At 63.7% G+C, this 55,069-nt stretch carries 54 protein-coding genes and 1 tRNA gene (2 of these 55 running past the window's edge); 34 read left to right on the top strand and 21 right to left on the bottom strand.

The features are described from left to right. The 3 genes in view from aceF to ABWW33_RS19485 are tightly spaced (at most 60 nt apart) and all read left to right on the top strand, a layout consistent with a single transcriptional unit that may run on beyond the window. Positions 1-1,635, top strand: the 3' portion of a protein-coding gene (aceF, locus tag ABWW33_RS19495) for a dihydrolipoyllysine-residue acetyltransferase (protein WP_353403304.1). 27 nt of this gene lie to the left of the window's left edge; the window shows 1,635 of its 1,662 coding nt (coding positions 28-1,662); its start codon lies off the left edge, out of view; the stop codon is at positions 1,633-1,635. A 9-nt stretch (positions 1,636-1,644) separates the two neighbouring features. Further along, positions 1,645-3,429, top strand: a complete 1,785-nt coding sequence (gene lpdA, locus ABWW33_RS19490; RefSeq protein ID WP_353403302.1) for a dihydrolipoyl dehydrogenase — start codon at positions 1,645-1,647, stop codon at positions 3,427-3,429. A 60-nt stretch (positions 3,430-3,489) separates the two neighbouring features. Then, a complete protein-coding gene (locus tag ABWW33_RS19485; protein WP_353403301.1) occupies positions 3,490-3,876 on the top strand; it encodes a hypothetical protein in 387 nt (128 codons plus the stop codon). A 4-nt stretch (positions 3,877-3,880) separates the two neighbouring features. On the opposite strand, the gene ABWW33_RS19480 is transcribed toward ABWW33_RS19485, so the two are convergent. Continuing rightward, the gene (locus tag ABWW33_RS19480) at positions 3,881-5,179 is read right to left on the bottom strand and encodes a M20/M25/M40 family metallo-hydrolase (RefSeq protein ID WP_353403300.1); all 1,299 of its coding nucleotides are present in this window, start codon (positions 5,177-5,179) and stop codon (positions 3,881-3,883) included. 21 nt (positions 5,180-5,200) lie between these two features. Then, positions 5,201-5,623, bottom strand: a complete 423-nt coding sequence (locus ABWW33_RS19475; RefSeq protein ID WP_353403299.1) for a PACE efflux transporter — start codon at positions 5,621-5,623, stop codon at positions 5,201-5,203. Between the two features lie 92 nt (positions 5,624-5,715). On the opposite strand from ABWW33_RS19475, the gene ABWW33_RS19470 reads away from it, so the two are divergent. From ABWW33_RS19470 to ABWW33_RS19440, 7 genes are all read left to right on the top strand, one after another. Then, a complete protein-coding gene (locus ABWW33_RS19470; RefSeq protein WP_176652806.1) occupies positions 5,716-6,627 on the top strand; it encodes a LysR family transcriptional regulator in 912 nt (303 codons plus the stop codon). 45 nt (positions 6,628-6,672) lie between these two features. Next, on the top strand, positions 6,673-7,329 hold the full coding sequence (locus ABWW33_RS19465) for a thiol:disulfide interchange protein DsbA/DsbL (protein WP_353403298.1): 657 nt from the start codon (positions 6,673-6,675) through the stop codon (positions 7,327-7,329). A gap of 31 nt (positions 7,330-7,360) precedes the next feature. Further along, positions 7,361-7,657: a TfoX/Sxy family protein gene (locus ABWW33_RS19460; protein ID WP_176652808.1), complete on the top strand. Its 297-nt coding sequence runs from the start codon at positions 7,361-7,363 to the stop codon at positions 7,655-7,657. A 146-nt stretch (positions 7,658-7,803) separates the two neighbouring features. After that, positions 7,804-8,361, top strand: a complete 558-nt coding sequence (locus ABWW33_RS19455) for a transcriptional regulator (RefSeq protein ID WP_353403297.1) — start codon at positions 7,804-7,806, stop codon at positions 8,359-8,361. Positions 8,362-8,374: 13 nt separating this feature from the next. Further along, entirely contained in the window at positions 8,375-8,944 is a 570-nt protein-coding gene (locus ABWW33_RS19450; protein ID WP_353403296.1) for a transcriptional regulator, read from the top strand. After that, the gene (locus tag ABWW33_RS19445) at positions 8,941-10,005 is read left to right on the top strand and encodes a sensor histidine kinase (protein WP_353403295.1); all 1,065 of its coding nucleotides are present in this window, start codon (positions 8,941-8,943) and stop codon (positions 10,003-10,005) included. Before ABWW33_RS19450 ends, ABWW33_RS19445 begins: the two co-directional genes overlap by 4 nt. Positions 10,006-10,009: 4 nt before the next feature. Continuing rightward, positions 10,010-10,753: a LytR/AlgR family response regulator transcription factor gene (locus ABWW33_RS19440; RefSeq protein WP_353403294.1), complete on the top strand. Its 744-nt coding sequence runs from the start codon at positions 10,010-10,012 to the stop codon at positions 10,751-10,753. 10 nt (positions 10,754-10,763) lie between these two features. Here ABWW33_RS19440 and ABWW33_RS19435 read toward each other — a convergent pair whose 3' ends face one another. The 3 genes from ABWW33_RS19435 to ABWW33_RS19425 all read right to left on the bottom strand — a co-directional run bounded on the left by ABWW33_RS19435 (position 10,764) and on the right by ABWW33_RS19425 (position 12,751). Beyond that, positions 10,764-11,702: an alpha/beta fold hydrolase gene (locus ABWW33_RS19435; protein ID WP_353403293.1), complete on the bottom strand. Its 939-nt coding sequence runs from the start codon at positions 11,700-11,702 to the stop codon at positions 10,764-10,766. Positions 11,703-11,795: 93 nt separating this feature from the next. After that, the gene (locus ABWW33_RS19430; RefSeq protein WP_176652162.1) at positions 11,796-11,978 is read right to left on the bottom strand and encodes a hypothetical protein; all 183 of its coding nucleotides are present in this window, start codon (positions 11,976-11,978) and stop codon (positions 11,796-11,798) included. Between the two features lie 56 nt (positions 11,979-12,034). Then, on the bottom strand, positions 12,035-12,751 hold the full coding sequence (locus ABWW33_RS19425) for a TetR/AcrR family transcriptional regulator (RefSeq protein WP_353403292.1): 717 nt from the start codon (positions 12,749-12,751) through the stop codon (positions 12,035-12,037). Positions 12,752-12,884: 133 nt separating this feature from the next. On the opposite strand from ABWW33_RS19425, the gene ABWW33_RS19420 reads away from it, so the two are divergent. From ABWW33_RS19420 to ABWW33_RS19410, 3 genes are read left to right on the top strand one after another with little or no spacing between them, the layout of a single operon-like run. Then, entirely contained in the window at positions 12,885-14,015 is a 1,131-nt protein-coding gene (locus tag ABWW33_RS19420; protein ID WP_176652815.1) for an HlyD family secretion protein, read from the top strand. A 9-nt stretch (positions 14,016-14,024) separates the two neighbouring features. Further along, positions 14,025-15,638 carry a DHA2 family efflux MFS transporter permease subunit gene (locus ABWW33_RS19415; RefSeq protein WP_353403291.1) on the top strand — a complete coding sequence of 538 codons (1,614 nt, stop codon included), beginning with the start codon at positions 14,025-14,027 and terminating at the stop codon, positions 15,636-15,638. A gap of 40 nt (positions 15,639-15,678) precedes the next feature. Beyond that, a complete protein-coding gene (locus ABWW33_RS19410) occupies positions 15,679-17,160 on the top strand; it encodes an efflux transporter outer membrane subunit (RefSeq protein WP_353403290.1) in 1,482 nt (493 codons plus the stop codon). A 9-nt stretch (positions 17,161-17,169) separates the two neighbouring features. Here the strand turns inward: ABWW33_RS19410 and ABWW33_RS19405 are convergent, their stop codons facing one another. Then, positions 17,170-18,090: a LysR family transcriptional regulator gene (locus tag ABWW33_RS19405; RefSeq protein ID WP_353403289.1), complete on the bottom strand. Its 921-nt coding sequence runs from the start codon at positions 18,088-18,090 to the stop codon at positions 17,170-17,172. Positions 18,091-18,196: 106 nt separating this feature from the next. Here ABWW33_RS19405 and ABWW33_RS19400 point away from each other — a divergent pair, with 106 nt between their 5' ends. The 7 genes from ABWW33_RS19400 (at position 18,197) to ABWW33_RS19370 (ending at position 26,557) form a co-directional block, all read left to right on the top strand. Next, positions 18,197-18,808 carry a short chain dehydrogenase gene (locus ABWW33_RS19400; RefSeq protein ID WP_353403288.1) on the top strand — a complete coding sequence of 204 codons (612 nt, stop codon included), beginning with the start codon at positions 18,197-18,199 and terminating at the stop codon, positions 18,806-18,808. Further along, the gene (locus ABWW33_RS19395; RefSeq protein ID WP_353403287.1) at positions 18,805-19,404 is read left to right on the top strand and encodes a short chain dehydrogenase; all 600 of its coding nucleotides are present in this window, start codon (positions 18,805-18,807) and stop codon (positions 19,402-19,404) included. The genes ABWW33_RS19400 and ABWW33_RS19395 overlap by 4 nt, the downstream gene beginning before the upstream one ends. Before the next feature lie 54 nt (positions 19,405-19,458). Then, entirely contained in the window at positions 19,459-21,159 is a 1,701-nt protein-coding gene (locus tag ABWW33_RS19390; protein WP_176652821.1) for a DUF8614 domain-containing protein, read from the top strand. A gap of 216 nt (positions 21,160-21,375) precedes the next feature. After that, positions 21,376-22,059 (top strand): hypothetical protein, encoded by a 684-nt coding sequence (locus ABWW33_RS19385; RefSeq protein ID WP_353403286.1) that lies wholly within the window; start codon positions 21,376-21,378, stop codon positions 22,057-22,059. 106 nt (positions 22,060-22,165) lie between these two features. Then, positions 22,166-22,879 (top strand): BON domain-containing protein, encoded by a 714-nt coding sequence (locus ABWW33_RS19380; protein ID WP_176652823.1) that lies wholly within the window; start codon positions 22,166-22,168, stop codon positions 22,877-22,879. Positions 22,880-22,996: 117 nt separating this feature from the next. Then, complete coding sequence (locus ABWW33_RS19375; RefSeq protein WP_176652824.1) at positions 22,997-24,307, top strand: MFS transporter; 1,311 nt, start codon at positions 22,997-22,999, stop codon at positions 24,305-24,307. Between the two features lie 93 nt (positions 24,308-24,400). Further along, positions 24,401-26,557 (top strand): metallophosphoesterase, encoded by a 2,157-nt coding sequence (locus ABWW33_RS19370; protein ID WP_353403285.1) that lies wholly within the window; start codon positions 24,401-24,403, stop codon positions 26,555-26,557. 12 nt (positions 26,558-26,569) lie between these two features. Here the strand turns inward: ABWW33_RS19370 and ABWW33_RS19365 are convergent, their stop codons facing one another. After that, positions 26,570-26,962 carry an MAPEG family protein gene (locus tag ABWW33_RS19365; RefSeq protein ID WP_353403284.1) on the bottom strand — a complete coding sequence of 131 codons (393 nt, stop codon included), beginning with the start codon at positions 26,960-26,962 and terminating at the stop codon, positions 26,570-26,572. Positions 26,963-27,174: 212 nt separating this feature from the next. Between ABWW33_RS19365 and ABWW33_RS19360 the strand changes: the two genes are divergently transcribed. Next, a complete protein-coding gene (locus ABWW33_RS19360) occupies positions 27,175-27,957 on the top strand; it encodes a PEP-CTERM sorting domain-containing protein (RefSeq protein WP_353403283.1) in 783 nt (260 codons plus the stop codon). A 10-nt stretch (positions 27,958-27,967) separates the two neighbouring features. Here the strand turns inward: ABWW33_RS19360 and ABWW33_RS19355 are convergent, their stop codons facing one another. Both ABWW33_RS19355 and ABWW33_RS19350 read right to left on the bottom strand, forming a co-directional pair. Continuing rightward, positions 27,968-30,073, bottom strand: a complete 2,106-nt coding sequence (locus tag ABWW33_RS19355) for a S9 family peptidase (RefSeq protein ID WP_353403282.1) — start codon at positions 30,071-30,073, stop codon at positions 27,968-27,970. A 71-nt stretch (positions 30,074-30,144) separates the two neighbouring features. Continuing rightward, complete coding sequence (locus ABWW33_RS19350) at positions 30,145-30,924, bottom strand: substrate-binding periplasmic protein (protein WP_353403281.1); 780 nt, start codon at positions 30,922-30,924, stop codon at positions 30,145-30,147. Between the two features lie 59 nt (positions 30,925-30,983). Here ABWW33_RS19350 and ABWW33_RS19345 point away from each other — a divergent pair, with 59 nt between their 5' ends. From ABWW33_RS19345 to ABWW33_RS19335, 3 genes are all read left to right on the top strand, one after another. Next, complete coding sequence (locus ABWW33_RS19345) at positions 30,984-32,513, top strand: tetratricopeptide repeat protein (RefSeq protein WP_353403280.1); 1,530 nt, start codon at positions 30,984-30,986, stop codon at positions 32,511-32,513. A gap of 161 nt (positions 32,514-32,674) precedes the next feature. Next, entirely contained in the window at positions 32,675-35,368 is a 2,694-nt protein-coding gene (locus tag ABWW33_RS19340) for a hypothetical protein (protein WP_353403279.1), read from the top strand. A 12-nt stretch (positions 35,369-35,380) separates the two neighbouring features. Beyond that, on the top strand, positions 35,381-35,977 hold the full coding sequence (locus tag ABWW33_RS19335) for a hypothetical protein (protein ID WP_353403278.1): 597 nt from the start codon (positions 35,381-35,383) through the stop codon (positions 35,975-35,977). Here ABWW33_RS19335 and ABWW33_RS19330 read toward each other — a convergent pair. Together ABWW33_RS19330 and ABWW33_RS19325 are read right to left on the bottom strand one after the other, a co-directional pair. Next, positions 35,915-36,511, bottom strand: coding sequence for a hypothetical protein (locus ABWW33_RS19330; protein WP_353403277.1), 597 nt, complete (start codon positions 36,509-36,511; stop codon positions 35,915-35,917). The genes ABWW33_RS19335 and ABWW33_RS19330 overlap by 63 nt on opposite strands. Beyond that, positions 36,502-37,281: a substrate-binding periplasmic protein gene (locus ABWW33_RS19325; RefSeq protein ID WP_353403276.1), complete on the bottom strand. Its 780-nt coding sequence runs from the start codon at positions 37,279-37,281 to the stop codon at positions 36,502-36,504. The genes ABWW33_RS19330 and ABWW33_RS19325 overlap by 10 nt, the downstream gene beginning before the upstream one ends. A 180-nt stretch (positions 37,282-37,461) precedes the next feature. Between ABWW33_RS19325 and ABWW33_RS19320 the strand changes: the two genes are divergently transcribed. Then, positions 37,462-39,498, top strand: a complete 2,037-nt coding sequence (locus ABWW33_RS19320) for a methyl-accepting chemotaxis protein (RefSeq protein WP_353403275.1) — start codon at positions 37,462-37,464, stop codon at positions 39,496-39,498. A gap of 14 nt (positions 39,499-39,512) precedes the next feature. Here the strand turns inward: ABWW33_RS19320 and ABWW33_RS19315 are convergent. The 4 genes from ABWW33_RS19315 to ABWW33_RS19300 form a co-directional block, all read right to left on the bottom strand. Beyond that, positions 39,513-39,588 (bottom strand) — tRNA-Lys (locus ABWW33_RS19315). An 83-nt stretch (positions 39,589-39,671) separates the two neighbouring features. After that, positions 39,672-41,477: a type IV pilus assembly ATPase TfpB gene (gene tfpB / locus ABWW33_RS19310; RefSeq protein ID WP_353403274.1), complete on the bottom strand. Its 1,806-nt coding sequence runs from the start codon at positions 41,475-41,477 to the stop codon at positions 39,672-39,674. Positions 41,478-41,501: 24 nt separating this feature from the next. Continuing rightward, entirely contained in the window at positions 41,502-42,290 is a 789-nt protein-coding gene (locus tag ABWW33_RS19305; protein ID WP_176652833.1) for a spermine/spermidine synthase domain-containing protein, read from the bottom strand. A gap of 118 nt (positions 42,291-42,408) precedes the next feature. Further along, the gene (locus ABWW33_RS19300; RefSeq protein WP_353403273.1) at positions 42,409-42,927 is read right to left on the bottom strand and encodes a glycine zipper 2TM domain-containing protein; all 519 of its coding nucleotides are present in this window, start codon (positions 42,925-42,927) and stop codon (positions 42,409-42,411) included. 436 nt (positions 42,928-43,363) lie between these two features. Here ABWW33_RS19300 and ABWW33_RS19295 point away from each other — a divergent pair, with 436 nt between their 5' ends. From ABWW33_RS19295 to ABWW33_RS19270, 6 genes are all read left to right on the top strand, one after another. Further along, positions 43,364-43,762, top strand: a complete 399-nt coding sequence (locus ABWW33_RS19295) for a barstar family protein (RefSeq protein ID WP_176652835.1) — start codon at positions 43,364-43,366, stop codon at positions 43,760-43,762. A gap of 123 nt (positions 43,763-43,885) precedes the next feature. Then, on the top strand, positions 43,886-44,497 hold the full coding sequence (purN, locus tag ABWW33_RS19290) for a phosphoribosylglycinamide formyltransferase (RefSeq protein WP_176652836.1): 612 nt from the start codon (positions 43,886-43,888) through the stop codon (positions 44,495-44,497). A gap of 18 nt (positions 44,498-44,515) precedes the next feature. Continuing rightward, positions 44,516-45,820, top strand: a complete 1,305-nt coding sequence (locus tag ABWW33_RS19285) for an RsmB/NOP family class I SAM-dependent RNA methyltransferase (protein WP_176652837.1) — start codon at positions 44,516-44,518, stop codon at positions 45,818-45,820. Positions 45,821-45,918: 98 nt separating this feature from the next. Next, complete coding sequence (locus tag ABWW33_RS19280; RefSeq protein WP_353403272.1) at positions 45,919-47,256, top strand: mechanosensitive ion channel family protein; 1,338 nt, start codon at positions 45,919-45,921, stop codon at positions 47,254-47,256. 150 nt (positions 47,257-47,406) lie between these two features. Beyond that, positions 47,407-48,609 (top strand): DesA family fatty acid desaturase, encoded by a 1,203-nt coding sequence (locus ABWW33_RS19275; protein WP_353403271.1) that lies wholly within the window; start codon positions 47,407-47,409, stop codon positions 48,607-48,609. A 72-nt stretch (positions 48,610-48,681) separates the two neighbouring features. Then, positions 48,682-49,185 carry a hypothetical protein gene (locus ABWW33_RS19270; protein ID WP_353403270.1) on the top strand — a complete coding sequence of 168 codons (504 nt, stop codon included), beginning with the start codon at positions 48,682-48,684 and terminating at the stop codon, positions 49,183-49,185. Positions 49,186-49,296: 111 nt separating this feature from the next. Here the strand turns inward: ABWW33_RS19270 and ABWW33_RS19265 are convergent, their stop codons facing one another. From ABWW33_RS19265 to ABWW33_RS19240, 6 genes are all read right to left on the bottom strand, one after another. Continuing rightward, entirely contained in the window at positions 49,297-50,163 is an 867-nt protein-coding gene (locus ABWW33_RS19265; protein ID WP_353403269.1) for an IS3 family transposase, read from the bottom strand. After that, positions 50,160-50,474 (bottom strand): transposase, encoded by a 315-nt coding sequence (locus tag ABWW33_RS19260; RefSeq protein ID WP_353403268.1) that lies wholly within the window; start codon positions 50,472-50,474, stop codon positions 50,160-50,162. The genes ABWW33_RS19265 and ABWW33_RS19260 overlap by 4 nt, the downstream gene beginning before the upstream one ends. Before the next feature lie 129 nt (positions 50,475-50,603). After that, a complete protein-coding gene (gene rpmG, locus ABWW33_RS19255) occupies positions 50,604-50,771 on the bottom strand; it encodes a 50S ribosomal protein L33 (RefSeq protein WP_008451489.1) in 168 nt (55 codons plus the stop codon). A 13-nt stretch (positions 50,772-50,784) separates the two neighbouring features. After that, entirely contained in the window at positions 50,785-51,021 is a 237-nt protein-coding gene (gene rpmB, locus ABWW33_RS19250) for a 50S ribosomal protein L28 (protein WP_008451488.1), read from the bottom strand. 173 nt (positions 51,022-51,194) lie between these two features. Further along, on the bottom strand, positions 51,195-51,869 hold the full coding sequence (radC, locus tag ABWW33_RS19245) for a RadC family protein (protein WP_353403267.1): 675 nt from the start codon (positions 51,867-51,869) through the stop codon (positions 51,195-51,197). A 64-nt stretch (positions 51,870-51,933) separates the two neighbouring features. Beyond that, the gene (locus ABWW33_RS19240; RefSeq protein WP_353403266.1) at positions 51,934-53,085 is read right to left on the bottom strand and encodes a heparan-alpha-glucosaminide N-acetyltransferase domain-containing protein; all 1,152 of its coding nucleotides are present in this window, start codon (positions 53,083-53,085) and stop codon (positions 51,934-51,936) included. Between the two features lie 153 nt (positions 53,086-53,238). Here ABWW33_RS19240 and ABWW33_RS19235 point away from each other — a divergent pair, with 153 nt between their 5' ends. From ABWW33_RS19235 to ABWW33_RS19225, 3 genes are all read left to right on the top strand, one after another. Next, positions 53,239-53,694, top strand: coding sequence for an FKBP-type peptidyl-prolyl cis-trans isomerase (locus ABWW33_RS19235; protein WP_176654100.1), 456 nt, complete (start codon positions 53,239-53,241; stop codon positions 53,692-53,694). Positions 53,695-53,701: 7 nt separating this feature from the next. After that, a complete protein-coding gene (ispH, locus tag ABWW33_RS19230) occupies positions 53,702-54,664 on the top strand; it encodes a 4-hydroxy-3-methylbut-2-enyl diphosphate reductase (protein ID WP_353403265.1) in 963 nt (320 codons plus the stop codon). A gap of 274 nt (positions 54,665-54,938) precedes the next feature. Further along, positions 54,939-55,069: the start of a branched-chain amino acid ABC transporter permease gene (locus ABWW33_RS19225; protein WP_176654102.1), read on the top strand. It continues 799 nt past the right edge of the window; 131 of the gene's 930 nt are visible here — the first part of the coding sequence; its start codon is at positions 54,939-54,941; its stop codon lies beyond the right edge, outside the window.

Here is a 55,069-nt window from a genome sequence, read left to right as displayed (position 1 = left end):
GATATCGGTGATTTCAAGGAAGTTGAAATCATCGAGTTGATGATCAAGGTCGGCGACACCATCAAGGTGGACCAGTCGCTGATTACCGTTGAATCGGATAAGGCCAGCATGGAGATTCCTTCGTCCGCCGCTGGTGTGGTCAAGGAAATCAAGGTCAAGGTCGGCGACAAGGTGGCCGAAGGTTCGCTGCTGCTGTTGCTGGAGGCTGATGGCGCCGGCGCGGCCGCTGCTCCTGCCGCCGCACCGGCCGCTGCGGCTCCCGCACCGGCGCCTGCCGCTGCCCCAGCGCCCGCGCCGGCTGCCGCCGCTTCGTCCGGCCCGGTCGAAGTCAAGGTGCCGGACATCGGCGACTTCAAGGAAGTGGAAGTCATCGAAGTGATGGTCAAGGTTGGCGACACGATCAAGGTCGATCAGTCGCTGCTGACCGTTGAATCGGACAAGGCCAGCATGGAAATCCCTTCGTCGCACGCTGGTGTGGTGAAGGAAGTGAAGATCAAGGTTGGCGACAAGGTTGCCATGGGCACGGTCGTGCTGGTGGTGGAAGCTACGGGCGGCGCTGCCGCACCTGCAGCTGCCCCTGCAGCCGCCGCCGCGCCAGCAGCTGCAGCCGCTCCGGCCGCAGCCGCTCCATCGCCGGCTCCGGCCGCTGCCGCCGCTGCGCCAAGCGCATCGCAAGGCTCGGTCCAGACCGGCAAGCTGGCGCACGCATCGCCGTCGATCCGCAAGTTCGCCCGCGAACTGGGCGTCGACCTGGGCAAAGTGCCTGGTTCCGGTCCTAAAGGCCGCATCACCCAGCTGGACGTGCAGAACTACGTCAAGGGCGTGATGGCCGGCACCACATCGGCGCCTGCCGGCGCAGCCGCGGGTTCGGGCGTTGGTGGCGGCGGCAACTTCAGCGTACTGCCATGGCCGTCGCTGGACTTCAGCAAATTCGGTCCGACCGAACTGCTGCCGCTGTCGCGCATCAAGAAAATCTCCGGTCCCAACCTGCACCGCAACTGGGTCCAGATCCCGCACGTCACGCAGTTCGACGATGCCGACATCACCGACCTGGAAGCGTTCCGCGTCGAGACCAACAACGCCAATGCCAAGAACAAGGACGCAGCCAAGCTGACCATGCTGGCCTTCGTCATCAAGGCATCGGTCGCCGCGCTGAAGAAATTCCCGTCGTTTAACGCGTCGCTGGATGAGAAGGGTGAAAACCTGATCCTCAAGCAGTACTACAACATCGGCTTCGCCGCCGACACGCCGAACGGCCTGGTTGTACCGGTGATCAAAAACGCCGACCAGAAATCGGTCTCGCAGATCGCCAAGGAAATGACCGACCTGTCGCTGCAGGCGCGCGAAGGCAAGCTGAAACCGACCGACATGCAAGGCGCCAGCTTCACCATCTCGTCGCTGGGCGGCATCGGCGGCACGCACTTCACGCCTATCGTCAATGCGCCGGAAGTGGCGATCCTGGGCCTGTCCAAGGCCTCGATCAAGCCGGTCTGGGACGGCAAGGCATTCCAGCCTCGCCTGATGATGGGTACCTCGCTGTCCTACGACCACCGCGTGGTCGACGGCGCGATGGGTGCTCGCTTCTCCGTGTACCTGAGCGAAGTGCTCGGCGACATGCGCAAAATTCTGCTGTAAGGAGCGACTATGAGCACAGAAGTGAAAGTGCCGAACATCGGCGACTTCGCAGAAGTTGAAGTGATCGAAGTGATGGTCAAGGTTGGCGACACGATCAAGGTCGATCAGTCGCTGATCACCGTGGAATCGGACAAGGCCAGCATGGAGGTTCCGTCCTCGCACGCCGGCGTGGTCAAGGAAGTCAAGGTCAAGGTCGGCGACAAGGTCAAGGAAGGTTCGCTGATGCTGGTGGTGGACGCTTCCGCTGGCGCGGCCGCCGCTCCGGCAGCCGCAGCCCCTGCACCGGCTGCCGCCGCATCGGCTCCGGCCCCTGCGCCGGCACCGGCCGCACCGATCGCCGCGCCAGCCGGCAGCAGCTACGCCGGCAAGGTCGACATCGACTGCGACATGATGGTGCTGGGCGGCGGTCCAGGCGGTTACTCCGCCGCGTTCCGCGCCGCGGACCTGGGCCTGAACACCGTGATCGTCGAGCGTTACGAAACGCTGGGCGGCGTGTGCCTGAACGTGGGTTGCATCCCGTCGAAAGCGTTGCTGCACGTGGCATCCGTGATCGACGAAACCTCGCACATGTCCAACACCGGCGTCACCTTCGCCAAACCGACGATCGACATCGACCAGGTACGCAAGTACAAGGAAGGCGTCATCAAGAACATGACCGGCGGTCTGGCCGGCATGGCCAAGGCACGCAAGACGCAGGTCGTCACCGGCGTCGGCCAGTTCCTGAGCGCGAACCACATCGAAGTCACCGCCGGCGACGGCACGAAGAAGGTGGTGCAGTTCAAGCAGGCCATCATCGCTGCCGGTTCGGCCGTGGTGAAGCTGCCGTTCGTGCCTGAAGATCCGCGCATCGTCGATTCGACCGGCGCGCTGGAATTGCGTCAGATCCCGAAACGCATGCTGGTCATCGGCGGCGGCATCATCGGCCTGGAAATGGCCACCGTGTACTCGACCTTCGGCGCGCGCATCGACGTGGTCGAAATGATGGACGGCCTGATGCAAGGCGCCGACCGCGACGCGGTCAAGGTCTGGCAGAAGTTCAACGAGAAGCGCTTCGACAACATCATGACCAAGACCAAGACGGTTGGCGTTGAAGCGCTGCCGGAAGGGATCAAGGTCACCTTCGAAGCGGCGGAAGCCGGCGCCACCGCGCCAGCGCCGCAGGTCTACGACCTGGTGCTGGTCGCAGTGGGCCGCAGCCCGAACGGCAAGAAGATCGCCGCCGACAAGGCCGGCGTTGCGGTGACCGATCGCGGCTTCATCCCCGTGGACAGCCAGATGCGCACCAACGTGCCGAACATCTTCGCCATCGGCGACCTGGTGGGCCAGCCTATGCTGGCGCACAAGGCGGTGCACGAAGGCCACGTGGCGGCGGAAGCCGCAGCGGGCCAGAAGTCGCACTTCGACGTGAAGGTGATTCCATCGGTGGCCTACACCGATCCGGAAGTGGCATGGGCCGGCATCACCGAGGACGAAGCGAAAGCCAAGGGCATCAAGGTCGAGAAGGGCCACTTCCCTTGGGCAGCGAGCGGCCGCGCCGTGGCCAACGGCCGCGCCGAAGGCTTCACCAAGCTGCTGTTCGATGCTGAAACGCACCGCATCATCGGCGGCACCATCGTCGGCACGCACGCCGGCGACATGATCGGCGAGATCGCGCTGGCGATCGAGATGGGTTGCGACGGCACCGACATCGGCAAGACGATCCACCCGCACCCGACCTTGGGCGAGTCGATCGGCATGGCCGCCGAAGTGTACGAAGGCGTCTGCACCGACCTGCCTCCACCACGCAAGCGCTAAGCGTAGTGTCATCACAAAACCGGGACTTGTTCCCGGTTTTTTTATAGCCGGGGTTTCAAGATGTCTTCCATACTGTCGTTTATCCCGTTGCTGTTGTCGATCGCGCTGTACACCAGCATCGTCAAGTTCGCCGCCTTCCTGTACAGGCGCGCGCTGCTGAGCTGGCGCGACGCCTGCATCTTCAGCTTGATCTTGTTGATGGTGCTGGGCGCCGGCACGCTGCTGAACCGCTTGTCGGGCAACGCGATACCGCTGGCCGTGTCGATCGCGGCCGGCATGGTGATCCAGGTCGGCATCGGCGCCTGGTACCTGGCGCCCCGCGCGCGCACGGCCGGCGGCGAACCGCAGGGCAGCAAGGGCGCAGCCATGCTGGCGCTGATCGCCTATGGCTTGATCGCCGCACTCGGCTTGTTGGCCGGCGTGGCGATGGTGGCGCTGCGCGGCTGATGACTTAGCGCGTCAGACGGTAGAGCAGGATCGCGGTGCGGATCGTCGCGCGTTCGATGGAGGCGATTTCCAGGTCTTCATCCGGCGAGTGGGCGCCGTTGCCGGTGGCGCCCAGGCCGTCGAGGCTGTCGACCAGCGGCGCCACGAACTGCACGTCGCCGGCGCCGCGCTGGCCCGGCGGCAGGGCGGGGATCTCGCCCAGGCCGGCGTCGCTGCTGGCTTGCGAATAGGTTTTCAATACCGCCAGGTTGCCCGGCGTCGGCGACATCGGCGGATACGATTCGTGGAACACAATGCTGGCGCTGGTGCCCGGCAGGTTCTGCGCGACGATGGCTTTCATCTTGGCGTGCGCGCGGTCGCGCTGCTCGTAGCTGAGATAGCGCAGGTCTCCTTTCACAGTGGCCGTCTTGGCGATCACGTTGCCCTTGCCGGAAGCCTGGCCGTTGGTGCCTGTGGCGTCGACGCTGACGTCGGTGCCCCCCATGATCAGGCCGGGACTGAAGGTCAGGTCAGGCTCGATCACCTGCTGGCGGAAGCCGTCCAGTATCCGCGCCGCTTCGTACACCGCGCCATAGCCGGCGCCTTCGGTGAAGATGCCGCTGGAGTGGCCTTGCTTGCCTTTCACCTCCAGTTCCCACGACGACGAGGCGCGGCGGCCGATGGTGCCGGTGTCCTTGCCGTTCTTGTCGCGCACCGTGGCCTCGAAGGCGAGGGCGATGTCGCTGCGTTTGGCGGCTGCGATCATGTCGGCGCGAGAAATCTCGATCGGATGGCCGGCGCTTTCCTCGTCGCCGCTGAACATCACCGTGATATTGGTATTATCCAGCGCGCCCACGCGCTGCAAGGCGCGCAGGGCTTCGACGATGATGACGTCGCCGCCTTTCATGTCGTTGACGCCCTGGCCGCGCACGCGTGCGCCGTCGCGCTTCCACAGTTGTACCTTGCTGTCTTTTTCAAACACGGTGTCCAGGTGGCCGATCAGCAGCAGGCGCTTGCCTTGCTTGCCTTCGCGTGTGGCGACAAGATGGCCGGCGCGTTGCAGCGCCGGCGGCATGTCGATCCAGCGCGTGGCAAATCCCAATTGATCGAACTGTTCGCGGAACAGCTTTCCAACTTCGCGTACGCCTTCGTGGTTCATGGTGCCGCTGTTGATATTCACTGAGCGCTCCAGCAACTGCAAGCCCTGCTCGGAATGCGCCTTCACTTCGGCGACAATCTTCTGCTCAACCGGCGAAAGCTCGGCGGCATGCGCCACGCTCAACGTCATCATCAGTGCTGCGAACGCGTACGGTTTCAATACCATGTGGACTCCGGAAGTTGAATCTCAAGCTTGCGCCGACGCGGGCAGACCGAAGATGCGGTCGAAAGCGAGGCTGAAGAGAAAGGTATAAATCATAAAGAATACCACCAGCCCCACGTCCAGCACAAAGGCTTCCCACAGCGAGACATCCAGCCACCAGGCGAACAGCGGCACCAGGATGATCACCAGGCCGCCCTCGAAACCCAGCGCGTGCGCGATGCGGCGCAGCCAGCTGCGGCCACGCTTGGCCTGGCGCGCTTCCCATGCTTCGAACATGCCGTTGTAGAGGAAATTCCACACCACCGCGACCAGCGACGAGGCCACGGCGGCGATGCCGGCATGTCCGGCGTCGTGCCCGGCCAGGAACACCAGCGCACTGCTGGTGAGGCCGATGGCGATCAGTTCAAACAATGAGATATAGACGACCTTGCGTTTCAGTCCTTGCATAATGTTTCCTCCGTAATACGATGCAACCATGGTAATCGACTATTTCTGATCGAAAAAGTCGACAGCTATCAGTTTTTCTGACAGCATGAGGCATGGCCTTCTCCAGCGATAACATCGCCATCTTTCTCGCCGTGCTAGATCACGGTTCGTTTTCCGCAGCGGCGCGGGCGCTGGGGCGGGTGCCGTCCGCCGTCAGCATGGCCATTGCGAACCTGGAGGCGGAGCTGGACCTGCAACTGTTCGAGCGCAGCTCGCGCGAAGTGAGGCCGACCGCGTCGGCGCGCGCATTGGAGGCCGAGGCGCGGCAGATGGCCGGCCAGTTGCGCCGCCTGCAGGCGCATGCACTGTCGCTGCACCAGGGGCTGGAGCGGCGGCTGACGCTGGCCATCGCGCCCGAGCTGTTGTCGGCGCCGTGGAGCGATCCGCTGGCGCGGCTGGCGCAGGAGTTCCCGTCGCTGGAGGTGGACGTGCTGTCGGCGCCGCAGAACGACGCGCTGCGCATGCTGCACGACGGCTCGGCGCAGTTGGCGCTGATCTACGAGCGTCCGCAGACCGACCAGCGCGAAAGCTTCCAGGAGTTGGGCAGCGAGGTGCTGGTGGCGGTGATCTCGCCGCGGCATCCGCAGGCGCGCGAGCGCAACGGCCAATTCCGGCTGGAAGACCTGGTCGATATCCGTCAGATCGCCATCGTCAGCCGCGACGCGCGGATGGAGGACGAACGGGTGCTCATCTCGCGCAAGCTGTGGCGCACCGACAGCCATCTGGCCACGCTGCGGCTGGTGCAGGCGGGCGTCGGATGGGCCTACCTGCCGCGCAGGCTGGCGGCGCCGATGCTGGACTCGGGCGAACTGCTGGGCATCGGCTTCTCGCACATGAGCAACCAGGTGCAGTTGTGGGTGGACGTGGTGTGGCTCAACGACCAGCCGCTGGGCCTCGGTGCGCGGCGCCTGATCGCGCTGATGAAGGACATCGCCGGGCTGGAGGCGCGTCCGGCGCAGCAGTAGCGAAGCTGGTATATTCGCAGTGCCGATTTTTGATAAAGGACATCCATGCTACGCTTGAAACTCGCAGTCGCCGCTGTCGCCTTGCTGGCCGGCGCTGCATTTGCATCGCCCACCGCGCCGCGCAACGGCGCCGAGTACACCACCTTGAAAACGCCGCAGCCGGTGCAGGCGCAGGGCAAGAAGGTCGAGGTGATCGAGTTCTTCATGTATCACTGCCCGGCGTGCTACGCGCTGGAGCCGGCGATGCTGGAGTGGGTCAAGAAGCAGGGCGATAACATCGTCTTCCGCCGCATTCATCTGCCGCTGACCGGCGAGAATGATCCGGAGGCGCACCTGTTCCTGACGCTGGAAGCGATGAAGCTGGAAGAGTCGCTGCACGCCAAGATACTGAGCACCTGGCACGTCGAGCGCCGCCGCCTGAAAAGCGACGCGGACAATCTCGATTGGGCGGTGAAGAACGGCATCGACAAGGACAAGTTCCTGGCGGTGTACAACTCGTTCTCGATCGTCACCAAGCTGAAAAACGCCGGCCGCGTGGCGGGCACGTATGAGGTCACGAGTACACCGACCTTGATCGTCGGCGGCCGCTACTCGACCAATCCGTCGATGGTCGACGCCAGCAATCCTGGCATCCCGCGCCAGAAGCTGGACCAGGCGACCTTGCAGGTGCTGGACGCGCTGGTCGCGCAGGCGCGCAAATAAGGTGGCGGCGAACAAGGAGTTCGTGAGCTGGATGCGCGAGCAGTTCGCGCCGCTGGGTGGCGCGGTGTCGGATGCGGTCTTTTTCGGCGGACGCGCGTTCAGTTATCACGGCAAGCAGTTCGCGTGGGTGATGGGCAGCACGCTCTACCTGCGTGTCGGCGACGCCACCCGCGCCGGGTTCGAGGCCGAAGGCGCGCAGCCGTTTTCCTACGAGACGAAGAAGGGCACGGTGCAGGTCCGCAAATTCTACACGGCGCCCGAGTTCCTGCTGGACGATCCCGAGCAGATGCTGGTGTGGGCGCGCAAGGCGATCGATTCGGCGGAATAGACTTCCAGGTCGGATGCGGTTTGCGTTTATCCGCGAAGGGTGGCGTTCGTCGGCGCCTGGCTGCGTTTGTCGCAAGCCTGCCCCGGCGCTCGTTTCAGGATGCATAGTGATGCCATGACAATCCGTCATGACCACGGAGAATTGATATGAAATTCAAAATCCTGATTGTGATACTGCTGGCGTCCATCGGCATCGCGGCATCTGCGGCGACGGCAGGCAACTGGTTCTTGACCGGCGGGAAGCCAAAATCGTATGAAATCGGCGAGGACAGCAATGTGACGGTCAGCGGCAAGGGTGCGCGTTACATACGCTATGTCGACGGTGATGCCAACGCATTCGGCACGCTGATGCAGCAGATCTCCGCCAAGAATTATCAGGGCAAGCGCGTTCGTTTCCAGGCGATGATCAAGACCCGCGACGTCAGCAACTGGGCTGGTTTGTGGATGCGTATAGACAGCCCGGGCCCCCGCAACGCAGCGTTTTATAACAGCCAGGATAAGCCCATCGCTGGCAGCACCGATTGGCAGTTGCGCAGCGTGACCCTGGATGTCCCGGAAGACGCGGCGGCATTGAGTTTTGGCGTTATCGATGCCGGCAAGGGACAGGTTTGGATAGACCAGCTTTCACTGGAGGTGGTCGGTCCGGAGATTCCCGTGGACGTGTACCCCGGACATGGTCCGTTGGCAGCGGAACCCGTACTGTAAGGTTGAACGCCATATGAAACCCCTGCACGTGATCGCCACCGTGCTGACCGCGACCTCCCTGTGGGTCGTGGCGGCGGAATCGGTTGGAAAGCTGCCGTCTCCATGGTTTGTGTCGGGCGACCGTATCAGCTCTTACCAGGCTGGCATAGACAATGTGGAAACGGCCAGCGGCAGGGGGGCCAAGTTCTTGCGCTATACCCAGGGCGACGGCAAGGGTTTCGCAGCGCTGACCCAAGTCATCTCGGCCCAGCGCTATGTCGGCCAACGGGTACGCTTCCGCGCGAAAATCAAGACCCGTGGTGTGAGTAACTGGGCCGGCTTGTGGATGCAGGTACAGGCAAAACAGCGTCCCAACGCCGCCTTCTATAACAGCAGCGATCAGCCCATCAAAGGCGACGCCGATTGGCAGCTGCGCAGCGTCACGCTGGATGTGCCGGAAGATGGCGTCAGCATCGCCTTCGGCGTGATCAATTCCGGCAGCGGCCAGGTGTGGATAGATGAACTGTCCTTTGAGGTGGTGAGCAACGCCTTGCCGGTGGATGTGATGCCTCCCACCCATCTGCCGGAGCAGCCCACGCTATGACCGGCCTGCGTGCGTGGATGGGCGCCGACCCTGGCGGCGCCGCGCAGGCGGTGAGGCAGCATGCCGGGTGCTCGCCGCGCCAGCTGGGACTGAGCGTGGTGCTGGTCGGATTGACGTCGACCCTGGCTTTCCAGCTGCGGGCCTACACCTGGCTGGCCCTGTTCGCGGCTTTGCTTGTGCCGCTGGGAGGCACTGCCGGGCTGTTGCTGCTGATGCAAAGCAGCTGGCCGGCGACACGGACATGGGGCGCAGTTTGGGCCAGCCTGATGGTGTTTGTGCCTGTCAGTGCGGTGTCGGCCGGCTGGATCTACGCGGCTTGCCTGTCGCAGATCGGAATCGATGTCCTCAACGAACGCCAGGTGATGGCGGCGGAAGCGGCGCTGATCATGCTGCTGCTTTTGCTGCCGCTCTGGATGTCGCAACATCATGCGCGCGCGTTGCGCCTGGCCCAATTGTCGCAGGCTGCCCTGGCTTCAGACCTGAAGGCGCTGCAGGCGCAGATTGAGCCTCACTTCCTGTACAACACGCTCGCCAATACGCGCTACCTGGTACGTCATCAGCCGGAACGGGCGGTCGAGATGCTCGACCACCTGATCGCCTATCTGCGCAGTGTCTTGCCTGATCTGCGCAGTCCTATGTCCACCCTGGGCCGCGAGTGCGAACTGGCTGGGCATTACCTCGAATTGATGGCGATACGCTATGGCGAGCGCCTGAGTGTTCAAGTCCATTGCGACAATGATGTGCAAGGCTTGACGTTGCCGCCGCTGATGCTGATGCCTCTGGTGGAAAACGCCGTCCAGCACGGCGTGGAGCCGCATGCGGGGCCGGTGACGGTTGCGGTGTCCGCGCAGCGCACCCAGGACCGCGTGCAGGTTATGGTTCGGGACAACGGTGCAGGCGTCGGCAACGCCGTGCTGGGAAGCGGCGTGGGCCTGCGCAATGTCAGGCAACGCCTGGACGCGTTGTATGGGCCCGCCGCCAATCTGCGCCTGAGCATGGGGGCGGATGGTTGGACCACCGCGGAGTTGACACTGCCGTTTTCATTAACCAGTTCCAGTTAAAAACATGACTATCGTCTCCCCGCGCATCCTGATTGCTGACGACGAGCCGCTGTTGCACGCTGAATTGCGGGCCGCCCTGGCCTCCTTATGGCCAGAGGCGGTATTGGTAGGCGTAGCCACCGACGGCGCGCAGGCGTTGCGGCTGGCCCGCGAGCTGGAGCCCGATGTCGCCTTCCTGGACATTCGCATGCCGGGATTGAGCGGCCTCGAAGTGGCCCGCGCATTTGGTTCGCGCACGCATGTGGTTTTTGTGACGGCGTACCAGGAGCATGCGCTTGCCGCATTCGACGAGGGCGCGGTGGACTATGTGCTGAAGCCCATTGATCCGGTGCGCCTGACACGGGCGATCGAGCGCTTGCGTGCCCGGCTGGGAACGCCCCCGCCTGACCTGGCGCGCCTGGTTCAGCAACTGGCGCCGAAGAAGCCTCCGGCCTGGCTTCAGGCCAGCGTTGGCAACACGATCCACTTCATCGATCTGAACGATGTGATCTATTTTGAATCCGAGTTCAAATACACACGGCTGGTCAGCGACCAGATGGAAGCCCACATCCGCACGCCGCTCAAGGAGTTGGCGGAGCAACTGGAGGAGGCGGGGTTCTGGCAGATACATCGCGGCTATCTGGTCGCGGTCAAGCGCATCGAGGCGGTGAACCGGGATGCCGACGGGGCGCTGTGGCTAAGCCTGCGCGGTCATGCATCCCGCCTGCCCGTGAGTCAGCGATTCCAGCATCGCTTCAGGGGAATGTAGGAGCGGATCCTCAAGGATGCGTGTCGAGGAAGGCCAGCATGCGCTGGTTGAAGATCGCCGTCTGTTCCATCTGCGGCAGGTGGCCGGACTGGTCGATCTCGACGTATTCGGCGGCGGGAATCGCGCGCCGGATGTGGGCCGATTGCGCCACCGGTATCGTCGGATCCTGCTTGCCCCAGATTAGCTGCACCGGCAGGCCTGCCTTGGCGATGGTGGCGTACATGGCGTCGAAATCGACCTGCGCCAGCTGCATCCGCGACCGGTACAGCGCGCGGCCGAAGCCGCGGAACGCCATCTGCGGCCGATAGCGGTCGGCCCAGCCGGGGAACTGCTCCGGGTGCAGGAAGTCGGTGGCCTGGTTGTCGGCCATGGTCGGCACGGCGGCGACCTGGAACAGATAGGGGCCGAGCAGCGGCACTTGCAGCTGCCACGGGATGGTCGGCCGCGCGTTCGATGGATCGACCAGGGTCAGCGTGCGGATCCGCTGCGGATGCGTGGACGCGTAGTGCGCCGTGACGAAGCCGCCGAACGAAAGGCCGAACAGGTCCACCTGCCCGCTCACTTGCAGCGCCTTGAGCAGGTCGTCGATCTGCTGGTCGTAGAAGGCGCCGTCGTAGGCGGCGTCGGGACGGTCGGACAGGCCGCGCCCATACAGGTCGTAGCGGATCACGCGGTAGCCCGCCTCGTTGAGCGCCTTGAAGGTCGGGTCCCAGATGTAGGAAGGCACCGAGAAGCCGTGCACCAGCAGCGCGACGCGGCCGTTGGCGGGGCCGGCGGCTTCGTAGTGCGTGACGCCGCCGCTCAGCGCGACGAAGGCGCCGCGCGCGCCCGCGCTGTTGCGGGCCTGGTCATCAAGCGTGAGTGTTTCGGGATTTTTGTAGCGGTAATAACCGGCGGCGCCGCCTCCGGCAAGCACGATCACGATCAACAGCCAGCGTAGCAGTTTCATAGCAGTCCGACATCAAGTTGGCAGACCGCCATCGTCTCATATTTCCGCACTACGGATCAGCTCGTGTCCAAATGTCGGCACTGACCCCGGGGCTTAGTTGACGGTGAAGAGGGTGGGGATTTCGATGCCGCCACTGCGCGCGGCTTCGGCGTAGGCTTGCAGCTGCTGGATTACCGCGTCCAGCTGTTCCTGGCCCGGGTTGGCCTGAAAGTTCTTGATGCGCTCGTTCATCAGCGTTATCTGCTTGCTCCAGTCCAGTCGATTCGTTTTGCTCATGTGCGCTCCGTGTTCGAAAAATCCAGTATAGAGCAAATGGCAAACTTGCACAGCGTCTAACGAAGCACGCCGCGCAGGAACAGGTCCAGCCCTTCCTTCGCCTGCGTGCGCAACTCTTCGGTCGACCGCGTTTGGTCGGTCGGGAACAGCAGCCGCGTGATGATGTCGCCCATGATGCAGTTGATCAGGAATACCGGCAGCGTGTCGACCGGCAGGTCGGCGCGCAGCTGGGCGCGGATGTCGGGACGGGCGAAGAAGCGGCCCAGCTCCTCGCGCGTGCGCTGCGGGCCGGCCTTGAAGAAGGTTTCGGCCAGCTCCGGCGTGGTGCGCGCCTCGGCCACCACCATGCGGTGCAGGCTGCAGAAGGCCGGCATCGAGATCAGCTCGAGGAAGCGCAGCGAGAAGTCGCTGAGGATGTCCTGCAGCGGCCGGGTGTCGGTTTCCATGTTGTCCATGCCGGCGAAGAAGTGCTCGCGGCCGTTGGTGATGACGGCGTTCAGCAAACCGGACTTGCCGCCGAACTTGACGTAGATCGTGCGCACCGCCACGTGCGCTTCGCGGGCGATCATCTCCAGACTGACCTTGCTGTAGCCCTTTTCCAGGAACAGCGTGGCGGCCGTGTGCAGCAATGCCTGCCGGCGGGCTTCCTTGTCGGCTGCGCGCGGGCGGCCGGCGGCCTTGCCGTAGCAGGGCGAGTCGGGGGAGTCGTTGGCGGCGCCTTCAGGACAGTCTTGCTCCTGCAGGGCCTCGGCGTTGGCGGCGGTGATCTTCATGGTTGCTTATGGTAATGGATGCCGACATCGTAGTCCAAAATAAAATGAAATGCAATCGTTTCATTTCTTGACTTTGACGAAAAACCGGCCAATAATGCACTTCTTCCATTTCATTTCTCTTTTGGAGCCGCACATGTCCACCCAGCACAACCAAGAACAGAAAGTGCTCAGCGCCGTTCCCGCCGCCCAAGCCGCTCCGGTGGCGCCGGCCGCCCCGGCAGCGCCGGCCAAGTCCAACCGCCGCGTGCTGGTGATCGCCGCGATCGTCGCGCTGGCCGCACTGGCAGCCGGTGGCCGCATGTGGTATCGCAGCCATTATTTCGTCGAGACCGAGAACGCCTATGTGGCCGGCCACGTGCATCCGGTGTCGGCGCGCATCTCCGGCGTGGTCACCAAGGTGCTGATCGACGATAACCAGATCGTCAAGGAAGGCGATGTCATCGCCGAACTGGATCCATTCGACCAGCACGTCAAGGTGGAGCAGATCCAGGCGCAGATCGCCAGCGCCGAGCAGCAGGTGCTGCAGTCGGACGCGCAGATCGCCCAGGTGCAGGCCCAGGCCAGCGGCGCCGCCGCCCAGGTGGCGCAGTCGGAAGCGCAGCTGGTGCGCGCCAAACAGGACGCCGAACGTTACGGCCAGCTGTATAACAGCCAGATGAAAGCCGTGTCGAAAGCGGAACTGGACGCCGCCGTCGCCGGCCGCGCCAGCGCCGTGGCCGATCTGGCCGCGCGCAAGGACAGCGCCACCGCCGCCAAGGCCCAGATCAACGCCGCCCGTTCGGCGCGCGACGTGCTCAAGGCGCAGGTGAGCGTGCTGCGCGTGCAGCTGAAGGACGCCGAGCAGCAGCTGGCCTACAACAAGATCCTGGCGCCGGTCGGCGGCCGTATCGGCAAGCGCACCATCGAAGTGGGCCAGCGCGTGACGGCCGGCCAGCAGCTGACCGCCATCGTGCAGGAAAACGTCTGGCTGACCGCCAACTTCAAGGAAACCCAGCTGGCCGGCCTGAAGCCGGGCCAGGAAGTCAAAGTCACCATCGACGCGATTCCGGGCCGTGAACTGATCGGCAAGGTGGACAGCTTCGCCCCGGCCTCGGGCGCCCAGTTCGCGCTGCTGCCGGCCGATAACGCCACCGGCAACTTCACCAAGATCGTCCAGCGCGTGCCGGTCAAGATCACCTTCAAGCCGGAAGACGTGAAAGCGTTGAGCGGTCGCCTGGTGCCGGGCATGTCGGCGATCGCCGAAGTGGCGATCAACCAGCACTAAGGACGCGCCATGGCTAGCACCACAATCGATACGCCTGCCGCCGGGAAGCCTTTCGTGCCCGCCGTGCCGGGCGAGAAGGTCTCCGGCCGCACCTGGATGGCGGTGGCCGCCGGCATGCTGGGCGCCTTCATGGCGGTGCTCGACATCCAGATCACCAACTCGTCGCTGAAGGACATCCTCGGCACCCTGTCGGCCACGCAGGAAGAGGGCTCGTGGATCGCCACCGCCTACCTGGTGGCCGAGATCATAGTCATTCCGATGACCGGCCTGCTGTCGCGCGTGTTCGGCGTCCGTGCCTACATGATGGGCACCACCGCGCTGTTCCTCGGCTTCTCGACCCTGTGCGGTTTCGCCTGGAACCTGCCAAGCATGATCGCCTTCCGCATGCTGCAGGGCTTTACCGGCGGCGCGCTGATTCCGATGGCGATGACCCTGGTGATGACCCAGCTGCCGCCGTCCAAGCGCGCGGCCGGCATGGCCATCTTTGGCCTGACGGCGACGCTGGCGCCGTCGATGGGCCCGACTTTCGGCGGCTACCTGAGCGAGCTGTATGGCTGGCCATCGATCTTCTACATCAACTGGGTGCCCGGCCTGCTGCTGATCGGCGGCATCGCCGTCGGCCTGGACAAGGAAAAGCGTCAGCTCAACCTGCTGCTCAACGCCGACTGGCTGGGCATCGCCTTCATGGCCGTGGGCCTGGGCAGCCTGACGGTGTTCCTCGAAGAGGGCAACAGCAAGGACTGGTTCGATTCGTCGTTCATCATCACCTTCGCGGCGCTGGCCATCGTCGGCCTGCTGGGCTGGGTGGTCACCAGCGCCATGCGCGCCCAGCCCTTCGTCAACCTGGGACTGTACGGCCGCCGCAACTTCTTCGCGGCCACCGCGCTGTCGATGGCGATGGGCATGGGCCTGTACGGCTCGGCTTTCCTGCTGCCGCTGTACCTGGGCCAGATCGCCGGCTACTCGCCGATGCAGATCGGCGAAGTGATCATGTGGGCCGGTCTGCCGCAGCTGTTCATCATGCCGTTCGTGGCCAAGCTGTCGTCGAAGATCGACAACCGCATCCTGTGCACCTTCGGCCTGCTGCTGTTCGGCGGCTCCTGCCTGATGAACGCCTACATGGACGCTTCCACCGGCTACGACCAGCTGCTGCTGTCGCAGGTGGTGCGCGCGTTGGGCCAGCCGTTCGTCATGCTGACCTTGTCGAACTTCGCGATGAACGGCATCGAGCCCAAGGACATGCCGTCGGCATCGAGCCTGATCAACATGACCCGCAACCTGGGCGGTTCGATCGGCATCGCGCTGCTGGCCACCGCGCTGACTTCGCGCGAGCACTTCCACTCGCAGCGCATCGGCGAATCGGTGACCGGCTTCGCGGCGGCCACGCAGGAACGCCTGGCGGCGCTGACGCAGTCCTTCATGAGCAAGGGCTTCGATGCGACCAGCGCGTCCGACATGGCGCTGAAGGCGGTTGACGGCATCGTGCGGCGCGAGGCGTATGTGATGGCTTACAACGACGGCTTCTTCCTGGTCGCGGCGGTGCTGTTCGGCTGCATCGGCGTGCTGTGGTTCTCGGACAAAGTCAAAGCCCCTTCGTCGGGCGGTGGCGGCGGCGCGCACTAAGCGCCGGCCTTCAATCTAAAATATTAAGTGAGGTAACACCATGTTGAATTCAGCTTTGAAGCGCCTGACGCTCGCTGTCTCCGTTACGCTGGCCATCAGCGGCTGCGCCACCGTCGGCAGCGATTTCTCCGCGCCGAAAAACGTCGCCGACGCGTCGTTCCGCCATCTGCCGCAAGCCGGCGCCAGCGAGGCACACTTGCCCGCCCAGTGGTGGACCGTATTCAACGACGATACGCTGAACCGTCTCGAACAGACCGCGCTGCGCGACAACCCGAGCGTGAAGGCGGCGGCGCAGCGGCTGGTGCAGGCGCTGGAGCAGGCCGGCGTGTCGCGTGCCAACCAGCAGCCGTCGCTGAGCGTCAGCACCTCGGTGTCGAACTCGCGCACCTCGGCCGAAACGTCGCAGGGCCTGGCGCTGGGCGGGCGTTCGATCAAGGGTAACAACTACGCGATCGGCGCCTCGATGTCGTACGAACTCGATCTGCTGGGCCGCGTGCGCCGCCTGGTCGAAGCGTCGGACGCTCAGGCGCTGGTGGCCGAAGCGGACCGTGACGGCGTGCTGTTGCTGCTGTCGTCGCAGCTGGCGACCACCTACTGGCAGCTGCGCGGCCTGGACGCCGAGATGGCGATCCTGAACGGCGCGCTCGACACCCGCCGCGAAACCGAGGAGCTGGTGACGGCGCGTTTCAACGCCGGCCTGTCGAATGAACTGGACGTGTCGCGCGCGCGCATCGAGCGCGCCAACGCGCAGGCCGACCTGCATGAAGTGCAGCGTCAGCGCAACCTGCTCGAGCACAGCCTGGCGACCCTGGTCGGCGCTTCGCCGTCGGCGATGCTGACGGCGGCCAAGGCCGATCCAGCCGTGCTGCCGCTGCCGCCGGCGATTCCTGTCGGCCTGCCGGCCAGCCTGCTGGCGCAACGCCCGGACCTGGCGGGCAGCGTGGCCAACCTGCGCGCGGCCAATGCGCAGATCGGCGTGGCCGAAGGCGCGTTTTACCCGTCGCTGACGCTGACCTCCAACTTCGGCTATGCGTCGGAGAGCCTGCGCGAGCTGGGCAAGGGCGGTTCGCGCCAGTTCAGCGTCGGCCCGTTGGCGCTGTCGCTGCCGATCTTCGACGGTGGCCGCAACAAGGCCAACCTGGCGATCTCGAAGGCGCGCTATGAAGAGGCGATCGCCAACCACGAGACCAAGCTGCTGACGGCGCTGCGCGAAGTGGAAGACGCGCTGTCGGACGTGCAGGAACGCCAGCTGCAGGGCGAGGCGCAGCAAGCCTCGCAAGTGGCGGCGGCGCGCGGCTACCTGGTGGCGCGTGCGCGCTACGAGCGCGGTGTGTCGACCTATCTCGACGTGACCGATGCGCAGCGCAGCGCGCTGGCGGCCGACCGCGCGGCGGTGCAGATCAACACCCAGCGCCTGCTGGCGGCGGTGTCGGTGGCGCGCGCGTTGGGCGCGGGCTGGCAGCCGAGCGCACAACTGGCGACGGTGGCGCAGAACGGCGCCATCAAGCCGCTGGCCAACTGACGTTACCCTTTACGCGGATGAGGCCAGCGGCAACCCTGCCGCTGGCCCGAAGCGTTCCACCACGAAGTCGATGAAAGTGGTCAGCTTGGGCGTGGCCCGCCGGTCGCGCGGGTAGACCAGGTTCATCGGACGCGCCGGTGGCAGGTGGCCGCACAGGATGGGCACCAGCCGTCCGGCGGCAATGTCCTGCGCCAGCAGCACTTCGGCCTGCATCACAATGCCAAAATCCTTGAGCGCGGCCATGCGCAAAGCCTGCCCGCTGTTGGTGCGGAAGCGGCTGGCCGGCAGCTCGCGCTTGCCGCGCACGTCATGCACCGACTGCAGGCGCCAGCGCACGCCCACCGCGCCCACCATGAAATCCAGGCATTCGTGTCCGGCCAGGTCGTCCGGCGTTTGCGGCGTGCCATGCCGCGCCAGATACGCTGGCGAGGCGCAGATCGCCATCGCGTAGTTGAACAGCGGACGCGCGATCATGCCGGAGTCGTCCAGCGCGCCGATGCGCACGGCGGCGTCGTAGCCTTCCTCCACCATGTCGACCATGCGGTCGTTGAGACTGAGATCCACGCTCACTTCCGGGTGCAGGCGCAGGTAGTCGGTGATCGCCGGCGCCAGCCACTCGCTGCCGAAGGAGAAGGGCGCGGTGATGCGTATCCGTCCGCGCGGCACGCTGCGCATCGCCTCGGCGCCGGTTTCGGCGGCGGCGATCTGCGCCAGGATGGCGCGGCACTGCTCGACGTACTGGGCGCCGATCTCGGTCAGGCTCTGGCGGCGCGTGGTGCGCGTCAGCAGGCGCGCGCCCAGCGTGGCCTCCAGGTGGGCGATGTGCTTGCCGATCATCACCGGCGACAGCTGGAAGGCGCTGGCGGCGGCCGTGAAATTGCCGGCGTCGACGACGGCGACGAAGATCTCCATGCTGCGCAGCTTGTCCATGTTATTGCTAAGTATGAGTTAGTAATGATCTTCATGTTAGCTCATTTATTCCTTTGGTGTTGAGGTGGATACTGGCGTTCATCCCATCACTCACAAGGAGAACATCATGAAAGTAGTCGTTATTGGCGCAGCGGGCACGGTTGGCAAGGCGGTTGTGGAGCAACTGGGGCAGCGGCATGAGATCGTCACCGTCGGCTCCAGCAGTGGGCAGTATCAGGCCGACATCGCGGATATCGCGCAGGTACGGGCCTTGTTTGCGCAGATCGGCCGCGTCGACGCGGTGGTGGTGGCCGCGGGCGCTCTGCATTTCGCGCCATTGGCCGGCTTCACGCCGGAGCAGTTTTATGTGGGCCTGAACAGCAAGTTGATGGGGCAGGTCAATGTGGCGCTGGTGGCGCAGGAATACCTTAACGACGGCGGCTCGATCACGCTGACCAGCGGCATCGTGGCCGATGAGCCTATCCGCAACGGCGTCAGCGCCACCATGGTCAATTCTGCTATCGAAGGCTTTGCGCGCGGCGCGGCGATCGAGCTGCCGCGCGGCTTGCGCATCAATGTAGTCAGCCCGACGGTGCTGGAAGAATCGATGGGCAGCTATGGTCCGTTCTTCATCGGTTTCGAGGCGGTGCCGGCGCGCCGCGCGGCGCTGTCTTATGCGCGCAGCGTTGACGGTGCGCAGACTGGTCAGGTGTATCGCGCGTGGGGAGCCGCGGCGTGAAGGTGGTCGTTGTCGGCGGGAGCGGGACCATCGGCCGGGCCGTTGTCGAGCAGCTGGGGCTGCGGCATGAGATCGTGACGGTCGGCGCGCGCGGCGGGCAGTATCAGGTCGATATCGAGGACATCGCGCAGGTACGGGCGTTGTTTGAAAAGGTCGGCCGCGTCGACGCGGTGGTGGTGGCGGCAGGGGCTTTGCATGTGGGGCCGCTTGCCGGGCTGACGCCGGCGCATTTTTACGTCGGTCTGAACGGCAAGCTGATGGGGCAGGTCAACGTGGTGCTGGTCGCGCAGGAGTTTCTCAGCGATGGTGGCTCGATCACGCTGACCAGCGGTGTCGATACCGAGCATCCGATACGGGGCGCGGTGGCGGCGTCCACCGCCAATGCGGCGGTGCAGGGATTCGTGCGGGCGGCCGCGATCGAGCTGCCGCGCGGCTTGCGCATCAATGCCGTCAGCCCGACGGTGCTGCAGGAGTCGGCGCATCTGTTCGGCGACCTGTTCACCGGCTTCGAGCCGATCGAGGGCAGCCGCGCCGCCTTGTCCTACGCCCGCAGCGTCGATGGCGCGGAAACGGGGCGGATATACAGGGCCTGGTGAGGCATGCGGGAGCGGTGATCGTATAATGTGGGCCTCACTCTACCCGAGGATCCAATGAAAAAAATACTGCTCCCTCTGGCCCTGGCAGCCGCCTGCGCCTCCGCTTTCGCCGCGCCTGCGAGCCTCGCCGATCTGGACAAGATGACCAAGCGGTTCGCGCCGATCGCGCTGACCGCCGACACCAGCAAACTCTCTGCTGGCGACAAGAAGGCCATCGCCAAGCTGATCGAAGCGGCCAAGATCATCGACGTGCTGCAGCTACGCCAGCGCTGGTCCGGCAACGAGGCCCTGTGGGCCGCGCTGCAAAAAGACCAGACCCCGCTGGGCAAGGCGCGCCTGAACTACTTCTGGCTCAACAAGGGCCCGTGGTCGATCCTGGACGACCATCAAAGCTTCCTGCCCGCCGAAGTGTCGGGCATCGCCGTGCCGGCCAAGAAGCCCGAAGCCGGCAATTTCTATCCTGAAGGCGTCAGCAAGCAGGCGCTGGAAACCTGGATGAACGCCTTGCCGGCGATCGACAAAGAGCAGGCGCAATGGTTCTTCACCACCATCCGCAAAAACGCCGACGGCCAGTTCAAGACCGTCAAATACTCCGACGAATACAAGCCGGAACTGGAGAAGGCCGCCGCGCTGCTGAAGCAGGCCGCTGCCGAAACCGACAACGCCTCGCTGAAGAAATTCCTGGAACTGCGCGCCGATGCCTTCCTGAGCAACGACTACCTGGCCTCCGACTTTGCCTGGATGGACCTGGACGCGCCGGTCGACATCACCATCGGCCCATACGAAACCTACAACGACGAGCTGTTCGGCTACAAGGCCGCGTTTGAAGCCTACGTCAACATCCGCGACCAGAAGGAAACGCAGAAGCTGGACTTCTTCGCCAAGCACATGCAGGAGCTGGAAGACAACCTGCCGCTGGATGCGCAATACCGCAATCCGAAAGTCGGCGCGCTGGCGCCGATGGTGGTGGTCAACCAGGTGTACGGCGCCGGCGACGGCAACATGGGCGTGCAGACGGCCGCCTACAACCTGCCGAACGACGAGCGCATCATCAGCCAGCGCGGCTCCAAGCGCGTGATGTTGAAGAATGTGCAGCAGGCCAAATTCAAGTCCACGCTGACGCCGATCTCCAAACTGGTGCTGAAGCCGGCCGATCAGAAAGACGTCGATTTCGATTCCTTCTTCACCCACATCCTGGCGCACGAAATCACCCATGGCTTGGGTCCGCACATCACAAAAAACAACGGCGCCGAATCGACGCCGCGCCAGGACCTGAAGGAAGCCTATTCGACCATCGAGGAAGCCAAGGCCGACATCACCGGCCTGTACGCGCTGGGCTACATGATGGACAAGGGGCAGCTGGCCGGCACGCTGGGGCAGGGCGCCGCCGCCGAGCGCAAGTTGTACACCACCTTCCTGGCATCGGCTTTCCGCACCTTGCACTTCGGCCTGACCGATTCGCACGCGCGCGGGATGGCGATCCAGATGAACTACATCCTCGACAAGGGAGGTTTCATCTCGCACGGCGACGGCACCTTCGCGGTGGATTTCAAGAAGATCAAGCAGGCCGTGATCGACCTGGACCGCGAGTTCCTGACCATCGAAGCGACCGGCGACTACGCCCGCGCCAAGGACATGATGGCCAAGTACGTGGTGATCCGTCCGGACGTGCAAAAAGCGCTGGATAAAATGAAAACAGTTCCGAACGACATCCGCCCGGAATTCAAGACCGCCAATACGCTGCTGGGTAAATAAAAAATCCGGGGTCAGATCCGACATTTGGACACAAGCTCTGCCGTAGCGACTGCTACGGCAGAGCTTGTGTCCAAATGTCGGATCTGACCCCGGATTGTGACCCCGGATTGCTTTCAAAACTTCAACGATTCAACTTTTTCTACGTATTAATTTAGTGTTGTAGAACCTTCTATAGGGCAATTTTTATTGCCGTCAGCATGCTACAGTTTGATCACCATGATCAAGCGCACCTTATTCCTCCTGCTGCTCCTGTCATCCAGCCTCGCGTCGGCCGCCCAGCTGACCGAGATGGAAACCCGCTGGCTCAGCGCCGGTTCCGCCGTGCTGGCCTACGCCAAGCAGGAACTCAAGCTGCCGATCGATATCACCGTGCAACCGCAGGCGCGCGCCAACGACGTGCCGCTGGCGCTGGGCTTCCAGGACGGCCGCTGCAAGCTGGTGCTGTCGATGCGCGGCAATCCGAATGCGGAAGACATCCTGTCCTCGGTACCGGCCGCGCAGCAGCCGCTGATGATCGAGGCGATGGTCGCCCACGAGATCGGCCATTGCTGGCGTTACGCGCAAGGCATCTGGCACGTGCTGCCGGCCGGTTTCGAGGAAAGCGCTCCCGCGGCGCCGGACGCGACGCAGGAGCAGTTGCAGGCGCTGCGCGTAACCCGCCGCGAGGAGGGCTTCGCCGACCTGGTCGCGCTGGCCTGGATCCAGCAGCGCCACCCGGCGCAGTACGGCGACGTCGCCGCGTGGATGGCCAAGGTGCGCCAGCCGTCGCCGGCCACCCGCTCGCACAGCACGCTGGCCTGGCTGCAGCTGGCGCCCACCGGCGCCGCGTTTGCCGGCGACCTGCCCCTGTTCGAACAAGCCGGCAAACTGTGGCGCCAGGGCCTGTTGCGCGACGAATAAACCACACCGCAGGCAATTGCCGAACAGTGTACGTTTGCGCACAGAGTATCCGCGCCGCCCGGCGTTTAATGTGTTCCTAGCCAACCACCACAAAAAGGGACACATCATGAACAAGTTACTCTTCTTCGTCATGGCCACCGCGGCCAGCGCCAGCTTCGCCGCCACCACCCCGAATAACGACACGGTGGCGTACAAGGCCGCGACCAAGCAGGCTGAAATCGACTATAAATCCGCCAAGGCCGCTTGCGATGGACAATCGGGCAACGCCAAGGATATCTGCGTCGAACAGGCCAAGGTGACCCGCGCCAACGCCGAGGCGACCGCCGCGATGCAGTACAAGAACGATAAGAAATCCATCCAGAAAGCCCAGACCGAAGTGGCCGACGCCAACTACAGCCTGGCCAAGGCCAAGTGCTCGCCGCTGACCGGCGCCGACAAGGATAGCTGCCAGAGCACCGCCAAGTCGATGCACGTGGCCGCCATCAACGACGCCAAGGCCGGCAAGCAAATGGCCGACGTCGCCCAGACCGGCATCGATTGCAGCACGCTGACCGGCACCGACAAGGCTTCCTGCGAAACCAAGCAGAAAAGCGCCATGGCCAAGGACACCGTCGCCGATTCCGTGATCACCACCAAGGTCAAGACCGAACTGCTGGCCGAGCCGGCGCTGAAGTCGCTGGATGTGCATGTGGAAACCACCAACGGCACCGTGATGCTGAGCGGCTTCGTGCCGTCGCAGGCTGAAGTGGACAAGGCGGTCGATGTGGCCCGCAACGTCAAGGGCGTGAACAAGGTGCAAAGCTCGCTGCGCATCAAGTAAGCCGTCTTTCCGGGCCGCCTCCCAGCGGCCCATTATTTTCCTTGTATTCATGATGATCATCATGTAAAGTGGCGACATAGCGTGCCTTCCCGCACGCATCGCCATCGTGAGGACATCATGTTAGCCCTGAGCTTATCCAACTGGCTGCACAAGCGCGGCCTGCACTTTTCGTGGGTGATCGTCGCCATCACCTTCCTGACCGCCTTGACCTCGTCGGCCGCGCTGGGCCTGCCGGGCGCGCTGCTGCAGCCGTTGTCGAAGGAATTCGGCTGGGACGTCGAGCAGATATCGTCTGCGCTGGCCGTGCGCTTCGTGCTGTTCGGCCTGATGGGGCCGTTTGCCGCCATCCTGATGGAGCGCTTCGGCCTGCGCAACGTCGTCGTCACCGCGCTGACCCTGGTGGCGGCCGGCCTGGCGCTGGCCACGCAAATGACCCAGTTCTGGCACCTGGTGCTGTTCTGGGGCATCATGCTGGGCATCGGTTCCGGCATGACCGCGCTGGTGCTCAGCGCCGTCGTCTCCACCCGCTGGTTCGACACCCACCGCGGCCTGGTGGTCGGCGTGCTGACGGCCAGCTCGGCCACCGGCCAGCTGATCTTCCTGCCGGTCGGCGCCTGGCTGATCGAGCACTTCGGCTGGCGCATGGCGGTGATCCCCGTGTTCGCCGCCTGCGCCATCGTCGCCGTGCTGGTGTTCCTGCTGATGCGTAACCGTCCGAACGAGGTCGGCCTGGCGCCGTATGGCGCCGCGCCCGGCACGCCGGTAGCCCCCATCGCGCCGCCGATGAAAGTGACTTTCGCCACGCCGTTCAAGGTGCTGGCCGGCGTCGCCAACAACCGCGTGTTCTGGATCCTGTTCGGCACCTTCTTCATCTGCGGCCTCAGCACCAACGGCCTGATCCAGACCCACTTCATCTCGCTGTGCGGCGACGCCGGCCTGTCGGCCGTGCCGGCCGCCTCGGTGCTGGCGATGATGGGCGCGTTCGACCTGGTCGGCACCATCGCCTCGGGCTGGCTGTCGGACCGCTACGACAACCGCAAGCTGCTGTTCATGTACTACGGCTTGCGCGGCTTGTCGCTGTTCTGGCTGCCGTATTCGGAATTCACCTTGTACGGCCTGTCGCTGTTCGCCATGTTCTACGGGCTGGACTGGATCGCCACCGTGCCGCCGACGGTGCGCCTGGCGGGCGCCACCTTCGGCAAGGAGAAGGCCGGCATGGTGTTTGGCTGGGTGTTCGCCGGCCACCAGCTGGGCGCCGCCGTGGCCGCGTACGGCGCCGGCCGAGTGCGCACCCTGATGCTGACCTACAACCCGGCGCTGTTTGCCGCCGGCGCCGCCTGCCTGGTGGCCGCCGGCATCATCCTGCTGATACGCAAGCCGGCGGTCGCGGCGGCGGCAGGCACCGTCGCCCCGGCCAAGGCGGCATAAAAGAGGAAACTGGAAGCGCTCCCAAAATGTAATCAGGCTGTCACGTGTCGATGCAACAATGCGCTCGACCTTAACAGCCTGATGGAGTTTTGTATGCGCTTAGCCTTCCCCGGCGGCCCGCTGATCGCGGCCGCCGCCATGACCTCGCTGCTGGCCGCCTGCGGCAGCGACGGCCTGCCGATCACCGAGACCAATCCCGGCAACGGCTACAACTCGACCGCCGTCGCCTTCATGAGCGACGTCCACTTCGAGAACATCTACGGCGACCTGAAGAACCCCAACTTCGCCGGCATCCCGACCAAGGACGGCAAGAACGCCACCATCCGCACCATGTATGCCGAGCTGACCTCGACCCGGCTGTTCAACGAAAACTACTTCGCCTTCCGCGCCGCGCTGGACGACGCCTTCAGCAAGAACATCCGCCTGGTCGCGCTGCCGGGCGACATTTCCGACGACGCCCAGCCGATCAACATCGACGGCATCGCCGACATCCTGCACGAATACCAGGGCAAGGGCATGCGCTTCTTCATCGCCCCCGGCAACCACGATCCGAACGAGCCGTTCGACGATGACGAAGCCGGCAAGAACGACTTCCTGACCCGCGACGGCAAGGAGCAGAAAATCTACGCCACCGGTGCCGCCGCCTGCAAGGCCAAGGACCCGGCCGTGATCTGCACCAACCAGCTGATGGAACAGGGCTACGAAAAGCTGCTGACCAAGCTGGGCGACTTCGGCTACACGCCGAACCAGAACGACATCTACTGGGAAACCCCGTTCACCAAATACGCCGACGGCAAGTACAGCTACAGCGCCGCCGTCGCCGCCGCCGACCTGGGCAAGCGCCAATTCGAGATCTGCGCCGAAGGCGAGGGCGGCAGCTACAAGGCCGCCGGCGAAGCCAAGCTCGGCAAGGCCTACACCCGCTGCGGCAACATCATCGACGCCAGCTACCTGGTCGAGCCGGTCAAGGGCATCTGGCTGCTGGCGCTGGACGCCAACGTCCACATTCCGAACGCCAAGTTCGATCCGTCCAATCCGACCTCCTTCAAGGGCTATGACGGCGCCGGTGACGCGGGCTGGAACAAGGTGCTGACGCACAAGATCCACCAGATGGAATGGATCAAGTCGGTGACCGAGCGCGCCAAGGCGCAGGGCAAGCAGCTGATGGCCTTCTCGCACTATCCGACGATGGACTTCTACGCCAACCAGACCAGCGCCATGAAGGCCGTCTTCAAGTCCGGCGCGTTCCAGATCACGCGCATGCCGGACGCTGCCACCACCGCCGCGCTGGCCGCCACCGGCCTGCCGCTGCACATGGGCGGCCACATGCACTTCAACGGCACCAACGACTACAAGGATGCCGCCGGCAACTACCTGGTCAACGTGCAGTCGCCGTCGCTGGCCGTGTTCGGCGCCGCCTACAAGATCGTCAGCTACCAGGGCAAGGACCAGATCGATGTGCAGACCGTGGCGTTGAACAGCGTCCCGCGCTACAACGAGCTGTTCCCGCTGTACCAGACCGAGTACGACTACCTGCAGGGCAGCGTGCTGGCAAGCGATGTCGCCAAGCGCTGGAACCGCGGCATCCTCGACACCAGGTCGTATGGCGAATTCACCCGCACCTACTTCGGCGAACTGTCGCGCCTGCGCTTCATGGGCGACTACTGGCCGTGCGAAATGAAGGAAGCGGCGATGTCGCTGGACGCGCGCCAGATGCTGATACTGTCGCAGCTGCAGACCAGGGTCACGCTGGCGCAGCTGAAGGACAATCCCGGCGTGCTGCCGATCACGGCCGCCTGCGCCGCCAAGGGCACGGTCGCCGACGGCGGCGTCGCCGCCAGCCAGCTGACCGCTGACTGGGCCGCGGCCACAGCCAAGGCCGAGCAGCTGGCCGCCGCCGCCAACCTCAAGCTGGCCGACTTCGCCAAGATCAGCGCCTACGAGTTTTACGGCGACTTCCACCGCACGGTGTACGCCGGCGAACTGGCGCTGCGCGACATGGGCGCCGAGCGCGTGGCGCAGTACAAGGTGTTGATGGCGGCGTTCCCTGCATCGCCTGCGACCATCGCCAGGATCGGCGATCAGCCGTCGGACCAGAACCCGGTGCACGTGCTGTTCCAGAACCAGTTCAAGCAGGTGTTCGCAATCCTGAAGGGCCTGGGTTCGGGCAAGCCGAGCGACCACTTCACGATCGACCTGAAAGCTAAGACGCTGAGCAACGCCAGCAGCAGCGGGCTCAGCTTCAACTAAGGGGAGGGGGCGTCAGCTCATCGCCATCAGCGCGATGCTGACGCCCACGCCGGCCAGCCACACCAGCGTGCGCAACGTGTCGATGTTGGCCAGGTATAGCGCGATGTACACGATGCGCGAGCCGATGAAGCTCATCGCCAGCAGGTTGATCCGCCCCTGGTCCGCGTGCGCCTGTTGCGCCAGCACCACCGCCGCGATGAACAGCGGCAGGATCTCGAAGCCGTTCATCTGCGCCGCGTTGGCGCGCGCCTTCCAGCCGGTCAGATTCGCCGTCCATTCGCGCGGACGCTGGTTGTCGTAGCGGCCTTCGCCGCGCGGCATCCGGGCCGACGCGAGCTTGGCCAGTCCGATGGTCGCGGTCGGCAAAAAACATGCGACAAGCACGCACCAGTTTGCAATCGTCATACAGTCTCCTCGTTATGTTCAATATTTCGCCCGTCATCCACCTTCAACGTCGGCGACTTTTACACCGCGCCTGCTGACCCTGATTTCCCCTTTGTTTCATAAGGATTTTTTCATCGGGCATGCGGCTTGCTCCGGCACGCCGTGGTGGTTCTCGCCACTGCGGCTGACCGCGCCGCGGGACGATCCACGTATCGGATGAAAAGGATAGCATCATGAGAAACTTCAGGAGGAATTGTGTCCGCTGGACACTTGAGTTGGTGTTGGCTACCGGGCTGCTGACTCTCAACAACGCCAATGCGTCGTTCATTACCGCAGGTTGTGCCGCCGTCAATCAATATTGTACGCTGGCCGAATTGAGCAACCCCAGCGCGTTCATCAATATAGACCAGGTGGTGTTTAATCATTTCGACTTCATTGGCAGCGGGGCGATCAAGGTGACGCCTATCGATTCCCCCGGCAACGGCACCCCCGTGGGCTTGCGCTTCACGCCGCTGGATCCGGCGCTGAACCCGTGGTTTGCGGCAGTTCCGATTTCCTCCCCTTCGTCCACCGCCGCCTTCGGTGAGCTGATCGATTACGATGCCAACGTGCTGGGAGGACTCCTTGTCGGCGGCGCCGAAATGGCCGCCACGTTTATCGAAAATGTGTCAGGCGGGTTCTACAATACGCTGGGCGCGCAGAAGGAGATCTCGGTCGCGCCCGCTGCGATGGCGGCAACTTGTGCCGGCGCCAATTTGCCTTTTGCCGAATGCGATGGCGCGACGGTGACAGACGCCGTGAACTTCCTGCCGAGCGAAACCTTCCATGTGTCTGAAGCAGTAGACGGTAGCGCGATGCGGGTCACTGGCGGCGGTACGGTACAGATCGGCATTTCGCAACTCGACAATCTGTTCGTCCGGGTCCCCGATCCCGCCACCACGGCCCTGCTGGCCATCGGCGGGGCGGCGCTGTGCTGGAGCCGCCGGCGCGCGGGACAGCGCGCCGACGCCGCCTAGCGCCAACGGATTATCGCAGGTACTTGGCCAGCCAGCCGTGCACTTCGCTGTAGAAGTAGCGGCTGTTGTCGCCCTTCAAAATCCAGTGGTTCTCGTCCGGGAACACCAGCAGCTTGGCCGGCACGTTCAGGCGGTGCTGGGTCGCGTAATTCATCAGCGCATTGTTGGCCGGCACGCGGTAGTCCAGCTCGCCGACCGAGATCAGGATGGGTGTGGTGAAGCCCGTGCCTTTGTCGTGATTCCCCGCCTGCATCACCGGGCTCTGTTCGCGCCACACGGCCTGGCCGCCCCATACCGGGCCGCCGCTGTTGACTTCGCGGCCGTGGATGCTGTCGCTGCTGCCCCATTGCATCACCAGGTCCATCTCGCCCGCGTGCGACACGATGGCCTTGTAGCGCGTGGTGGTGGCCTGCAGCCAGTTGGCCAGGTGGCCGCCGTAGCTGGCGCCGCCTGCCGCCAGCCTGCCGCCGTCGACGTAGTTGTACTTCCTGACCGCTTCGTCGACCGCCTCGTTGACCTCGTCGCCCGGCCCCTTCAGCGGATCGCCCTGGATCGCGCGGGCGAATTCCTCGCCGTAGCCGGTCGAGCCCTTGTAGTCGGTCAGCAGCACCACGTAGCCAGGCTGCGCCAGCAGGTGGTAGTTCCAGCGGATGACGAACTGGTCGCGCCACATATTGGCCGCGCCGCCGTGGATCACCGCGAACAGCGGATATTTTTTCGCCGGGTCGAAGCCGGCCGGCTTGACGATCATGTTGTGGATCATGCGGCCGTCCCTGGCCTTGAACCAGAAGTGCTCCGGCGCTTGCCAGTCGATGGCTGCCGCGCGCTCTGTGTTGAACGAGGTCAGCCGCTTGGGCGCGCCGTTGCCGAAGGCGTACACCTCCGGCGGATTGATCGACGACTCCCACACGCCGACCATGGCCTTGCCGCCGGACGCCAGCGAACCGATGCTGCCGGTCGGCGGCGAAGCCTCGTCGCGCAGGTCGCCGCCGGCGTAGTTGATCGAATGCAGCTGCTCCAGGCCGGCGTGCTCGAAGCTGAACACGACCCGGCCGGTGCCGTTCGGCAGCACGTAGCGCGAGATCGAGCGGTCCAGCGCGGCCGTCAATATCTTCGGCGCCGGGTTGGCCAGCGGCCAGGCAAAGCGGGCCAGGCGCGTGACGTCATAGACCTTGCCTTCTTCCTCCGCCTCGGTCAGGCTGAACAAGGTCTTGCCGTCGGCGCTGAAGCGCAGGCTGTGATAGCTGTGCTTGTCCCGGGTGAGCTGTTGCGGCTCGCCGCCGGCCGTGGCCACGCTGAAGATCTGCGTGTAGCCGGATGCGCGCGCCGCCTCGTCGCGGTTGGTCGAGGCCGAGAACAGCACCGACTTGCCGTCCGGCGCCCACAGCGCTTCCAGCGATTGCCCCTCGTCGCCCTGGCCGCCGCCGAAGCCCGGCATCGCCGCCAGTTGGCTGCCGGCCAGCAGGTCGCGCGGCTTGGCGCCGGCGTCAGCATCCATGACGAACAGCCGCACCTTCTTGTCGTCCAGCCACTTGTCGAAGAAGCGGGGCGGGAAGGTTTCGTAGGCGCGGGCCGTGTACTTGCGGTCCTTGCGCTCCTTGGCGGTTTTCTTGACGTCTTCCTCGCTCGTGTTGCCGGGGAAGATATCGCTGACGAACAGCAGCTGCTTGCCGTCCGGGCTGAAGCGCGGCGAACGCGCGCCCAGGGTCAGCGTGGTCAGGCGCTGGGCCTCGCCGCCGGCCGCCACGTCGATGCGGTAGATCTGGCCGGCATCGTCGCCATCGCGCTTGGCCACGAACACCAGTTGCCGGCTGTCCGGCGACCAGTTGGCGGCGCTTTCGCCGCCCTTGCTGAAGGTCAGGCGGCGCGGCGGGGTATCGTCGGTCAGCGACTTGATCCACAGGTCCGACCACTGCTCCTTGCTGTCGTAGGCCGGCTCGGTGACCGAGAACACCGCCCACTTGCCGTCCGGGCTGGGCAGCGGCGCGCCGACGCGCTTGGCCAGCCACACGTCTTCGTGGGTGATCGCATGTTTGGCTGGCGGAGCATCGGCAGCGGCGGCGCCGAGGCTGGCCGACATCAGCAGGGCAAGTAGGGAGAGGCGTGGCATGGTCATGGCGAGTGTGCTTGAAAATCGGTGAAGCAACGATAGTGGCCAAAACCGACGTTGCTGTCAATCAAGCTTATTCAGTCGCCGTTGCCGTTCCACTTCTTCAGCAGCCGCGCCAGTTCGCCGGTTTTTTCCATCTGCTCCAGCGCCCGCTGCACGCGCGCCGCCACCGCCGGATCGACATGCGTCCCCATCGCCATGTAGACGTTGGTGGTGTACATCACATGCGGCAGTATCCTGACCTGGCCGGCCATGCCGGCCCGCGCCAGAAAGCCTTGCAGGTCGGGGCCGCGGTGCAGGAAGAAGCGGCCCCGTCCGGCGATCAGCTTCTGCAGGTTCATGGCCGGGTTGGTCGCGCTGGAATTGATGCGCAAGCCGCCGAACTGCTCCAGCATCTCGGCGGTGGAATAGCCGCGGTTGACCAGCACCACGCCCTGCGCGCCCAGCTTGCGCACATCGTCCCAGCCGTTGATCACCACCTTGTCGTTGATCCGCGCCAGCAACATGTACTGCAGGGGAAACAGCGGCAGGTCCAGGTACAGGTATTGGCGCTCGCGTTCGGCGGTGCGCTGTACCGCGCACAGCGCGTCGTGCTGGTGATTGGCCAGCTCCGAATGCGCGCGCACCAACGGCAGCCATTGCTGGTCGCCGACGAAGATCAGCCCGGGGTCGATGCGTTCTATGGTGCGGAACAAATCCACGCAGTAGCCGACGATGCGATCCTTGCCGGCGGCGATGAACTTGGGCTCGGTGCCTTCCTGCGCGGCCACGCGCAAGGTCACCTGCGTCGCGTGCGCAGGCGAGCCCAACAGCGTACAAGCCAGCATGACCAGCCAGAACGGCCTCAGCAATTTCATTTCACCCCTTGCGTGTTGGTTGCCTATATACTTGTATTTTTATCATGGAAAGTATATCAGTGCGCAAACTACTCACCGTTATTCTATGTTGCGTGGCGGGCCTGAGCCAGGCCGCGTCCAATTTCAGCTTTGATGTCGCCCCGGGGCAACACGGCGTCGGCCTGCGCGTGGTGGAGCAATATGATTATGCCCGCTCCTACCTCGGCAAATACGATGTCGTCACCGGCAAGCCGGTCAGCGGCGAGACCGCGCGCCCCATGCAGACGGTGATCTGGTATCCGGCCGCCAAGTCCGGCAAGCCGGTCAGCTACGGCGAGTACTTCCGCCTGGCCGCCAGCGAGGAACGCTTCGGCCGCGGCGACGCCGTCATCAACGCCGAACTGGCCACCAGGCTGAACGGCACGCCCGGCGGCAAGGAACACGCCGGCGAGGAAATGGCGCGCCGCATGTGGGCCGTGCGCGACGCCAAACCGGCGTCCGGCAAGTTTCCGGTGGTGATCTATGCGCCCAGCTTCGGCGCCCATTCCTATGAGAACGCCGACCTGTGCGAATACCTGGCCAGCCACGGCTATGTCGTCATCGCCAGCCCCAGCATGGGCGCGCATGGCCGCTCCATGACCGACGACGTCGAAGGCATCGAAGCGCAGGCGGCCGACATCGCCTTCCTGATCGGCTATGCGCATACGCTGCCGCAGGCGGACACCGGCAATATCGCGGTGGCCGGCTACAGCTGGGGTGGTATCTCGAACGTGTTCGTGGCCGCGCGCGACAACCGCGTCAAGGCGCTGGTCAACCTCGACGGCTCGGTGCGCTACTGGCCCGAGCGGATCCAGGAGGCCAAGTACGTGCAGCCGTCGCGCCTGACAGTGCCGATGCTGTTCCTGGCCGCGCGCCCGCGTTCGCTGGAAGACCTGGCCAAGCGCGGCAAGCCGGTCACCAGCTTCCTCAACGAGATGAAGTATTCCGACGTGCGCATCGTCACGCTGCCGGCGATGGAGCACTTTGCTTTCTCCTCGGACGCGCTGCGCTTCATGCCGTCCAGCGCCTACAGCGAGTACAGCGCGGCCGAGGTGAGCCAGTCGCACAGCTGGATGGCGCGCTACGTGCTGGAATACCTGGACGCCTATTTGAAGCAGCAGCCATCGGCCAAGACCTTCCTCGACAACGAGCCGAAGAAGAACGGGGTGCCGGACCATTTGCTGACGGTGAGCAAAACGCTGTCGAGCGGAGCGCCGCCGACGATGGAAATGCTGGCGCATGAATCGGCGAAGAGCGGCTTTGCCGACGTCCAGCAGGTCTACGAAGGCCTGCGCAAGGCCGACCCGAAATTCGAGCTGTCCGAATCGGACATGAACAACTGGGGCTACGGGCTGATGCGCGCCGGCGACACGCAGGGCGCGATCGCCGTCCTGAAGCTCGTGACGGTGCTGCATCCGGACAGCGGCAACGCCTACGACAGCCTGGCCGAAGCCTACGAGACGGCGCAGGACAAGGCGCAGGCGATCGAGCACTACCGGCGCTCGCTGAAGCTCGATCCGAAGAACGACAATGCGGTACAGCATCTGAAGTTGCTGGGCGCGCCGCTGTAGCACTGTCGGCGAACTTGACAGTCATCCGCGCGCCGTCCGTCCGGCGCGCGCTAATCACCTGATTTCAAAGGAAAGGCAGAGCACGGCACGATAAATGCGTTACACCGCCGGTGCCCGCCATTGCGCGGGCTGGTGTATCCACGCATGGGAAAGGAAATCGTATGCGCATTGCTCCCTCGTTGTTGCTGGCGTCGCTGTTGCTGGTCGCCAGCATTCCCGGCAAGGCCTTCTGTCCCAAGAACGGCTTTGTCTGTTTCATCACTTCCAAGTCGGCCGGCAGCCTGACCCACCAGGACATCACCCAGCGCGGCATCGAGGCGCTCGACAAGCGCTACTTCGCCGTGCCCAAGCTGACCGCGTCGATGCAGAAGGCGCTGGACCAGATCATCGAAGCGGACGCCAAGGTCGACGAGGACCAGACCAGCTCGGCCAAGCACTTCGACGGCGAGAACGCGGCCGGCGCCCAGCTGCGCCTGGCCACGCTCAAGCAGAACGTGCTGGACGCGCTGCGCAGCGATCCGATCAACGCCACCGGCGCGCGCGACAACCTCGGCAGCGCGCTGCACACCATCCAGGACTTCTATTCGCACAGCAACTGGGTGGAGCAGGGCAACAGCGCCGCCCATCCCGGCGTCGGCCGTCCCGGCGCGCTGCCGTTCGCCGGCCCCGCCACGCCGACCTGCTCGGGCTTCACCGACACCGGCCTGACCTGCGCCAACTCGTCCAACATCATCGGCTCGCTCTTGACCAGCGGCTATTACGGCGGCGAGGACCGCGTCAAGCCGGGCGCCTTCAAGTGCAGCCACGGCGGCCCGCTGGACAAGAGCTCGCCGTCCAGCGACCCGGTCGGCTACTTCCGCGAAGGCATCAACAAGGACACGCTGTATTGCGACATCTCGCCGCACAGCAGCTACCACGGCACGGCCGCGGCCGCCGCCATCGCCGGCACCCAGCAGTTCATCGAAGACATCAAGGCCGAGGTCACGCCGGCCCAGCTGAAAGCGCTGCTGGGCGCAGGCCCGACCTTGGCCTTTGCCATCGACACCACCGGCAGCATGGGCGGCATCATCGCCGGCGTGCGCGCCTCGGCCACCAGCATCGTCGACGCCCGCCTGGGCACCGACGAGGAACCGCTGCAGTATGTGCTGGCGCCGTTCAACGACCCGTCCACCGGTCCCACCGTCGCCACCAACGACGCTGCGCTGTTCAAGAGCTTCATCGGCGGACTCGGCGCCTCGGGCGGCGGCGACTGTCCGGAACTGGCGATGACCGGCATGTACAACGGCCTGTCGCTGGCCGATCCCGGCGGCGACCTGTTCATGTACACCGACGCCACCGCCAAGGACGCGGGGCTGGCCGGCGCCGTCATCAGCCTGGCCAAGAGCAAGGACATCAAGATCTATCCGATGCTGTTCGGCAGCTGCTCGCCGTTGACGCCGGGCTACCTGCAGGCCGCCGCCGAAACCGGGGGGCAAGTGTTCTTCCTGTTCGGCAGCGAAGCCGGCACCGTCACCCAGCTGGCCGACCTGGTCGGCCGCAACAACGTGGTGCAGCTGCTGTCGACGGTCGATACCTACGCCAGCACCAAGAGCTACACGGTGCCGGTCGACAGCAGCATGACGCGGCTGACCGTGTCGGTGAGCGGCACGCTGCAGGGCATGCAGCCGACGGTGACCCTGACCCGGCCGGACGGCGTCGTGGTCACCCTCGCCAATGCCACCAAATACCTGAGCCTGTCGAGCGGCGTCATCATCTCGATCGACAACCCGCCGCGCGGCGCCTGGACCCTGGCCGTCGGCAATTCGTCCGACCAGACCTATGTCAACGTCAACGGCATCGCCGACCTCGCGTTCAGCTCGTTCAAGCTGGCCCGCTTCGGCGCGATGCCGCCGCACCAGGGCTTGCTGGCGATCGATGGCGAGCCGGGGCCGGGCCAGGCGCTGTATGCGATCGCGGCGCTGACCGGCATTTCCAGCGCGCCGCAGTTCCAGCTGCGCCGCAAGAACTTCGAGCTGCTGTCGCCGCTGGCGCTGGAACAGGACCAGACCGACAACGGCAAGTTCTTCGGCGCGCTGACCGTGCCCAATGAAGCCTTCGTCGCCTACGCCACCGGCACCGACAGTTCCGGCTTCCCGTATCAGCGCCTGGTCAGCGTGCTGGTGCAACCGCAAACGGTGTCGGTCACGCCGCCGTCGCGGCAGGACCTGCGTCCCGGCGTCACCACCACGCTGACGTACCAGATCCGTAACGATGGCCCCGCCGGCACCTTCGGCATCAGCGCCACCGACGACCAGCATTACATCACCTCGGTCTCGCCCACCACGCTGACCCTGGCCAGCGGCGCCACCGCCAACGTCACCGTCACGCTGGCGCCGCCGGCCGGCGCGCGCATCGGCAGCTCCGACAGCATCACGGTGACGGCGCAAAGCAGCAGCGTCATCACCGTCCACAACAGCGCATCGCTGACGGTGTTCGTCACCGGCGCCGTGCAGCTGCCGGGGCGGCCGGACTTCGTCGCCCAGATCGTCGGCCAGGAAAATGTGGCGCCTGGCGTGGTCGGTGTCGATGTGCGCCTCACCAATACCGGCGTCGGCACCGCGCGCGACATGACCTTGTCCTCGCTGTCCATGCATACCTTGTCCGGCAGCGGCGTCGTCACGCTGAACGCAGCCCTGTCGCCGGCGCTGCCGTTCGTCACGCCGAATGTCGACGTGGGCAGTTTCTATACCGTGCGCCTGACCTTCAACGTGCCGTCCACCGTGAAGCGCTTCAGCGTCAGCGAAAACGGCAGTGTGAGCGACCTCGACGGCGTGATCTACGCCTACTCGCAGGCGCAATCCATCATTCCAAAATAAGGAGCAGCCGCCATGAAACTCAGACATTTGTACGCCGTGTTCGCGTTGCTGTTTGCCGTGCTGTGCTGGTCGCCGGCCGTGCAGGCCCTGCCGTTCACGTTCACGTTTGCCGCCCAGCCGGCCGGCGGGTCGATCAGCGGCTTGCCGGGGGAGACGGTAGGCTGGGGTTACGAGCTGGTCAACACCGACACGCTGAACTGGTTCGTGCCGACCCAGCTGAGCGCATCGTCGTTCAGCATCGGCTCGCCCGACGCCAGCTACTTCGACTTCCCCATCCTGGTGCCGGGCGCCGCCGCGACCGTCGCGTTCGATGCGGCTCTGCACACCGGCCTGTATGGCGTGCAGATCTTCCCGTTCGCGCTGCCGGGGCAGATCGACAGCGGCAGCTTCAGCCTGTCCGGCGAATGGTGGAGCGGCGATCCGCTGTCCGGCGGCACCTTCCTGCAGGCGGCCGACGTGGTGGTGTCGCCGTTCTCGCTGGACGTGGCCGGCATCACCGCCGTGCCGTTGCCGGGCAGCTTGCCGCTGCTGGTGCTGGGCCTGGTGCTATTGTGGGTGTGCCAGCGCCGCCGCAAGGAAGGCGCGCAGTTCGGCCTCGGTCTGCGCTGACGGCGCGGCGGGGCGCAAGTCCATGTAACGGCCGGGGCCGGTGCGGCCCAGCAGGTCGAAGTGCTTGCCGGCATACTCGGTGGGCCGCACCTGCAGCAGCGCCAGTTGCGAACCGGCGCCACCCCGGGCCTGGACGTGGATGATGAACTGGCAGCTGTACTGGCGGCCCTCGGCGTTCCAGTAGTAGTCGACGTCGGGAGTGATCAGGACGTCGTACCGGCGCTGCGCGGCGGGCAGGGCAAGCCAGGCGGCAAGTGCCGGCGCGGTGGTTGATGCGGCGGTTGACGGCGCGGCGAAATCGGCGTCGGGCGGGAACAACGGCGCGCCGAAGGGCAGGGCCATGCGGTAGCGCCGGTGCTCCTCGCGCTGGGGGGCAAGCTGCCGCACCGCCTGCAGTATCGTCCGCTGCGCCTGCTGCGGCGGCATCGTCACCACCAGTGCCGCCTGCATGTCGGCGGCGCCGCCCGCGCCCGATGCCGCCGCCAGCAGCAAGGCAGCGAGGGCGCGCGCCAGCTGCTTCAAGTTCAATCCCATTTGCGCATCATGCGTTCCAGTTCGCCGTTTTTCTCCAGCGTGTACAAGGCCTGCTCCAGCCGCGCGTTGATATCGCCGGTCAGCTTGTTACTGGTGGCGAAGTACAGCTTGGCGCTGTACATCACCTGCGGCAGGATGCGGACCTTGTCGGCGGTGCCGGTGCGCTCCAGCAGTTTATTCAAGCCGGGGCCGCGATGGAAAAACAGGCGTCCGCGCCCGGCGATCAGTTTTTGCAGATTGTGCTGCGGGCTGGTGGAGTTGGCGTCGACGACGATGCCGCCCATCGCCGCCACGATGTTGCCGGCAGCGAAGCCGCGGTTGACCAGCACGACGTTGTCCGGCGCCAGGCGGCGCACGTCTTCCCAACTATGGATCGCCACATTGTCCTGCATGCGCGCCAGGAAGTGATACTCGATGGTGTACAGCGCCGGCCCGAGGAAATGAAAACGCGGCTCGCGGTCCGGCGTGCGCTGGACCGCGCATTGCACGTCCTGCTGGCCGCTCTCCAGTTCGGAGTAGGCGCGTATCAAAGGCTTCCAGCGCTGGTCGCCGATGAACTGCAGTTTGGGATCGAGCTGCTCGATGGCGCGCATGATATCGATGCACAGGCCGACGATGCGGTCCGGTCCGTCGGCGATGAATTTCGGCTCGGTGCCCTCCTGGGCGGCGGTGCGCAGCGTGACCGCCCGCGCAGGCAAGGCAGCGGCCAGCAGCGTGCCGCAGCATGCCGCACACAACAGCCGTTGCCATCCGACCTGCCTTCCTGCCATCTGCTATCCTCAGCCATGCGCTGTGCGCTCTTGACGCTAGCTTACACCAGTAGCCGTTCCGAGGCAGAGTGTGGCGAAAACTCACCAAATATTGCAAATGCATTGGAAATTCTATACGGCAACGCTTCGATAAGTCTATGATGAAATAGCCTGCACAGGCGCGACAACGAGGGGACTGGCATGGATACCTATTCAGCGCGTTCGCCCATGAAGTTATGGCACAAGTTTTTGATCCTGAGCTTGATCGCGGTGGTCATCGCTGTCATCCCAACCTATCTGTACATGCGCGAGGCGGCCAAAGGGCTTGATGCCTATCTCGATGAGCAGCAGGGCCTGCCGGCCGTGCTGACGGGCCTGAGAGTGGTCCAACTGACACAGCAGCACCGCGGCCTGGCGGCGCTGGTACTCGGCGGCGTCAGCGCCGCGCAGGACAAGCGCGAAGCCAAGCAGAAGGAGGCCGACGCGGCGTACGCCGAGGTCGACGCCATCGTCCAGAACCTGCACAACAAGGATCTTGACGCCGCCTGGGAAACAGCCCGGCGCGATTGGGAGACGTTGCGAGGTAACGTCAGCGGCAAACGCATATCCGTGCCGCAAAGCTATGCCGCGCACACCGCGCTGGTACCGAAGCTGCTCAAGGTAAATGACCTGCTCGGCGACTACTACGGCCTGAGCCTCGACCCCGACCGGGATACGTACCAGCTGATCCAGGCGATGTTCTACCAGCTGCCCTACCTCAGCGAGGAGTTGGGCAAGACCCGCGCCAAAGGCGCCGGCCTGCTGACCAAGAAGGACATCACCGCCGACGACCGCCTGCAACTGTCGTCCATCGTGGCCCGCGTCAGCGACCGGCTCGACCAGACCCTGACCGCGTTCAACAAAGCCGGTTCGGCCAATCCCGAGTTCCAGGCCAAGCTGGGGCCGGCCATGCAGGAGGCGGCGCAGGCGGCCAGCAAGATTACCGCACTGGCGCTGGCGCAAATTATCCAGGCCGACACGCTGACCTACTCGCCCGAGGAATACGTGGCCCTGTCGACCCAGGCGATCGACCTGCAGTTCAAGCTGAACGCCGCGGCCAGCAAGGAGCTCGATACCATCCTGTCCGATAAAATCTCCGCGTTCTACAAGACGCGCTGGACCATGCTGGCGGCGATGGCCGGGTTGCTGGCGCTGGCCTGCTATATCTCGATGCTCATTTCGCGCTCGGTGACCGTTCCGCTGCACAATGCCATCGAAGTGGCGCAAAACGTCGCGCGCGGCAATCTGGTCAATGATTTCGATGTCGGGGTGCCCAATGAAATCGGACAAATGCTGCGCGCGCTGAAGGAAATGAACGACAGCCTGCGCGACCTGGTCAACGGGGTGCGCACAGGCATCGACAACATCAGCGCGGCCACGCGCGATATCGCCAGCGGCAACGCCGATGTCTCGGCGCGGCTCGAATCGCAGGCCTCCAACCTGGAGGAAACCGCCTCGTCGATGGAGGAGCTGACCTCCACCGTCAGGCAGAACGCGGACAACGCGCGCCAGGCCAATGCGCTGGTGATCAACGCGTCCAGCGTGGCGACCAAGGGCGGCTCGGTGGTCACCCAGGTGGTGCAGACCATGGGTGAAATCAACGACAGCTCGCGCAAGATCGTCGACATTATCGGCGTCATCGACGGCATCGCTTTCCAGACCAATATCCTGGCCCTGAACGCGGCGGTGGAAGCGGCGCGCGCCGGCGAGCAGGGCCGCGGCTTCGCGGTCGTCGCCAGCGAGGTGCGCAATCTGGCCCAGCGCTCGGCCGGCGCGGCCAAGGAAATCAAGGAGCTGATCGGCACCAGCGTCGAAAAGGTGGAAGTGGGCAACCGCCTGGCCGACGAGGCGGGCCTGGCGATGGGGGAAATCGTCAGCAGCGTCAGGAAGATTACCGACATCATGTCGGAAATCGCGGTCGCGTCGGGCCAGCAGGGCGCCGGCATCGAGCAGGTCAACCAGGCGATTACCCAGATGGACGACATGACCCAGCAAAACGCGGCGCTGGTCGAGCAGACGGCGGCGGCCTCGGCCAGCCTTCAGGAACAGGCGCAGACGCTGCAGAATTCGATGAGCGTGTTTGTTCTTGCCGATGAGCCGGCCAAGCGCAAGACTGCCGCGCGCCTGGCGCCCGCCGGCAACAAGATTGGAGCGGACATAAAAAAAAGAGTCACGATTGCTCGTAACTCCTTGATTTAGTCCTGCGAATTCGGTGGTAGGCCGTGCGGGATTCGAACCTGCGACCAACGGATTAAAAGTCCGCTGCTCTACCAGCTGAGCTAACGACCCCCGAAAGAGGCCGTATTATATACACCACGCCGGAAACTGCAAAGGGTTTTGTGAAAACAATTTAGCCTTTCCCGGCGTTGTTTTTATTTCATCCCCAGCGCCGCCGTCACCTTCAGCACCTCGTCGGCCGTGGTCACGCCTTCCTGGATCTTCATCGCGCCGGCGATGCGCAGCGGCTTCATGCCGTCTGCCGCGCTCTGGCGGCGCAGCGCCTGGATGTCGGTTTCCTCGCGCACCATGTCGCTGAAACCCTCGGTCACCGTCAGCAGCTCGTAGATGCCGGTGCGGCCGCGGTAGCCGGTCTGCCGGCATTCGGGACAGCCCACCGCGCGGTAGATCTTGTCCGGCTTGGGCAGATTCCAGGCGCCGCCCAGGCTGTGCCAGATATCGTCGCTCAGCTCGCCGTCGTCCTTCTTGCACTCGGTGCACAAGGTGCGCACCAGGCGCTGCGCCATGATGCCGATCAGCGTCGCCTCCAGCAGGTAGTAGGGCACGCCCAGCTCCAGCAAGCGCATCACGGCCGACGGCGCGTCGTTGGTGTGCAGGGTCGACAGCACCAGATGGCCGGTCAACGCGGCCTGGATCGCCATCTCGGCGGTGGCCAGGTCGCGGATCTCGCCGACCATGATGATGTCCGGGTCCTGCCGCATCAGCGCGCGCACGCCGTCGGCAAACGACAGCTCGATGCCCGGCTGCACCTGCATCTGGTTGAAGGCCGGCTCCACCATCTCGATCGGGTCTTCCACCGTGCAGACGTTGACCTCCGACGTGGCCAGCGCCTTCAGCGTGGTGTACAAGGTGGTGGTCTTGCCGGAGCCGGTCGGCCCGGTCACCAGGATGATGCCGTGCGGACGGCTGGTCAGCGCGTCCCAGCGCTCGGCGTCGTCGGTGGGGAAGCCCAGCTCCGGCAGCGTCTTGACCACCACGTCCGGATCGAAGATGCGCATCACCAGCTTTTCGCCGAAGGCGGTCGGCAGGGTCGACAGGCGCAGCTCGATTTCCTGGCCGCCGGCGGTGCGGGTCTTGATGCGGCCGTCCTGCGGGCGGCGCTTCTCGATCACGTCCATGCGGCCCAGCAGTTTGATGCGCGCGGTCATCGCGATCATCACCACCGCCGGCACCTGGTACACCTGGTGCAGCACGCCGTCGATGCGGAAGCGGATCGCCGCCATGTCGCGCTTGGGTTCGAGGTGGATGTCGGAGGCGCGCTGCTCGAACGCGTACTGCCACAGCCAGTCGACGATGTTGATCACGTGCTGGTCGTTGGCGTCGACCTGCTTGTTGGTCTTGCCCATCTCGACCAGCTGCTCGAAGTTGTTGCGCAGCGCGAGGTCGTTGCTGTTGGACTTGTTGGCCTTCTTGATCGACTTGGCCAGGCTGAAGAACTGCGTGATGTATTGCGCGATGTCGAGCGGGTTGGCGATCACGCGGCGTATCGTGCGGCGCGAGATCTTGGCGATCTCCGCCTCCCATTCCACCGCGTACGGATCGGCGGTGGCCACCACCAGCGTGTCGCCGCTGATTTCCAGCGGCAGGATGTTGAAGCGCGCCGCGTAGTTGGCCGACATCACGTCGGCCACGCGGGTGAAATCGATCTTCAGCGGGTCGATGCGGGTGAAGGCCAGGCCGGAACGCGCCGCCAGCCATTCGCACAGCGCGTCCAGGGTCAGCAGCCGGTGCGGCGGCTGCGCCGACAGCAGCTTGGCATGCGCGACCGCGCACAGCGGATGCATGTGGCCCACGGTGTTCTTCAGGATGCCCTGGCTTTGCGCGTACAGCTCCTTGACTTCGGCCTTGCGTATCATGCCGTCGGCCAGCAGCCAGGTGTAGATCTGCTGCAGATCCAGCGGCGCTGGTTTCGGCGTAGGTTGTGCGGACGTTGCGGACATCGTGGAGGCCACTTTCAAAAGTCGTTACAGCGACGTGATACCCGCTGTTATACCCTTCACCCAGCTCTTGGCCGGCAGCTTGGTCTCGGCGACGATCTGCGCGGCGCGCCCGGCCAGTGCCTCCAGGTCGATCGCGCGCTTGCGCCGGAAGGCGATCGCGACCACGTTACCATCATGTACCTGCGGCAGGCAAATGACTTGCTCGAAAGCGAACTTGATGGCCTTGATGTTGCGCGCATAGCTGGGATGGTCGCCGAACAGGTTCACCGTCATGATGCCGTCGTCGGTCAGGCAGGCGTTGCAGGACTGGTAGAACTCGGCGCTGTCGAGCACCGGGCCGCGCGCGGTGGCGTCGTACAGGTCGACCTGCAGCACGTCCAGCGTGCCGGCGTTGGCTTCATCATTGACGAAATCGAGCGCGTCCATTTCCACCACGCGCAAACGGGCGTCGTTCGGCGGCAGCTTGAACATCGACTCGCAGATGGCGATCACCGACGGGTTCAGCTCCACCGCCGTCACGGCGGCCTCGGGGAAGGTGACGTAGCAGTACTTGGTCAGCGTGGCCGTGCCCAGCCCCAGTTGGGCGATGTGGGCCGGCTTTTGCCGCCACAGCATCCACGTCATCATCTGCTGCGCGTATTCCAGCTCCGGCCAGTTCGGCTTGCGGATGCGCATCGCGCCCTGCACCCACTCCGTGCCGAAATGCAGATAGCGCACGCCGTCCTGCTCCGACAACGTCACCGGCGCGTACTTGGGCTTGCGGGCCGGGCGGGAGGATTCTTCTTGTTCGATGGATTTTCGTTTGATCAGCATGGGGAAGGTAAAACAGGAGGTGAACGGCCATTATCCCGCGTTGCCTTACTCTAAGGCAAGCCGGAAAACAACAATGCCGGTCGCGGGACCGGCATTGCTGGGGGAGGGCTGAAGCGGATTAACGCTGCATCGGCTCGACGACCACGCGCAGGCGCACGCGCTCGCCCGGATCGTAGGACATCACGCTGGTGTAGTTGCGGCCGCGGTAGTCGTAGGTGACTTCATAGCCGGAGGTGCGCGATTCCCAGTGATCGACGGTGCGGCACTGCTTCACTTGCTGTTCCTGCACGCCGCCGCCGTTCGGGGTGTTGGCATTGTCGATGCGGTCGCCTGCGACCGCGCCGGCGATGGCGCCGGCAGCGGTGGCGACCGAGCGGCCGGTGCCGCCGCCGACCTGGTTACCGGCCAGGCCGCCGATCAGGCCGCCGATGATGGCGCCGCCCACGCCGCGCTGCGGCGCCGGCTGCTGGACCTGGACGACTTCGGTGCGGCACTCCTGGCGCGGACGGTTGATCTGTTCCACTTGCGGGGTGACGCGAACCACGCGGCCGAAATCTTCAAAATCGGCTGCTTGAGCGGCGAAAGGCAGGGAGCCTACGCAAAGTACGGATGCGATCAGTTTGGCTTGCAAGTTCATTTGAGACCTCGTTTCAGTTGGATGTCTTATCAGGGATTCTGATATTGCATGCTTAGTATGGTAATCCCGCCAAGAGCCCTTAACCAGCCCTGAACAGGTATCTGTGGCAACAAATTGTAACAGCGGACACGACGACCCGTCGCCGCCTTTGCAGAGCGAACTGTGCCGATTTAGCCCCTAAAACACTTACAAAATGTTCTGTTTTTAACAAATATTGCGTGAGGCATCACATTCGTGTTGATCTGGAAGGAACAACACGTTACCCTAATATGCGTATGGGATTCGAGAAACACGTTGAATCAGCCACGGCCGACGCAGACCAGTTTGCCGTGTTAAGTGGACAGGTGCTCAAATTATTTATTCATTAATTCACAAGATAGGCACTCTCGACAGTAAAGTGGACACACCGTACATGCCAGGTCAAATTGAGGGAACCATGAGTTTGCTAATGACCGTGCCGCCCAACCTCGTGCAGTCGATCCGCGCCTTCCGCGTGGCCGAGCTGCAGGAGGAAGCGGCCCGCCTGGGGCAGCACTTCCTGTACGCGCACTGCATCGCCGGCGCGACCAAGCAGCAGGTCCTGGGCATCATTGCGGAATCGTTCCTGTTTCCCAAGGGTATAGGCAAGAATTTCGATGGGTTGCGGACAACCTTGACCGAAACCATGGCCAACGCCGGCCCCCAGGAAGGTTTCCTGGTGGTGCTCGAGCAATTGCCGAATACTCAAAAATTTGACAAGGAAGCAAGGGAAACCTTGCTGGACGTCTTCCGCGACGCTGCCGACTACTGGGCCGACAAGAAAGTTCCGTTCCGGGTGTTTTACTCCTTCGAGTAAGCCGGAGGCCTTCCCGCGTCTGCGTGGAAGCGGGTCCGGTGCGGCCCACGGCGTCCTGCTGCATTGCAACAATCCTTGTTCATTTGTAGTCCCGCCCGCATGAACAAGGTACAATGTCGGCCTATGAAAAACATCGTCATTCTTATTTCCGGTCGTGGCAGTAACATGGAAGCGGTAGTCCGCGCGGCGCAAGCTGAGCAGTGGCCGGCCCGTATTGCCGCCATCATCAGCAACCGCGCCGACGCTCCGGGCCTGGCTTTCGCTGCTGAACACGGAATCGAGACGGCTATTGTTGCCAATAAAGACTATGCCAGCCGCGCCGATTTCGACGCCGCCCTGCAAACCGTGATCGACGGCTTCCAGCCCGATCTGGTGGTGCTGGCAGGTTTCATGCGGATTTTGACGGAGCAGTTTGTCGCGCACTATGCCGGCCGCATGCTCAACATCCATCCATCGCTGCTGCCGCTGTTCCCCGGCCTGGCGACACACGCGCAGGCGCTGGCCGCCGGCGTCAAGGAGCATGGTGCGACGGTGCATTTCGTGACGGCCGAACTCGATCACGGGCCGATGGTGGTGCAAGCCGCCGTGCCCGTGCTGCCCGACGATACGGTCGAAACCTTGTCCGCCCGCGTGCTGCAGCAGGAGCACGTCATCTACCCGCGCGCGATCCGCTGGTTTGTCGAGGGCAGGTTGACGATAGCGCAGGGCGAGGTCCACGTGGACCACACACAGTAAAACTAACCAAGGATTTTCATGAGATTGCCACCAGCGATACTCGCCAACGCCGAAGAAGTGTTGCGCGAGATTTTGCGCTTTGCCGCGCCTGCCGATACCACCCTGTCGCGCTATTTTAAAGACCACCCGCGCTTGGGCGGCCGCGAACGCGGCGCCATCGCCGAGTGCATCTACAACGTATTGCGCAGCAAATCGTTTTATACCGATTTCTCCGAAGCGGGCGGCGGCGCCACCATGCGCCGCCTGACCCTGCTGGGCATGGCGGACGCGGTCGGCGTCGAGGCGCTGGGCGGCCTGACCGAGGAGGAAGTGACGTGGGTCGAGCGCATCCTGCAGATCGACCGCAAGGTGATGCACAAGTCGAGCCGCTCGAACATGCCGAAGTGGCTGTTCGACAAGCTGGTCGAGCAGATGGGCGAGGAAGAGACCCTGCTGCTGGCCGATGGCATGAACGCGCCGGCGCCGCTGGACCTGCGCGTCAACGCGATGAAGGCGACCCGCGACGAAGTGGCCGCCAAGCTGGCCGAAGCGCCTATCCGCAGCACGCCGACGCCGTTCGCGCCGCTGGGCCTGCGCGTGCTGCAAAAGCCGGCGCTGCAAAACCTGCCGCTGTTCAAGGAAGGCCATATCGAGGTACAGGACGAGGGCAGCCAGATCCTGTCGGCCATCGTCGGCGCCAAGCGCGGCGAGATGGTGGTGGACTTCTGCGCCGGCGCCGGCGGCAAGACGCTGGCGCTGGGCGCGACCATGCGCAACACCGGCCGCCTGTACGCGTTCGACGTGTCCGAGAAGCGCCTGGCCAAGCTCAAGCCGCGCCTGGCGCGCAGCGGCCTGTCCAATGTGCATCCGGTGCAGATCGCGCACGAGCGCGACGCCAAGATCAAGCGCCTGGCCGGCAAGATCGACCGCGTGCTGGTCGACGCGCCATGCTCGGGCCTGGGCACCCTGCGCCGCAATCCGGACGTCAAGTGGCGCCAGCAGCCAAGCGCGATCGGCGAGCTGCAGGTCAAGCAGGCCGCGATCCTGGCCGGCGCCGCCCGTTTGCTGAAGGGCGGCGGCCGTCTGGTGTACGCCACCTGCAGCTTCCTGGACGACGAGAACGAATTCATCGCCAAGCAGTTCCTGGAAACCCATGCGGACTTCGAGCTGGTGCCGATGAACAAGGTGCTGGCCGAGCAGAAGATCGAGCTGGACATGGGCGACTACCTGAAACTGCTGCCGCACAAGCACCAGACCGACGGCTTCTTCGCCGCCGTGTTCGAGCGCAAGCCGATGGCCAAGAAGGTCGTCGTCAAGGACGAGGACGAAGCCGTCGAGGAATAATCCTTCCCTGAACGCATCGCAACGGCCGGCTGGTGTCTCCACCTACCGGCCTTTTTTACGCTAATCTACGCATCTCAGCCACTCAGCCCGTCCCTACGATGAATCAACAGCCACTGCTCAACCTGATCGACGACCTCACCGGCGATATCAACGATCCCAGCCTGCTGTGGCAGCTTGGCGCCATCGTCGCCGCCGTGGTGCTGGGTTTCGGGCTGGCGCGGCTGCTGAAGAAACGCTTCGGCCGCCAGGACACGCACGGCACCATGATGCGTTTCGGCGTCGAGAGCTTCGGCCGCGTGATGGCGCCGCTGGCCGTGGTCGGCCTGCTGGCGCTGGCGCGCGTGGTGCTGGTCAAGTACCACTTCCACGTCAACCTGATCAAGGTGGCGCTGCCCATCTTCGGCTCGCTGGCGGTGATACGCTTCACCTTCTACCTGCTGCGCCGCGTGTTCGCGCGCCATGGCCAGGTCAGCGCCACCATGCTGGCCTTCGAGAAGGTGTTCCAGCTGCTGGTGTGGCTGGCGTTCGTGCTCTACATCACCGGCTTGTGGGTCGACGTGTTCGAGTACCTCGACGGCACCATCCTCCCCATCGGTAAATACAAGGTGTCGATCGCCGACATCCTGCAGGCGACCATTTCGGTGATCGTGCTGCTGATGCTGGCGCTGTGGGCCGGCGCCGCGCTGGAAGAGCAGCTGATGAAGGTGCAGGGCATGCACACCAACCTGCGGGTGGTGGTGTCGCGCACGGCGCGCGCGGTGCTGATCCTGGTGGCCGTGCTGATGAGCCTGTCGCTGGTGGGCATCGACCTGACCGTGCTGTCGGTGTTCGGCGGCGCGCTGGGCGTCGGCCTGGGTCTGGGCTTGCAGAAAATCGCCAGCAACTACGTGTCCGGTTTCGTCATCCTGTTGGACCGCAGCCTGACCATCGGCGACATGATCACCGTCGACAAGTACAGCGGCCGTGTGACGCAGATCAATACCCGTTACACCGTGCTGCAAGGGCTGGACGGCATGGAATCGATCGTGCCGAACGAGATGCTGGTGTCGGGCGCGGTGCAGAACTCGTCGCTGTCGAGCAGCATGCTGAACATCTCGACCAAGGTGTCGGTGGCCTACGACACCGACGTCGACATGGTGCTCAAGCTGCTGGAAGAAGCCGCGCTGACGGTGGAGCGGGTGCTGAAGGAAGACAAGCTGCCGTCGGCGCAGCTGCTGAGCTTTGGCGCGGACGGGCTGGACCTGCAGGTCAATTTCTGGATCAATGATCCGCACAACGGCCGCGGCGGCGTGATCTCGGACGTCAACCGGGCGATCTGGCGCGCGCTCAAGGCCAACGACATCTCGGTGCCGTTCCCGCAGAGGGAAATGCGCATCCTCGGTCCCGTGCCGGAGCAATTGTTACCGCAGGAAAGCACGGCCGTGCCGAAGGAATAGGCGGTAACCGGAGGAAATCCTTCCGCAAATCACCCCCAAATCAGCGTACAATAACGTCCAAAAGTAACAGCGACGGACTTCCTGCGCCTGTCAAAAGCGCAACATTGATGGAACCACCGCGACGCGAGACACGCCCTCTTTGGAGTAGTAATGACTTTTAGTTTAAATGCAGTAGTGGATTTTTTGTCTAACGGCGTCACCCGACTCACCGCATGGCAAGTGTTTTTCTATACGCTGGCCGTCACCCACATCACCATCGCCAGTGTGACGATTTACCTGCACCGCCACCAGGCGCACCGTGCGCTGGAGCTGCACGCCATCCCCAGCCACTTCTTCCGCTTCTGGCTGTGGCTGACCACCGGCCAGGTGACCAAGGAATGGGCCTCGATCCACCGCAAGCACCATGCCAAGTGCGACACCGAGGAAGATCCGCACAGCCCGGTGACCCGCGGTATCAAGAAAGTGTTCTGGGAAGGCGCCGAGCTGTACCGCGCCGAGTCGAAAAACCTGGAAACCATGGAAAAGTATGGCCATGGCACGCCTGACGACTGGATTGAGCGCAATGTGTACACCCGCTTCAGCTGGCAGGGTGTGGCGGCGCTGCTGGTGGTCAACTTCATGCTGTTCGGTGTCATCGGCATCACCGTGTGGGCGGTGCAGATGATGTGGATCCCGGTGACGGCCGCCGGCATCATCAACGGCATCGGCCACTACTGGGGCTACCGCAACTACGACTGCGCGGACGCGGCGACCAACATCATTCCGTTCGGCCTGCTGATCGGCGGCGAAGAACTGCACAACAATCATCACACCTTCGCCACCTCGGCCAAGCTGTCGTCGAAATGGTACGAGTTCGATATCGGCTGGGGCTACATCCGCGGCCTGGAAATGCTGGGCCTGGCCAAGGTCAAGAAGCGCGCGCCGGCGCCGAAGTTCGCCAAAGACAAGGTGGAAGCCGACTTTGACACGCTGCAGTCGGTGATCGCCAACCGCTACGACGTGATGGCCAAGTACGCCAAATCGGTCAAGCATGCCTGGAAAGAAGAGCTGGAACACCTGAAGGACAAGGCCCAGCTGGAATCGCGCTTCCTGAAATCGTCGCGCAAGCTGCTGCAGCGCGAGCCGGGCAAGCTGGAAGCGCCGCAGCAACAGCAACTGGTTGAGCTGTTCCAGCACAGCAAGGCGCTGGAAACCATGCACAATATGCGCGTGGAGCTGGGCGTGATCTGGGAGCGTTCGCACTTCACCCGCGACCAGCTGCTGCACAAGCTGCAGGACTGGTGCAACCGCGCGGAAGCGTCGGGCATCAAGTCGCTGCAGGACTTCTCGCTGCGCCTGCGTAGCTACGCTTAAGCAAGTATTGATACAATAAAACGGCCCCGGGGTGGTGAACCTCCGGGGCCGTTTTTCATTTCCGGGAACCTTATGAAAGCTCATTTGATGGCCTTGGCGCTGGCATTGCCGTTGTGCGGTGCCCATGCCGCCGGCTGGACCGTGCGTTTCGACGGCGCCGGCCCGCTGAGGATCGGCATGCGTTTCGACACCGTCAACAAGGTGCTGGGCGAGCATATGGAGCGCACGCCGAAAGAGCTGCGCGGCAACGCCAACTGCTTTCAGCTGGAGCCAGCCCACCAGCCGGGCCTGCTGCTGATGTTTGTCGACGACGTGCTGAAGCGGGTCGACGTGATGGAAGAGGGCATCCAGTCCGAACGCGGCATCGGCCTGGGCGACCCGGTCGAGAAGATCCGGCGCGGCTACGGCGAAGCGGTGGTGACGACGCCGCAAGCCTACGACGACAGCGAACAGACGCTGACCATCAAGGCAGGCGGCGGCCAGTACGCGATCCGCTTCGACACCAGCAAAGGCAAGGTCGGCGCCATCTACGCCGGCGCCTGGAAGGAAGTGCAGTACATCGAAGGCTGCCTGTAAGCAAATCCGGGGTCAGATCCGACATTCGGACACGAGCTCTGCTGTAGCAGCCGCTACAGCAGAGCTCGTGTCCGAATGTCGGATCTGAGGTATGCCGGATTTCCCGGACAGTTAAATAGGCACACAGAATTGTGCCTCGACTTTTACCGGTGTCTGGTACCTTAAGGTTTGGTGCAGACGCATTTGATTGTAGTACACCGCAATGTAGTCGTTGACGACCGCTGCCGCCTCAGCGCGAGTCGGAAAGATCCGGTCGTGTATCAGTTCATTCTTCAAGCTTGAAAAGAAACTCTCGGCCACGGCATTGTCGTGACAGTTTCCTTTGCGGCTCATGCTGGCCTGCAAGCCATGTCGCCCCATCAACTCTCGATAGTCGTGCGATCCATAGGCGCTGCCTTGGTCACTGTGGAAGATGAGGCCCGGTGCAGGTTTTCTTTGATCAATAGCCATCTGAAGTGCTGCGGTCGGCAACGCGACGACCGGGGCATCATGCATCGACCAGCCCACTACCCGACGCGCAAACAGATCTAAGACTACCGCCAGATGCAGGAATCCCTCTTTGGTGCGTATCATCGTCATGTCACCAACCCAGACCTGGTTCGGCAGCCCAACCTGAAAGCGACGCTGCACCAGATTGGGGGCCGGTGGCTGCGAGCAGTCCTTGGCTTGTTTGGAGTGAGCACGACGGCTGCGGTTGGATTTCACCCCGTCGAGCTTACGCAACCGGGCAATGCGGTGTTTGCCGCAACGAACGCCTTGCCCATTAAGCAGGCGCCAGGTCTTGACTGAACCCGGAATCCAGCGGTGTTCCGTGTGCACGCGAACAATCTCCTGCCGCAAGGCCATATCTTCCAAGCTATGCAAGCTCTGTGGCGCCGCCTTGTAGGCGTAATAACGGCTACGACTGATGTCTAGCGCCCGGCACAATGACTTGACGGCAAACTCGCGGCGGTAGCGGTCGATATAGGCGTACTTCACTTCGCTAGGCGAGTTAAGTACGCATCGAACTTTTTTAGGATGTCCAGTTCTTCCTCGGCCTTAGCCAACCGGCGCCGCAGTTGCGTCACTTCATCCTCCTCGTCCAAGCGTGGACGCCCCGGGATTCGGAATTTCTCATCCGGAACCAGCTGATCAAATTTCCTGGCCCATTTGTAGAGCAGGTTACGGCGAATACCTAGTTCCAGTGCCAGGTCGGTCGCAGTTTGCTCTCGTTGCCGCAACCTAACGACCGCCTGCCGCTTAAACTCATCCGAGAACACTGTGCGCAGTCTGGCTGTTTCGTTCTCCATGGCTATCCTCCCGAGGCATGCTGACCTCTGTTAGAGTGTCCATGAAACCCGGGGTTCCTCAATCTGACCCCGGATAAAAAAAGCCGCTGAGCGTGAGCTGAGCGGCTTTTTTTGAGAACGAAGACCGGATTACTTGATCTTGGTTTCTTTGAACATGACGTGCTTGCGAGCTTTAGGATCGAACTTCATGATCTCCATTTTCGCAGGGGTCGTACGCTTGTTCTTGGTGGTGGTGTAGAAGAAACCCGTACCTGCGGTCGATTCCAGTTTGATTTTGTCGCGGCCAGTTTTTGCCATGGTAGCTCCCTAATTAGACTTTTTCGCCACGGGCGCGCATGTCGGCCAGTACGGCATCGATGCCGACTTTGTCGATTACGCGCAGACCAGCGTTGGACAGACGCAGGGAGACCCAGCGGTTTTCAGATTCAACAAAAATACGACGGTTCTGCAGGTTAGGCAGGAAACGACGTTTGGTTTTGTTGTTTGCGTGGGAAACATTGTTGCCGACCATCGGCTTCTTCCCAGTAACTTGGCAAACACGTGCCATAACGCACTCCTTAAAAGACATTCCACAATTGGAAAAACAAGAGTATATCCAAAAAACTCAGCTTTTTCAATGACTTGTGAAAAACAATTGTGTCTTAGAAATCTAAATAAATTTAACAATTGTGAATTCCGGGTGTTTACACTCGGTAAACCCTTGAGCCGACAGGGGTAAACTCACAGCTGTCCATGCTCGGCAAACGAGTGGACCCGGTGGCCGGCAACCACGAAATGGTCGAGGATGCGGATGTCTACCAGCGCCAGGGCTTGCACCAGCGCCCTTGTCAGCACCAGGTCCGACTCGCTGGGATCGGGCGTGCCCGACGGGTGGTTGTGCGCCAGCATGACGCTGGCGGCGTTGCAGTCCAGCGCCGCCTTGACCACCTCGCGCGGGTACACGCTGGTATGGGTCAAGGTGCCGCGAAACATTTCCCGGGACGCGATCAGGCGGTTTTTCACATCGAGGAACAGCACGTAGAAGGCTTCGAAGGTCTTGCCATGGAAGATGATGCGCAGGTAATCCTTCACCGCGTGCGGCGAGCCCAGGGTTTGGCCGGACTTCATTTCCTCCAGGATCGCCCGCCGCGCCAGCTCCATCACCGCCTGCAGCTGGGCGAACTTGGCCGGGCCCAGCCCGTTGATCGCGGAAAACTCCGCCAGGCTGGCGCCGAACAGCCCCTGCAGCGAACCGAAATGGTGCACCATGTCCTGCGCCAGCTGTACGGCGTCCTTGCCGCGCACGCCGACGCGCAGGAACACCGCCAGCAATTCGGCGTCCGACAGCGCCGGCGCGCCGTCCCGTATCAGGCGCTCGCGCGGGCGGCGCTCCAGCGGCCAGTCGTTGATGGGCATCGATCTCTCCGTATGTCGGTGTATCGCATGCTTATTATCGACGCGCCGTCAGGGGCGGTACTGATCAAAGCCTGAAGAACAGCTTTCTACGGTAGAGCAGCAACAGTGCCGTACCCAGCACGACCACCAGGCCCGCCGAGTAGGTGACGGAGGCAACACGCGCATCCGCGATCGCGTTGCCGAGTTCTTGCGCCAGACGGTCGTGCCAGCTCCGCGGATTGGCTGTTCCGAACGGCAGCTGGAGCAGGCAATCCATCAAGCTGATGCCGATGAAGGCCAGCGTGGCGTTGGCGCCAAACGCCAGGACCGGAGTTGGCCGGGCGCGCTCGGGCAGGGATTTCAGCAGTAAAAGCGCGAGCAGGGAAAATCCGGACGACAGCAAGGCGAAGCTTGGCGTCCAGATCTTCTTGACCACTGGAAGCACCGGATCAAGCGCGAAACCCAGTGCCAGCAGCGCCGCGCCCGCCAGGCCCAGCTTGAGCCAGCGCCCGTCCGCGGCGTCGCCGTCCCGGTGCAGGACCAGACCCGCGGACAACCCCACCAACACGTTGATCAGCGCTCCGGCTGTGGACAGCAAGCCTTCGGGCTCGTAGGTCACCCGGCCGTCCGTGGTGCCGTAAGGCCAGAAGTGCTGGACACCCAGCACCGCGCGGTCGATAACCGTCGGCAGCGAATGGGCGGAGTCAAAGCAGCCGCGTCCGCACTCCGGCGCATCCCACGCCAGCAGCAGGGCCGCATAGGCGAGCCCCAGCGCCACGGCCGCGCCGATCACGCGGCCTAGCGGCAGCCGGTACCCTTGCGCCGATGGCCGGCCTAGCGCAAGCACTATCGTTCCGGCGATGAAATAGCAGATGCCGATGCGCTGCAGTATGCCGAGGAGGCGCACGTGCGCGAAGTCGAAATAGGGCAGCAGATTAAGCAGCAGGCCGAGCGCGAACAATGCCGCGGAGCGACGCGCCAGATACAGCATGACTCCGGCGGCGGGCCGCTCACCGGCCCGCTTGAGCAGGGAAAAGGGCATGGCCGCGCCGACGCAAAATAAAAACGAGGGGAAAATCATGTCGGCCAGGGCGTAACCGCGCCAGTCGGCATGCGTCAGCACGCGAAAGCGATGCTCCCAGTCGCCGGCATAGGCCACCAGTATCATGCCGATCACCGCCAGTCCGCGCAGCAAATCTATCGCCGCGATGCGGCCGGTTCGGGAAACCTCATGCATGGAACACGCTCTCCTTTTTGAGATGAGATCGTTTCCAATATGCCGTTGAAAACGTTTTCAGTCAATCGGCATATGATAAGCGGCATGCCGGCGGGGCGCGAAGGGCAAGGTGGCTTACAATAGAGCCTTTGCCAGCTTACCGAACCCCAAGTCATGTCTAACGCGCAACCTGCTGTCGTCACCAAATCGGCTTATCTCACCCTGCATTATCGTCTCGCCTCGCTGGACGGTACGGATATCGTTACTACCTTCAGCGGCAATCCGGCCACGCTGATGCTGGGCCAGGGCCAGTTGGCGCCGGTGCTGGAAGAATTGCTGATCGGCATGCCTGAAGGCACGCACAAGACCTTCGACCTGGAACCGGGCATCGGCTTCGGTCCGCGCAATCCGGAACTGGTGCGTGAAGTCACGCGCGCCACGCTGGACGAGAACTCGGTGCCGGGCGCCGACTATAAAGTAGGCGACCTGGTCGACTTCGCCGCGCCGGGCGGCGGCCGCTTTGCCGGCATCCTGCGCGAGCTGGGCGACGAAACCTGTCTGTTCGACTTCAACCACCCGCTGGCCGGCCAGCCGCTGAAATTCGAAGTCAAACTGATCTCCGTGCTGTGAGGAACAGATGAGCGATAAAGAAATCCTGTTGGCCCAGCCGCGCGGCTTTTGCGCCGGCGTCGACCGCGCCATTGAAATCGTCGAGCGCGCGCTGCAGCAGTTCGGCGCGCCGATTTATGTGCGCCACGAAATTGTCCACAACGCCTACGTGGTGGACGACCTGCGCAACAAGGGCGCCATCTTCATCGAAGAACTGGACGACGTACCGGCCGGCAATACGCTGGTGTTTTCAGCCCACGGGGTGTCCAAGGCGGTGCGCGCGGAAGCCGAGTCGCGCGGACTGAGCATTTTCGACGCCACCTGCCCGCTGGTCACCAAGGTCCACGTCGAAGTGGCCAAGATGCGCAAGCAGGGTTGTGAGATCGTCATGATCGGCCACGACGGCCATCCGGAAGTAGAAGGCACGATGGGCCAGACGGAAGAGGGCATGTACCTGGTCGAAACGGTGGCCGACGTGGCCACCCTGAACGTTGCCAAACCCGACCAGCTGGCCTACGTTTCCCAGACAACGTTGTCGGTAGACGACACCGCCGACATCATCGCGGCGCTGAAGGCAAAATATCCGGCGATTATCGAGCCGAAAAAAGGCGACATCTGCTACGCCACCACCAACCGCCAGGAAGCCGTCAAGTTCATGGCGCCGCAGGTGGAACTGGTGATCGTGGTCGGCAGCCCGAACAGTTCGAATTCCAACCGCCTGCGCGAAGTGGCGGAAAAGAAGGGCACGCCCGCCTACATGGTCGACAACGCCACGCTGATCGACCCGCTCTGGCTGGAAGGCAAGCAGCGCATTGGTGTCACCGCTGGTGCATCGGCGCCGGAGGTGCTGGTGCAAGCCGTCATCGACCGCCTCAAAGAGCTGGGTGCGCGCAGCGTGCGCACCCTGGACGGCGTGGAAGAATCGGTCACTTTCCCGCTGCCCAAGGGATTGGACGGCCCAAAAGCTGGACCAGCCAGGGGCGTGGTTTAACGACTTTTTGAATAAACGGAATTTAATTCAGCACCTATCGCGTTATTCCGCAGTTCGTTTTCCGAAATTCTCGCTATCATTGCCTCGCTCTAAAAAAGTTGTCGTTTAGGCTTATATGTTTAGGGCGGCGCGCAGGAGATGATACCGGTTCAGGCACGATACTTGCATCATGAACGCGTAGTCAACGGCGGCACTACGGGGACAACCTCCCCGGGTGCCGTTTTTGTTACTTGATTCGTCTGTGCAGGCATAACACAAAAAGTAAAGGCTCTTAATGGATACTTTTATCCAACAAATTATTAATGGACTGGTGCTCGGCAGCATGTACGCACTGGTCGCGCTGGGCTACACCATGGTGTACGGCGTGCTGAACCTGATTAACTTCGCCCACGGCGACGTGCTGAT

It is taken from the genome of Duganella hordei, assembly GCF_040369125.1.
GTDB lineage: Bacteria > Pseudomonadota > Gammaproteobacteria > Burkholderiales > Burkholderiaceae_D > Rugamonas > Rugamonas hordei.
This window is presented reverse-complemented; position numbering and strand designations above follow the sequence as displayed.

Bases quoted from the DNA above. Each gene is read 5' to 3' on its own strand.
- lpdA (WP_353403302.1), top strand. From the start codon at position 1,645: ATGAGCACAGAAGTGAAAGTGCCGAACATCGGCGACTTCGCAGAAGTT.
- ABWW33_RS19485 (WP_353403301.1), top strand. From the start codon at position 3,490: ATGTCTTCCATACTGTCGTTTATCCCGTTGCTGTTGTCGATCGCGCTG.
- ABWW33_RS19480 (WP_353403300.1), bottom strand. From the start codon at position 5,179: ATGGTATTGAAACCGTACGCGTTCGCAGCACTGATGATGACGTTGAGC.
- ABWW33_RS19475 (WP_353403299.1), bottom strand. From the start codon at position 5,623: ATGCAAGGACTGAAACGCAAGGTCGTCTATATCTCATTGTTTGAACTG.
- ABWW33_RS19470 (WP_176652806.1), top strand. From the start codon at position 5,716: ATGGCCTTCTCCAGCGATAACATCGCCATCTTTCTCGCCGTGCTAGAT.
- ABWW33_RS19465 (WP_353403298.1), top strand. From the start codon at position 6,673: ATGCTACGCTTGAAACTCGCAGTCGCCGCTGTCGCCTTGCTGGCCGGC.
- ABWW33_RS19460 (WP_176652808.1), top strand. From the start codon at position 7,361: ATGCGCGAGCAGTTCGCGCCGCTGGGTGGCGCGGTGTCGGATGCGGTC.
- ABWW33_RS19455 (WP_353403297.1), top strand. From the start codon at position 7,804: ATGAAATTCAAAATCCTGATTGTGATACTGCTGGCGTCCATCGGCATC.
- ABWW33_RS19450 (WP_353403296.1), top strand. From the start codon at position 8,375: ATGAAACCCCTGCACGTGATCGCCACCGTGCTGACCGCGACCTCCCTG.
- ABWW33_RS19445 (WP_353403295.1), top strand. From the start codon at position 8,941: ATGACCGGCCTGCGTGCGTGGATGGGCGCCGACCCTGGCGGCGCCGCG.
- ABWW33_RS19440 (WP_353403294.1), top strand. From the start codon at position 10,010: ATGACTATCGTCTCCCCGCGCATCCTGATTGCTGACGACGAGCCGCTG.
- ABWW33_RS19435 (WP_353403293.1), bottom strand. From the start codon at position 11,702: ATGAAACTGCTACGCTGGCTGTTGATCGTGATCGTGCTTGCCGGAGGC.
- ABWW33_RS19430 (WP_176652162.1), bottom strand. From the start codon at position 11,978: ATGAGCAAAACGAATCGACTGGACTGGAGCAAGCAGATAACGCTGATG.
- ABWW33_RS19425 (WP_353403292.1), bottom strand. From the start codon at position 12,751: ATGAAGATCACCGCCGCCAACGCCGAGGCCCTGCAGGAGCAAGACTGT.
- ABWW33_RS19420 (WP_176652815.1), top strand. From the start codon at position 12,885: ATGTCCACCCAGCACAACCAAGAACAGAAAGTGCTCAGCGCCGTTCCC.
- ABWW33_RS19415 (WP_353403291.1), top strand. From the start codon at position 14,025: ATGGCTAGCACCACAATCGATACGCCTGCCGCCGGGAAGCCTTTCGTG.
- ABWW33_RS19410 (WP_353403290.1), top strand. From the start codon at position 15,679: ATGTTGAATTCAGCTTTGAAGCGCCTGACGCTCGCTGTCTCCGTTACG.
- ABWW33_RS19405 (WP_353403289.1), bottom strand. From the start codon at position 18,090: ATGGACAAGCTGCGCAGCATGGAGATCTTCGTCGCCGTCGTCGACGCC.
- ABWW33_RS19400 (WP_353403288.1), top strand. From the start codon at position 18,197: ATGAAAGTAGTCGTTATTGGCGCAGCGGGCACGGTTGGCAAGGCGGTT.
- ABWW33_RS19390 (WP_176652821.1), top strand. From the start codon at position 19,459: ATGAAAAAAATACTGCTCCCTCTGGCCCTGGCAGCCGCCTGCGCCTCC.
- ABWW33_RS19385 (WP_353403286.1), top strand. From the start codon at position 21,376: ATGATCAAGCGCACCTTATTCCTCCTGCTGCTCCTGTCATCCAGCCTC.
- ABWW33_RS19380 (WP_176652823.1), top strand. From the start codon at position 22,166: ATGAACAAGTTACTCTTCTTCGTCATGGCCACCGCGGCCAGCGCCAGC.
- ABWW33_RS19375 (WP_176652824.1), top strand. From the start codon at position 22,997: ATGTTAGCCCTGAGCTTATCCAACTGGCTGCACAAGCGCGGCCTGCAC.
- ABWW33_RS19370 (WP_353403285.1), top strand. From the start codon at position 24,401: ATGCGCTTAGCCTTCCCCGGCGGCCCGCTGATCGCGGCCGCCGCCATG.
- ABWW33_RS19365 (WP_353403284.1), bottom strand. From the start codon at position 26,962: ATGACGATTGCAAACTGGTGCGTGCTTGTCGCATGTTTTTTGCCGACC.
- ABWW33_RS19360 (WP_353403283.1), top strand. From the start codon at position 27,175: ATGAGAAACTTCAGGAGGAATTGTGTCCGCTGGACACTTGAGTTGGTG.
- ABWW33_RS19355 (WP_353403282.1), bottom strand. From the start codon at position 30,073: ATGACCATGCCACGCCTCTCCCTACTTGCCCTGCTGATGTCGGCCAGC.
- ABWW33_RS19350 (WP_353403281.1), bottom strand. From the start codon at position 30,924: ATGAAATTGCTGAGGCCGTTCTGGCTGGTCATGCTGGCTTGTACGCTG.
- ABWW33_RS19340 (WP_353403279.1), top strand. From the start codon at position 32,675: ATGCGCATTGCTCCCTCGTTGTTGCTGGCGTCGCTGTTGCTGGTCGCC.
- ABWW33_RS19335 (WP_353403278.1), top strand. From the start codon at position 35,381: ATGAAACTCAGACATTTGTACGCCGTGTTCGCGTTGCTGTTTGCCGTG.
- ABWW33_RS19330 (WP_353403277.1), bottom strand. From the start codon at position 36,511: ATGGGATTGAACTTGAAGCAGCTGGCGCGCGCCCTCGCTGCCTTGCTG.
- ABWW33_RS19325 (WP_353403276.1), bottom strand. From the start codon at position 37,281: ATGGCAGGAAGGCAGGTCGGATGGCAACGGCTGTTGTGTGCGGCATGC.
- ABWW33_RS19320 (WP_353403275.1), top strand. From the start codon at position 37,462: ATGGATACCTATTCAGCGCGTTCGCCCATGAAGTTATGGCACAAGTTT.
- tfpB (WP_353403274.1), bottom strand. From the start codon at position 41,477: ATGTCCGCAACGTCCGCACAACCTACGCCGAAACCAGCGCCGCTGGAT.
- ABWW33_RS19305 (WP_176652833.1), bottom strand. From the start codon at position 42,290: ATGCTGATCAAACGAAAATCCATCGAACAAGAAGAATCCTCCCGCCCG.
- ABWW33_RS19300 (WP_353403273.1), bottom strand. From the start codon at position 42,927: ATGAACTTGCAAGCCAAACTGATCGCATCCGTACTTTGCGTAGGCTCC.
- ABWW33_RS19295 (WP_176652835.1), top strand. From the start codon at position 43,364: ATGAGTTTGCTAATGACCGTGCCGCCCAACCTCGTGCAGTCGATCCGC.
- purN (WP_176652836.1), top strand. From the start codon at position 43,886: ATGAAAAACATCGTCATTCTTATTTCCGGTCGTGGCAGTAACATGGAA.
- ABWW33_RS19285 (WP_176652837.1), top strand. From the start codon at position 44,516: ATGAGATTGCCACCAGCGATACTCGCCAACGCCGAAGAAGTGTTGCGC.
- ABWW33_RS19280 (WP_353403272.1), top strand. From the start codon at position 45,919: ATGAATCAACAGCCACTGCTCAACCTGATCGACGACCTCACCGGCGAT.
- ABWW33_RS19275 (WP_353403271.1), top strand. From the start codon at position 47,407: ATGACTTTTAGTTTAAATGCAGTAGTGGATTTTTTGTCTAACGGCGTC.
- ABWW33_RS19270 (WP_353403270.1), top strand. From the start codon at position 48,682: ATGAAAGCTCATTTGATGGCCTTGGCGCTGGCATTGCCGTTGTGCGGT.
- ABWW33_RS19260 (WP_353403268.1), bottom strand. From the start codon at position 50,474: ATGGAGAACGAAACAGCCAGACTGCGCACAGTGTTCTCGGATGAGTTT.
- rpmG (WP_008451489.1), bottom strand. From the start codon at position 50,771: ATGGCAAAAACTGGCCGCGACAAAATCAAACTGGAATCGACCGCAGGT.
- rpmB (WP_008451488.1), bottom strand. From the start codon at position 51,021: ATGGCACGTGTTTGCCAAGTTACTGGGAAGAAGCCGATGGTCGGCAAC.
- radC (WP_353403267.1), bottom strand. From the start codon at position 51,869: ATGCCCATCAACGACTGGCCGCTGGAGCGCCGCCCGCGCGAGCGCCTG.
- ABWW33_RS19240 (WP_353403266.1), bottom strand. From the start codon at position 53,085: ATGCATGAGGTTTCCCGAACCGGCCGCATCGCGGCGATAGATTTGCTG.
- ABWW33_RS19235 (WP_176654100.1), top strand. From the start codon at position 53,239: ATGTCTAACGCGCAACCTGCTGTCGTCACCAAATCGGCTTATCTCACC.
- ispH (WP_353403265.1), top strand. From the start codon at position 53,702: ATGAGCGATAAAGAAATCCTGTTGGCCCAGCCGCGCGGCTTTTGCGCC.